Origin of the sequence: Bradyrhizobium sp. HKCCYLS3013, assembly GCF_051167615.1 — a bacterium.
Classification (GTDB): domain Bacteria; phylum Pseudomonadota; class Alphaproteobacteria; order Rhizobiales; family Xanthobacteraceae; genus Bradyrhizobium.
The window spans coordinates 109,811-167,481 of the sequence record NZ_JBNPTK010000015.1; the positions used below are offsets into that span (position 1 = coordinate 109,811).

The window sequence follows — 57,671 nt, forward strand, 5'->3', positions numbered from 1 at the left end:
CATCGGAATCGCGTTCGGCGCCTTCGGCGAGCGGTTGCAGTCGATCACCAGCCGCGAATAGCGCTGCGCGATCAGATGCGCATCGAGCGCGCGCGACACGGCCTCCGCCACGCCGGCGATGCCGATGTCCCAGGCGATGTGCCGCTCCAGTTCGCTCTCGTCGAGGCCGAGATTACCGAGCGCCCGCGGCAGCAGGCGGCCGTAATGATCGCAGGTGAAGACCAGCGCGGAGGCGCCATCCTGGTTCTGCTCGTAGACCGGCGGAACTTCGTCGCCCTGAAGGAGTCTTTTCGTATCGGTCGCGCGCGGCTGATTCATGATCACGTTCGTTGCTCATTCAGGCGGCATGACGATCTGCAATTGAGCAGGGGCCAATCTGGATCGGATCGCCGAAAACCGCGATGATGATTCGATGACGATGCCGATCCCGCGAGGCGATCACAAGGCCTGATATGGCCGGACCCGATCGGTTCTGTGGGTGGCGTTCGCGTCAGGCCGTCAGCGCCGCCGAGCCGCGTGCTGAGACCATCGAACACGCCGAGAGCCGCGCGTGCGGAAGAGGGGACTGATGGAGATCAAGGTCGGGTTCGAGATCGCCTACGCCGCGCCCGCGGCGACGCCGATGGTGATCATGCTGTCGATCCATCCCTCGCGCCGCCAGGACATCGTTGGCGCCGAGACCATCGTCGCCGAGCCGGGCGTGCCGATCAGCTTCTACCGCGACAGCTTCGACAACATCTGCGGCCGCCTGGTGGCGCCGAGCGGCGGTGTCACCTTCCACGGCAGCGCCATCGTGCGTGATACGGGCTTGCCCGATCTCGTCGAGCCCGCCGCGCAGCAACTGCCGATCGACCAGCTGCCGGACGATCTGCTGCTGTATCTGATGCCGAGTCGCTATTGCGAGACCGACAAGCTGACCGACGTCGCCTGGTCGCTGTTCGGCAGCGTGCCGGCGGGCTGGGCGCGCGTGCAGGCGATCTGCGACTTCGTCCACGATCATGTCAGCTTCGGCTATGAGCATGCGCATCACATGAAGTCGGCACACGACGTCTATCAGCAGCGCACCGGCGTCTGCCGCGACTTCGCGCATCTGGCGCTGACCCTGTGCCGCTGCATGGGCATCCCGGCGCGCTATTGCACCGGCTACATGGGCGACATCGGCATTCCGCCGGAGCCCTATCCGATGGATTTCTCAGGCTGGTTTCAGGCCTATCTCTCGGGCGAGTGGTACACGTTCGACGCCCGCCACAACGTGCCGCGCATCGGCCGCATCCTGATGGCCACGGGGCGCGATGCCGCCGACGTCGCACTGTCGACCTCGTTCGGCCGGATGACGCTGACCAAATTCCACGTCGTCAGCGACGAGATCGTGGCGGCCCGCGGCGTGGCGTGAAGCTGGCCTCGCCGCGCGAGGCCGGCTATGCAGGGCGATGACCTCCGACACGACATCCGATCTCCTGTTCGTCTACGGCACCTTGATGCGCGGCTTCGACCATCCGATGGCGCGGTTGCTGTCGGCCAACGCCGATTTCGTCGCCGAGGCCAGTTGCCGCGGCCGGCTGTACCGGATCCAGCATTATCCCGGCCTCGTGCTCTCGGATGACGCCGTGGATGCCGTCCATGGCGAGCTGTTCCGGCTGCGCCAGCCCGAGCCCATGCTGCGCGAGTTCGACATGTACGAGGCCTGTGGCGAGGGCTTCGCGCAGCCGACCGAGTACCTGCGTCAGCGCCTCAGCGTCACGCTGGCCGACGGCTCGGCCCGCGAGGCCTGGACCTATGTCTACAACTGGCCGGTCGACGAGGCCGCCCGCATCGCCTCGGGGCGCTTTCTGGCGCCTTGATCCCCTCTCTCCTCCCGTCATTCCGCGGCGCGCCCTGCGGTCGCCCCGGAATGACTGAAGGAGAGAGCAGGGCCTGTGAATAGCCCGGACAAGGGCGAGGAAGTTCACATTTCGTACACGGGTGCCTATATGCGTAAGTCCATCAACACAGGACCACCGCCTCACCCATGGCTCGCTTCACGCCGGAATTTCTCGATGAGCTGCGCGCCCGGCTTCCGGTCTCGGACGTCGTCGGCAAGCGCGTGAAGCTCAAGAAGGCGGGGCGGGAGTGGAAGGGGCTGTCGCCGTTCCAGCAGGAGAAGACGCCGTCCTTCTACGTCAACGACCAGAAGGGTTTTTATCACGACTTCTCCTCCGGCAAGCATGGCAACATCTTCGACTTCGTGATGGAGACTGAGGGCTGCTCGTTCCCTGAGGCGGTCGAGCGGCTGGCGGGGATCGCCGGCCTGGCCTTGCCCGCGGTGACGCCCGACGCGGCGCGCCAGGAGCGGCAGCGCAAGACGCTGTATGACGTGATGGAGCTGGCGGCGAAGTTCTTTTCTGACACGCTGGCGTCCCGTCATGGCGCGCGCGCCCGTGGCTATCTTGCCGATCGCGCGATCCTGCCGCAGACGCAGCTCCAATTCCGGCTTGGCTACGCGCCGCCGGATCGGTTCGGCTTGAAGGAATATCTTGGCGCCCAGGGCGTGCCGGTGGCCGACATGGTCGAGGCGGGATTGCTGGTCGGCGGCGACGACATTCCCGTGCCGTACGACCGCTTCCGCGACCGCGTGATGTTTCCGATCACCGATCTCCGTGGACGCGTCATCGCCTTCGGCGGCCGCGCGCTGCAGAAGGACGTGCCGGCGAAATACCTGAACTCGCCGGAGACGCCGCTCTTCCACAAGGGCGACAACCTCTACAACCTGCCGAGCGCTCGTCAGGCCGCGCATAACGGCGCGCCGATGATCGTGGTCGAGGGCTATGTCGACGTCATCGCGCTGGTGGCGGCCGGCTTTGCCGGCGCCGTGGCGCCGCTCGGCACCGCACTGACCGAGAGCCAGCTTTCGTTGATCTGGAAGATGGTGGACGAACCGATCCTCTGCTTCGACGGCGACCGCGCCGGCCAAAAGGCAGCCTATCGTGCCGCGGACCTTGCTTTGCCGCATCTCAAGCCCGGCAAGAGTCTCCGCTTCGCGCTGCTGCCGGAGGGACAGGATCCCGACGATCTCGTCCGCTCCGGCGGCCGCGGCGCGGTCGAGGAGGTGCTCAAGGTCGCAAAACCTCTCGCCGAGGTGATCTGGTCGCGCGAGATCGAGGGCGGCAGCTTCAACACCCCGGAGCGCCGCGCCGCGCTGGAGGCGCGGATCGGTCAGCTCACCGGCGGCATCGCCGACGAGGTGGTACGGCGCTACTACAAGCAGGATCTCAGCGACCGGCTGTACCGGACGTTCGCGCCGGACGGTGGCCGGGGCTTTGGCCGCGGCTACGGTGCCGAATCAGGACGGCGGTTTGGCCCCCGCAGTCCCGGTTCCGGACAGCCGGGGCGGTTATCCACAGGGGGCGGCCGCCGCGGCGGCGCGCCATCCACAGGACCCGCGATGGCCCGCGGACCCTACCAGGCGGCGAGCCCCCAGCTCGCCATGAGCCCGATCATGCGCGGCCAGCGCTCGGCGATCTCGCGCCGGGAGGCGCTGATCCTGCAGTGCCTGATCAACCACCCCTGGATCCTGCACGACCACCTCGAGGAGGTCGCAGCCCTCGAACTGGCCCATCCCGAGGCGCACAAGCTCCGCGCCGCGATCATCGCGGCCTTCGCCCACGACCACCACCATTCGCCGGACCCGGACGAGCAGGCCGAGAAGATGCGGGCCGACCTGGAGAAGTCAGGCTTTTCCGAGCTTCTTCAACGGGTTGAGCGGGCAATCACGACCGCTGCGGTGTGGGCGGCGAAGCCCGGCGCGGCGCGCGATGACGTTCTTGCGACCTGGCACCAGCTCGTTGCCTTGCATCGGCAATGGCACTCCTTACTTAGGGAATTGAAGGATGCCGAGCTTGCCTTGGGCGAGGAGCCGAGCGAGCCGAACATGGGCTGGTTGAGGGACGTGAAGGCCAGGATGGCCGAGATGGACGGCACCGAAGCGCTGATCGAAGGCTTCGGGGAACTGTCCGGTCGCACCAACCGCAACGTGTAGACCGGATGCCCGGCGCCCTGTCGCGAACTGAGCACATTTCGACCCGGTCCGCTTGCGCGGTCTCGGGTCCGCGCGAAAAGACTCGCCAAATCCATGGTTTGGCTGCAAAAACAGGGTTAATCGAAGTTTAAGAGGTCCGGGGCATTTTCTGCAGCAGATGGGTTGGTTTCGCTGTCGGACACCGCGCCTGCATGTTGGGCGCCGGATTCGATTGCAAAACCGGTATCGCTTTTGCAAGAAACGCGCGCCGGTCCGAAAACGGGACGACACCAGCGACAGACTTCAGGGGGTGGCGACGTTGAATGTGCGCCGCCCTTTCCGCGTCGAGAACAGTTTGAGTAGAGCAGGCGGGCGCCGCGATGCCAAGGGCGAAGATGCCACGGGCGGAGCGGGCGCGTTTCGGGAGCAATGAATGGCCACGAAGGCAAAGACGCTGCAGGTGAAGGACAAGGAAAAGGACGACAAGGCCGCGGACGCTCCTGAGAAGGACGCCGCCGATGCGCCTTCGCCGTTGCTCGACCTGTCGGACGCCGCCGTCAAGAAGATGATCAAGCAGGCCAAGAAGCGCGGCTTCGTGACCTTTGATCAGCTCAACGAGGTCCTGCCTTCCGACACCACCTCGCCGGAACAGATCGAAGACATCATGTCGATGCTATCAGACATGGGCATCAACGTGACCGAGGCCGAGGAGGCCGACGAGTCCGACGAGAAGGACGACGGCGAGGACGAGACCGACAACGAGCTCGTCGAGATCACCCAGAAGGCCGTCACCGAGGTCAAGAAGTCGGAGCCCGGCGAGCGCACCGATGATCCCGTGCGCATGTATCTGCGCGAGATGGGCACCGTCGAGCTGCTGTCGCGCGAGGGCGAGATCGCGATCGCCAAGCGCATCGAGGCCGGCCGCGAGGCGATGATCGCGGGCCTCTGCGAAAGCCCGCTGACCTTCCAGGCCATCATCATCTGGCGTGACGAGCTCAACGAAGGCAAGATCTTCCTTCGCGACATCATCGATCTCGAAGCCACTTATGCCGGCCCGGAAGCCAAGGGCGGCATGAATCCGCAGATCGCCGCGCCCGTGAATGGCGAGGGCGCTCCGGCCGAGGGCGGCGACGTCCAGGCCGCGGTCGCGCCGCCGGCCGCCCCGCAGCAGCCGACCCCGTTCCGTGCCGCGCCGAACGGCGCGCCCGCCGAGGAGAAGGATCCCGGCGAGGCGGCGGCCGAAGCCGACATGGACGACGACGAGTTCGAGAACCAGATGTCGCTCGCCGCCATCGAGGCCGAGCTGAAGCCGAAGGTGGTCGAGACCTTCGACAAGATCGCGTCCGAGTACAAGAAGCTGCGACGCCTGCAGGAGCAGGACATCGCCAACCAGCTGCAGAGCGAGTCGCTGTCGCCGTCGCAGGAGCGCAAGTACAAGAAGCTCAAGGACGAGATCATCGTCGAGGTGAAGTCGCTGCGCCTCAACCAGGCCCGTATCGACAGCCTCGTCGAGCAGCTCTACGACATCAACAAGAAGCTGGTCTCGTTCGAGAGCCGGCTGATGCGCTTGGCCGACTCCCACGGCGTCGCGCGCGAAGACTTCCTGCGCAACTACCAGGGCTCGGAGCTCGATCCGCGCTGGCTCAACCGCGTCTCCAAGCTCTCCGCCAAAGGCTGGAAGAACTTCGTCCATTACGAGAAGGACCGCATCAAGGACCTGCGCCAGGAGGTGCAGGCGATGGCCGCGCTCACCGGTCTCGAGATCGGCGAATTCCGCAAGATCGTGCATTCGGTGCAGAAGGGCGAGCGCGAGGCCCGTCAGGCCAAGAAGGAGATGGTGGAAGCCAACCTCCGTCTCGTGATCTCGATCGCCAAGAAGTACACCAACCGCGGCCTGCAGTTCCTCGACCTGATCCAGGAAGGCAACATCGGCCTGATGAAGGCGGTCGACAAGTTCGAGTACCGCCGCGGCTACAAGTTCTCGACCTACGCCACCTGGTGGATCCGGCAGGCGATCACCCGCTCGATCGCCGACCAGGCCCGCACCATCCGCATCCCCGTGCATATGATCGAGACGATCAACAAGATCGTCCGCACCTCGCGCCAGATGCTGAACGAGATCGGCCGCGAGCCGACCCCGGAGGAGCTCGCCGAGAAGCTCGGCATGCCCCTGGAGAAGGTGCGCAAGGTCCTCAAGATCGCCAAGGAGCCGCTCTCGCTTGAAACCCCCGTCGGCGACGAGGAGGATAGCCACCTCGGCGACTTCATCGAGGACAAGAACGCCATCCTGCCGATCGACGCCGCCATCCAGTCGAACCTGCGCGAAACCACCACCCGCGTGCTCGCCTCGCTCACCCCCCGCGAAGAGCGCGTGCTGCGCATGCGCTTCGGCATCGGCATGAACACCGACCATACGCTGGAAGAGGTCGGCCAGCAGTTCTCGGTGACGAGAGAGCGTATCCGCCAGATCGAGGCCAAGGCGCTGCGTAAGTTGAAGCATCCGTCGAGGTCAAGGAAGCTGCGGTCGTTCCTGGACAACTAATCACTGCATCAGTCGTCATTGCCGGGCTTGACCCGGCAATCCATCAAGGGACAACGGCGGACCGAGAGGTTCGCCGTTTTAGTTTGTGATCCATGTAAGCCAGGCAATTTGTCGACGTGACCTAACGCGCACGCCTGGCGCTCCAACGGCGCTCGAACTCTTCCTTCGAAATCTCTTCCGCCACGAATTGAGGATCCTGCCCGATCTCGTCGATGGGAGGAACAGCTATCTTCCCGAGCCGCGTCCGATCTGTCGCCTCGGTCGCGGTTGCGAAGCCGATGCTGCCGTCCCGAAAGATCTCCAGCTTTCGCGTCTCGAAGCGCTCGCCGTCGAGTTCGCTCCAGCGTTTTGCAAACCCTGGCGGCGACAGTGATGCGTAGGGTGGGCAAAGGCACGTGCACGGTGTCGAGATTGGCGACGGTGTCGTGCGCCGTGCCTACCGCGGCAGGCGGCCAATTGTGGGCACGCGCCGCCTTCGGCGGCGCTTCGCCCACCGTACGCATTAAGTTGGTACTCTGACGGCGATGGACGTGACGCGCTGCGGAAGGACCAATGACGGCATTCACTCAGCAAATTCCCGCAGAAAACATGGTTAATGAATTGTTTACGCTTGTCATCGAAGGTTCGGCGGGCGACCGAATGACGCCTGCATTCCGGCACTCTGCCCCGTCGTGACAGAACTTGGCGATGGCGGCTGATCCCTGGACGTTTTCAGCATGCAGCCAGCCTTGCGGAAAGGCGATGAGATCGCCGACCTGTTCGCCCGGGCGAGTGCGTTTCACCGCTCCGGCGATCTGGCCAAGGCTCAGGCCGGCTACAAGAAAATCCTCAAGAAGCGGCCGAACCATTTCGGCGCGCTCTATATGTTTGGACTGTCCGAGCACCAGAGCAACAATTCAGAGGCGGCGGAGCGCCTTCTGAAGCGGGCGGTGCTGGCAGACCCGCAAAACGTTGCGGCGAGATATGCGCGGGCCGTCGTCCTGTCCGCGCTCCAGCGCGACGACGAAGCGCTGACCTGCTTCGACGATCTCCTGGCCTTGAAGCCGGATTTCTTCGAGGCGCAGCTGGAACGCGGCAAGCTGTTGTCGCGCCTCCAGCGCTTCGCGGAGGCGGTCGTCAGTTTCGACAACGCCCTCCGGATCAATCCGCAGCACCTCGACGTGTTGATGAACAAGGGCGAAGCGCTGCACTATCTCGGCCGGTTCGCCGATGCGATCGCATGCTACGACCAGCTTCTCGCGGCGAAACCCACGCATCTGGCCGCCATCATCAATCGAGGCTGCGCGTTCAAGGATCTGCGTCGATCCGATGAGGCGATCGCCGAATTCAACCGGGCGCTGGCCCTTGCGCCCGACGACACCACGGCGCTGATCAATCGCGGCGAGACGTTCCTCCAGCTCAAGCGTAACGACGACGCGCTCGCTGATTTCGACCGGGTGATCGCGCTCGATCCGCAATTCACCCTGGGCTGGCTCGGCCGCGCCAACGTCCTGATGCTCAACAAGCGGGTGAGCGAGGCGCTGGAGGCCTGCCAGCGCGCCGTTACGATCGAGCCGAACTCCGCGAAAGCGCTGAGCCAGATCGGTCAATGTCATGCGCTGATGGGCGATGCAGAGGCGGCTGTCGCACTTTTCGATCGGGCGCTCGCGATCGACCCGGCCGACGAAGTCGCACTGGCGAACCGCATCTTCTCGTTGGATTTCTGCGATGTCGGCTATGCGGAGCACCAGGCCGTCCGATCGGAGTGGTGGCGCCGGATCGGATCCAGGATCGCAGAGAGGCATCCGCCTGATCATACCAATGATCTTGACCCTCACCGACGGATCGTCGTGGGATATGTGTCGGGCGACTTCAAGGAGCATTCCGCCGCCCGCACGATCCGGCCCGTGCTGCAGAACCACGACAAATCGCAGGTCGGGGTGATCTGCTATTCGAACTCACCGGTCCAGGACGAGATCACCGAGACGTTCCGGGTGGCTGCTGATCGATGGCACGACGTGATGCAATGGTCCGACGATCAGCTCACGGATTGCATCCGGTCCGACCGGGTCGACATTCTCGTCGACCTGTCCGGACACTCCCGCGGCAATCGGCTGGCCACCTTCGCGCGCAAGCCGGCCCCCATCCAGGTCACCGCCTGGGGCCACGCGACCGGCACCGGTCTGGCGACGATGGACTACCTGTTCGGCGATCCCGTCATGGCGCCGCTGGAGGTACGTCACCTGTTCACCGAGCAGATCTATGATCTGCCATGCCTGATCATCATCGAGCCGCCTCCGGCGGGGCTGCGCAGCCTCGAGGCGCCCGTGACGTCCAATGGCCATGTGACTTACGGCGCGTTCACCCGGGCGAACCGCTTATCGAGCGCCGTCCTCGACGTCTGGGCCCGCATCCTGCGCGCCGATGTAAGCGCCCGGCTGCTCGTCAAGGACTATCTGCTCGGCGATGCTGCGATTCAGGCCAGGCTGCTGGCCGACTTCGCCGCGCGCGGCATCGCGCCGGATCGCATCGGCCTGATCGGACCGACCTCCCGCGACGAGCATCTCGCCGCCCACCGGCTCATCGACATCTGGCTCGATCCATTTCCCAATGGCGGCGGCGTCTCCGCCTGGGAAGCCCTGCACATGGGCGTGCCGGTCGTGTCGAAGCTCGGCAACGGGATGTGCAGCCGCGCCGGCGGCGCGATCCTGACGGCGATCGGCATGGCCGACTGGGTCGCCACGACCGATGATGAGTATGTGGACATCGCTTTGCGGTCGACGCCGGACCGGCTCAGGATGATCCGTCACCAGCTTCCCGACCTCATCGCCGCACGTTGTGGTCCGGCCATCTACACCAGGGCCGTCGAAGCGGCCTATCGCGAGATGTGGCAGACCTATTGCCGCGGTCGACAGACCTAACAAGAAACAGTCATCGAGAAGCGGGAAGCCAAACGATTGTGCCGCAGGCGCAGCGGCGGTGACTGCGCCCTCGCCCCTTGTGGGAGAGGGCATGTAGGACAGTGCAACGACCTCGGTCGGGTGAGGGGTCTATCTCCCCGAGTTGCGCTCGCGGACAGAACCCCTCACCCAACCGAGCCCGCGGCTCCGCCAGCGCTGCCCTCTCCCACACGGGGCGAGGGCACTGTATCGCGCGGCGGTGGGGAGGTTGCAGGAAGGTTTGGAAGGTGGCGTCGAGGTGCCGGGGGCCGACAAGGCCTCTTGTCCGCAGGTGTCCGTGTCCTTGCCGCAAGAGGCCGAACTTTGCGCAGACGGCGTGGGGCGATCGACTGCTAGGGATTGGCGTCTCACCGGATGCGAACTCCCATGCACGACGACGAGTTTTCATCGGCCGCAGCGCAGTCCAGCGCCGCCGCCATCTGGGCGCCGCTGCGCCCCTTCATCGCTGCAGAGGCCCGCCTCGCGGCGCGTGCGGCCGAAACGCCGTGGACTGCCTTCCTCTATGAATTCATTCGCTTCGGCGTGAAGCAGGGCTGGGCCTGCCTGTTCGGCGGCATCGCGCTGGCATTGTTGCTTGTGACATGGCGGTTCTATCCGGCCGATGCGCCGCTGGCCCGGTACGACTTTCTCTTCCTCTGCATGCTCGCCGTCCAGGCCGCGCTACTCGCGGCAAAACTCGAGACCTTTGAGGAGGCCAAGGTCATCCTGGTCTATCACCTTGTCGGGACAGCGATGGAGCTGTTCAAGACCGCGACCGGCTCGTGGATCTATCCCGAGCCGAGCCTGATCCGCCTGGGTGGCGTGCCGCTGTTCTCCGGCTTCATGTATTCCTGCATCGGCAGCTATCTCTGCCGCGTCTGGCGGCTGTTCGATTTCCGCTTCACCGGCCATCCGTCGCGGCGCTGGCTGGTCGGGCTGAGCGCTGCGATCTATCTCAACTTCTTCACCGACCATTACAGGCTCGATCTGAGGCTCGTGCTGTTCGGCTGGGCCGCGCTGCTGTTTGCGCCGGCGACCGTCCACTTCAAGGTCTGGCGCGTGCACCGCTCGATGCCGCTGCTGCTCGGGCTGATCCTGGTGTCGCTGTTCATCTGGCTGTCGGAGAATATCGGCACGCTGTCGCGCACCTGGATCTATCCGGCGCAGGCCCAAGGCTGGGCCATGGTGTCGGTCACCAAGCTCGGCTCCTGGTTCTTGCTGCTGATCATCAGCTACACGCTGGTCAGCCTGATCAATCGGCCGCAGGAGATGGACACCCGGGAAAGCGTGCTGTTGCCGGAGCGACAGAAGCAAGCCGCATAGCGCCCTGCCGTAGGGTGGGCAAAGGCGCCTGTTGGGGCTGGCGCAGGCATCGCGTGCCGTGCCCACCGCGTTTCGCGGCAGGCACCTGATGGTGGGCACGCGCTGCGCGCTTTGCCCACCCTACGGCAGCGGGGCTTTCGCTACTTCTTCTTCGCGCCGACCCTCTCCAGCGACTTGATCGCCAGCGGCGGGCGGCCGGACTTTTCGGCGATGTCGCGGTCCTGCTCCATGATGAAGCCGCGGGCCGGCTCGTCGCCGTCGAGGCCGCCGAGCAGCTCGGCCGGCACCCGCCGGTTGGAGCGCTGCGAGCCGTCCTCATAGGTGACGTTGAAGAAGGCGAATTCGCCTTTGGGGTTGGTGCCGGGTTTCTTTGCCATGGTCGGCGGTCTACGGCGGCGGGGCCGGTCCGGTCAATGCAGGAAAATGCTTATCCGCTGCCCGAATTTGACTTTTCCGTCATATGATTTTCGTGGAATCGGAGGAGTGGCCGGGCACGGCCGCGGCCTCTCGAAAACTCCTCGAATTTGCCGGATGACAATGCGTTCATCGCGGCCCCGAACCCGCGGCGAATTCCCGACATGTCGATGCCCCAACTCACCGTCTGGTACAACACGCGCTGCCCGGTCTGCGACGCCGGCATCGACTGGCAGCGCAACAAGCTGCTGGCGCTGGTCAGGTCGGGGCGGGTCGCGTTCAGGGACATCAATGAAGAGCCGGAGGCGCTCGCCGCATTCGGCGCCGATGTCGACGCCGTCCGCCGCCGCCTGCACGCGACCGACGAGGAGGGGCAGTTGATCACCGGCGCCGACGTCGCGCTCTTGCTGTGGGCGCTGACGCCCGGCGAGGGCTGGCTCGCCAAGCTGTTCGGCAACCGTCTGGTGCGGCCACTGACGCGGTTCGGCTACGACCGGTTCGCCGATGTGCTGTTCGCCTGGAACGGGCGGAAGGGGCATTGGTGAGGGCGGACGGACGCTTGCCATGTCGCCACAACGGCGGTGCGCTCCCCTCCCCCTTGCGGGGAGGGGAGCGCACCTCCATTGCGGCAGAGATTTCAAGCTTATCGCCTCCGCACCTTCACCCGCGCATGCACCCTTGTGCCGCCGCGCGGCTCGTCGTCATCGTCGCCGCGGCCGAGCGCCATGATCGCGGTGCCCATCGCGGTCGAGCCGAAGGTGACGAAGAACGAGCCGAGCAGCAGGCCGATGGCGACGCCGGGCGAGCGATCGGAGAAGATCAGGTGGCGCAGGCCGAAAGGGTCGAGCGCCAGCAGGCCGCCGACCAGCACCACGGCCATGCCGAGGCCGAGCGCGAGGTTGATCGCGAGCAGGCGGAACAGGGGGATCTGAAGCAGTCTGCGTCGTCGCTGGCCTGGCGGCATCGGCGATCTCCCGCGGATCGTGAACGACCTCGACATGGTAGCACCGGCCGCAATGGGCTCAAGGCCGGAGCCGTCCGGCAGGGACATGGCTGACGCGCCATCGCGGCGCGCCGCTTCGGGACGATGGCGCGCCGGGCAGGCCGCGCGCCGATGACCTCACGCCGCCTCGCCCTCGGCCACGCCATGCTGCTTGGCGATCACGCTCTGCCAGACGCTGGCGATCGCGCGCTGGGTCTCCGGCGCGATCAGGCAATGGCCCTCGGGATCGAAGCCGCAGAACCGCACGGACGGATCGTGCCTCGTCTCGATCAGCGCCTTGTTGATCATGTCCAGCGAGGCCATCACCTGGCCGATGTTCTGCAGCCGCGTATGATGCAGGATGTCGATCAGGCGGAACATCATCACCGGCGGCTGGCCGAGTGCGATGCCCGGGCGGCCGAACTCGAAGAACACGTTCACGGCCGGCAGCACGCCCTGGATCTGCGCCAGGATCTTGGCCGCATCGTCGGCCGAGCAGGCCACGAGGTGCGCGCCCGGCTCCGGCAGGGCGGGCGGTGCCGAGGGGGCCTCCGGCCCGAGCCCGAGCCCCGACAGCACCTGGTGCTCGATCCAGCGCCGCACCTCCGGTGGCGCCGAGCGAATCTGGTCGGCGGTCAACGTAATCCCGATCATGGCGTCGTCTCCAGTTTGGCCGTGGAGCTTAGGGAGCCACGATGGCGCTGTCTTGACGAGGATCAAGCGGGCCGCGCGCCGTCTCAGGGCGCCACCAGCTCGACGCGGCGGTTGAGGGCGCGACCTGCCTCGGTGGCATTGCTGCCAACCGGAGCGAGCAGGCCGACGCCCGCGGTGCGCAGCCGCGCCGGCGCGATGCGATAGCTCCGCGCCAGCTCGGCGGCGACCGCCTCGGCGCGCCGCCGCGACAGATCGAGATTGTAGTCGTAGCTGCCCTGATTGTCGGTGTGGCCGACGATGAAGACGCTGAGCTGCGGTTGGCCGGCGAGCAGCTGCGCGATCTGCTCCAGCGTCGGCCGGCTCTCCGGCTTCATCGTCGCCTTGTCGGTATCGAAATAGATGCCGTAGAGCGCGATGTGGCCCTTGTCGCCGAGGCCCTTCGCCATCTCGGCGGCGCTCACCATCTTGTTCTCCATCGCGCCGAGCTCGGCGATGGTGAGCTGGGCGTAGATCTGCTGGTTGTTCTGGCTGACCAGCACGCTGGCATAGGTCTCGCGTCCGCCTGCCGCCTTGTGGCCGGCGACATAGCGATAATCGAAGCCGTCGACCCACATCTGCGGCACCGGCAGCGCGTCGATCGCTTCGGTGAACGGGATGGCGCCGCAGGCATCGGTGTCGCAGGCGAGGAGTGGCTCGAAGCCGGCCTTGGCGAGCTGGTTCTCGAAATTGCGCGACACTTCAAGGATCGAGGGACCGGGCGCGGTGCGATAGGCGATTCTGACGATGCGGCCTTCCGGGCGCCGCTCGTCGGTCGCCTTGCCGTCCTTGAACGGCGCCGCCTGCATGCGCGCCGCATCGAAATCCTTGGCGACATAGCCGGTGATCACGCTGCCGGCGAAACGGCCGATGCCTGGATAATCCCTGGCTCCCGCGATGTCGCCGGGCTGGGCAGCTGCAGGCGCCAGCGTGTGACAGAGCAGAGCCGCGAACAGCGCGAGCTGCGTCAGTGCGCCGAGTCGGAACGTCATTCTCATGGGGGACCTCTCCAGGCAAAGGCGGGCAAAGCGGGCTAACGCGTGTAGCGTGCAGAGGGCGCTCGATCAGCGCGCGCAAGGAATGCGACCGCGACGAAGACGCGCCTTGCATATGTGGCGGGGAGGCCGCGTTGCGTTCAAAGGAGCCGAAGACGCAATGCAGATCGGGGGCGATTCCTGCCGGCTGGCCTGCCGCCGCCAAATCGGGCATGGTGACCGCGCTTGGCGCCGCCTGTCCTCATCACGCTCTCATGCAGGGACCTTTCTTCTCATGCTCGTTGTCCGATCCCTCGTAGTTGTTGCGATCCTCTCATTTGCCTCTCCTGCCCTGGCTGCGCGCTGCGGCGGCGACTTCAATACCTTCATCACGAGCTTCTCGGCGGAGGCGCAGGGCGCTGGCGTCTCGGGCGGCACGATCAGCCAGGCGCTGTCGGGCGTGACGCTCGATCCGGCCGTGCTCGCCTTCGACCGCCGCCAGCGCTACACCTTCAACAAGAGCTTCGAGCAGTACGTCTCGACCCGCGTCGGCGCGGGCCGCATCAATGGCGGCCGCGCCATGCTGCAGCGGCACGCGGCACTGCTGTCGAAGATCGAGCAGCAATATGGCGTGCCGCGCCAGATCCTGGTCGCGATCTGGGGGCTGGAGACCGATTTCGGCAAGGGCGACATGGGCAAGCTGCCGGTGATCCGCACGCTCGCCACGCTGGCGCATGATTGTCGCCGCACCGAGCTGTTCCAGGGCGAGCTGCTGGCGGCGCTGAAGATCGTCCAGCGCGGCGATCTCACTCTGCGCGATCTCGTCGGCGCCTTTGCCGGCGAGATCGGCCAGACCCAGTTCCTGCCGTCGTCCTACATCAAATACGGCGTCGACTTCGACGGCGACGGCCGCGTCGACCTGCGCCACTCGACCGCCGACGTGCTGGCCTCGACCGCCAACCTGCTGCACAGCAACGGCTTCAAGATGGGCGCGCCCTACGACGAGGGCTCGGCGAATTTCGAAGCCATGCGCGAGTGGAACAGGGCGGTGATCTACCGCAAGACCATCGGCTACTACGCCGATCAGCTGATCGGGCGGTAGCGCGATCCGTCGCTCGCGGCCTGCGCTCAGGCCGGAGGCATGGCGAGTGATGGGGACCGATTGAGGAGACGTGTCATGTCGCAGCCGCCGCCACGACCGTTCGCCGCGTTCGATGCCCACCTCCAGCGCCAGAGCGGGCTGCGCGCCGCGATCACCTCGGCCTATCGCCGCGCCGAGCCGGACTGCATCGCGCCGCTGCTCGATCTCGCCGCGCTCCCGGAGTCGTCGTCGGCGCGGGCCACCGAGCTGGCGCGCGATCTCGTGCTGCGTCTGCGCGGCAAGGCGCAATCCGGCGGTGTCGAGGGACTGATCCACGAATATTCGCTGTCGAGCCAGGAGGGCGTGGCGCTGATGTGCCTGGCCGAGGCGCTGCTGCGGATTCCGGACACCGCGACGCGCGATGCGCTGATCCGCGACAAGATCGCGACCGGCGACTGGCGCGCCCATATCGGGCACAGCCCGTCGCTGCTGGTGAACGCCGCGACCTGGGGCCTCATCGTCACCGGCACGCTGACGGCCGCCGCCAGCGAGGACAGCCTGGCGTCGGCGCTGACACGGCTCATCGCCCGCGGCGGCGAGCCGATCATCCGCAAGGCCGTGACGCTCGCCATGCGCCTGATGGGCGAACAGTTCGTGGCAGGGCAGACCATCGACGCTGCGCTGTCGAACGGCCGGCCGTGGGAAGCGCAGGGCTTCCGCTACTCCTACGACATGCTCGGCGAGGCGGCGACGACGGCGGCTGATGCTGCGCGCTACTTCGCCGCCTATGAGACGGCGATCCATGCGATCGGGCGGCATGCGGCCGGTGCCGGCATCTACGACGGGCCGGGCATCTCGATCAAGCTGTCGGCGCTGCATCCGCGCTACGTCAGCATCAAGCGCGACCGCGTCATGAACGAGCTGCTGCCGCGGCTGAAGCAGTTGGTGCTGCTCGCGCGGGGATACGACGTCGGCCTCAACATCGACGCCGAGGAAGCCGATCGTCTGGATTTGTCGCTCGATCTGCTCGAGGCGCTCTGCATCGATCCGGACCTCGCCAGCTGGAACGGCATCGGCTTCGTCATCCAGGCCTATCAGAAGCGCTGCGCCTTTGTGGTTGATTGGCTCATCGACCTCGCACGGCGCACGCGGCGCCGGCTGATGGTGCGCCTCGTCAAGGGCGCCTATTGGGACAGCGAGATCAAGCGCGCCCAGGTCGATGGTCTCCAGGACTTTCCGGTCTTCACGCGCAAGCACCATACCGACGTGTCGTACCTCGCCTGCGCCCGCAAACTGCTGGCCGCGCCCGACGCCGTGTTCCCGCAGTTCGCGACGCATAATGCGCGCACGCTGGCATCGATCGTGGAGATGGCCGGTCCCAATTACGAGCGCGGCCAGTATGAATTCCAGTGCCTGCACGGCATGGGCGAGCCGCTCTACGAGGAGGTTGTCGGACCCGCACGGCTCGGACGCCCGTGCCGCATCTACGCGCCGGCCGGCTCGCATGAGACGCTGCTGGCCTACCTCGTGCGCCGGCTGCTGGAGAACGGCGCCAACACCTCCTTCGTCAATCGCATCGCCGATCCCGCCGTCTCCGTCGACGATCTGATCGCGGACCCCGTCGCCATCGTTCGCGCGTCGGAACGCACCGGTGCCCCGCACGACAAGATCAGGCGTCCGCCTGCGCTGTTCGGCCCGGGCCGCGTGAACTCGGCCGGATTCGACCTTTCCGATCAGCGCGCGCTGGCGCGTCTCGGCGAAGGCCTGGTCACGAGCGCGAGCCTCGATTGGAAGGCTGTGCCGACCGGAGCGACGGGCAGCGAAGGTGCGCGCCTCATTCGCAATCCCGCCGATCGCCGTGACGTCGTCGGCGCGGCCAGGGATGCCGCGCCTGCCGAGATCGAGGCCGCACTGTCGCGTGCGGCGAACGCCGCGCCGGCCTGGGCCGCGACCAGCCCGCGCGTGCGCGCCGCATGCCTGCGTGCTGCGGCCGAAACGATGGAGGCGCGTCGCCTCGTCCTCATCGGCTTGATCGTCCGCGAGGCCGGCAAGACCTTTGCGAACGCCGTCGGCGAGGTGCGCGAAGCCGTCGATTTCCTGCGCTATTATGCCAGCGAGATCGAAGCGCTGCCCGACGGCGACATTCCCAGGCCGCTGGGTCCCGTGGTCTGCATCAGCCCGTGGAATTTTCCGCTCGCGATCTTCACCGGCCAGATCGCAGCCGCACTCGCGGCCGGCAATCCGGTGCTGGCGAAACCTGCCGAGGAGACGCCGCTGATCGCCGCCGAGGCGGTTCGCATCATCCATGAGGCCGGCGTTCCAGCGGATGTCCTGCAATTGCTGCCCGGCGATGGCCGCGTCGGCGCCGCGCTGGTCGGCGATCACAGCGTGCAGGGCGTGATGTTCACGGGATCGACCGACGTCGCGCGGCTGATCCAGAAACAGCTTGCCGAGCGCCTCACCGTCCATGGACAGCCCGTGCCGCTGATCGCCGAGACCGGCGGCCAGAACGCGCTGATCGTGGATTCCTCGGCGCTCGCCGAGCAGGTTGTCGGCGATATCATCGCTTCCGCCTTCGACTCCGCTGGCCAGCGCTGTTCGGCGCTGCGCATCCTCTGCCTGCAGGCGGACGTCGCCGACCGCATCCTGTCGATGCTGCGCGGCGCGCTGCGCGAGCTCGAGCTCGGCAATCCCGCGTCGTTGTCGGTCGATGTCGGCCCGGTCATCAGCGGCGAGGCCCGCGACACGCTCGATGCGCATGTCGCCACGATGCAGGCGCGCGGCCATGCCGTGGAGCGGCTGCCGCTGCCACCGCAGGCGGCGCACGGCACGTTCGTCGCGCCGACCATCATCGAGATCAGCAACATCTTCGATGTCGAGCGCGAGGTGTTCGGCCCCGTCCTCCACGTCCTGCGCTACCGTCGCGAGCAGCTCGCTGACCTCGTCGACGCGATCAACCTCACCGGTTATGGCCTGACCTTCGGTATCCATTCGCGGATCACGGAGACGATTGCCCGTGCCTCGAGCCGCAGCGCCGCCGGCAACATCTATGTCAACCGCAACGTGATCGGTGCGGTGGTCGGCGTGCAGCCGTTCGGCGGCTCCGGCCTGTCGGGGACCGGGCCGAAGGCCGGCGGGCCGCTGTATCTGCGCCGGCTGTTCGCGATGCCGCCGCGCCAGCGGCTCATGGCGTCGCAGTCTGACGCGGTCTTGCGCTCTTATCTCGACGGGTTGCGGGCCAGCGGACATGCCGCGGCGGCGCTGGCGTGCGAGGCGCATGGGCCCCAGGTGCTGGCCGGGCTCGAGATCGAGTTGCCAGGACCCGTTGGCGAACAGAACATCTATCGCATCACCGCGCGCGGCGTCGTCGCTGCACTGGCGAGAAGCGAGCAGGCGTTGCTGGTCCAGATCGGCGTCATTCTGATGACCGGCAACGACGCGTTCGTCGAACGCGCGAATCCCGCTGCTGCCGTGTTGGGACCGCTCGCCAGCCGGCTGCGCGGCCGCCTGCGGATCGTCGACAGCTGGCGGGCTCTCCGCGATCTGCAGGCCGTGCTTTCCGATGGCGCGGCGGATGAATTGATCGCGCTCGGCCGCGACCTCGCCACGCGCCCCGGACCGATCGTCCCGCTCGTCACGCCGCGCGCCAGCGACGGCTGCTACGATCTCGACCGGCTGGTCACCGAGGTCAGTCTCTCCACCAACACCGCGGCCGCCGGCGGCAATGCCAGCCTGATGTCGATCGGCTGAGAAGACAGGTATTCCGTCCCGGGCTGGCTCGAGGCCGCAGGACAGGATAGGGGAGAACACTGTCATCGTCGGCTCGCTCCGCCCGCTGACGCACGCTTCGCTCCGATCGAGGACACCTTGATGCCGACCATCCTGTTCAAGAATGCCGCTCTGCTCGACCCGCTGCAGCCGGAGCTGCGCGAAGGCCATCACGTGCTGGTCGAGGACCATCTGATCAAGGATGTGTCGGACAAGCCGCTGCAGACCAGCGTCGACCAGACCATCGATCTCCAGGGCAAGACGCTGATGCCGGGCCTGATCGATCTGCACGTCCATGCGATCGCGGTCGAGCTCAATCTCGCCCAGCAGGTGCAGATGCCGAACGTGCTGGTCACCTTGCGCTCGGCGCTGCTGCTCAAGGGCATGCTGCGGCGGGGCTTTACGACGGTGCGTGACGCCGGCGGCGCCGGCTATCCGCTGAAGCAGGCCGTCGACACCGGCCTCACCGAGGGCCCGCGGCTGTTCGTGTCCGGCCGGGCGCTCAGCCAGACCGGTGGCCATGGCGACATGCGGGCGCGGACGGATTTCCTGTCCGACAACGCCCCTTGTCCGTGCTGCGTGCGGGTCGGCGCGCTGGCCCGCGTGGCCGACGGCGTCGATGCGGTCCGCAAGGCGGTGCGCGAGGAGCTGCAGATGGGCGCCGACCAGATCAAGATCATGGCCTCCGGCGGCGTCGCCTCGCCGACCGATCCGGTCGGCGCGTTCGGCTATTCGGAGGATGAGATCCGCGCCATCGTCGCCGAGGCCCGCGCGCGGCAGACCTACGTCGTGGCACATGCCTACACGGCGGAGGCGATCGCCCGCGCCGTCCACTGCGGTGTGCGCACCATCGAGCACGGCAATCTCGTTGACCTTCCGACTGCGCGCCTGATGGCCGAGAAGGGCGTCTATGTCGTCCCGACGCTCGTCACCTATGAGGCGCTCGCCAATGAAGGCGCGCAATACGGCCTGCCGCCGGAGAGCGTCGCCAAGATCGCGGATGTGCGCGATGCCGGCCTGCGCTCGCTCGGCATCTATCGCGACGCCGGCGTCAAGATGGGCTACGGCAGCGACCTCCTTGGACCGTCGCAGCGCCTGCAGAGCGATGAATTCCGGATCCGCGCCGAGATCCTCGGTGCCCGCGAGGTCATTGCCAGCGCGACCGTGATCGGCGCCGAGGTGCTGGGCATGCAGGGCAAGCTCGGCTGCATCGCGCCCGGGGCCTTTGCCGACCTGCTCGTGGTCGAGGGCAATCCGCTGCGCGACGTCTCGTGCCTGCTCGGCCAGGGCGATCACATTCCGCTGGTGATGAAGGCCGGCAAGGTGCACATCGACCGGCTGAACGCCTGAGGCAGTTCGGCGCCGAAATCCATCGGGCCAATGGTCGACAGTCCCAGCGTTTGTGCGCGCTGTCATGCGGGACGTCCATCGTCTCTCCGCCGCCTCGACGCTGCGGGCGCCGACATCTGCGATGAGTGCTTCTTAGAACGCAGTCATTCGGCCTCGCGGCGCGCCCTGCGTCCGAGTTGTGCGGGTCGTTTCGCCCTCATCGACGAAGAGGGCGCAGGGAATGCCGGGAGCTGGCCGCCCCCATGGCCCGCCTGCGAAAAAAATGCAGGCGGCAGGTACCACAGGTTCAGCCGAGACATCCCGGCATTCCCCGCGCGATGGTTGGGCGGCTTATACGTCCTCTCCCCGGGGACCGGCTGTCTTGCCCCCGTCACGAACGGATCATCGTCACCGTCCGCTTGGCCTCAGCACCGGGAGGCCAGGACCCTACGATTTCGCCGGCGCATCGGGCTCGTTCGTCCGCACGATTGCTCGCGCTGCGATCCGATGCACCCACCGCATCCCGCACCCACGTCTCGTGACGATCGCGAAGCGCCCCTCATGGCGGGACGGGATGCGCATAGTCAATCATGATTTTCTGAAAAACGAAAGTGGAATATTTTTCGTGGGAGGACTGGACAAGGATGATGTGCTTGAGGCGGTGAGTAAAATCAGATCTTGGGCGCATCGCATCAGAGGTTGACTTGTCGGTCGTGCGCGCCTGGCTTCGAGCTCGCACGAGTCTCGAGAAGCATATCCGCCCAAGCCCAGCCGGCCGACGTCTTTGGCGGCGGCCGGAAGGTCCGAGAAGGGCGAATTGCGGACGTGACCGGGTCGCCGGACCGTACCCTGAATGGCCCTGGAGGCTGCCGACTCGCGGCGCTGCATCAAGTCGGCAACTATCCGAGGTACACCGGCCGTGACGCTAGCTCGTTCGGGACGGCAGCAAGTGACCCAGAGCAGAACTCAGATGCCTCTTATAGAGACCAATGCTTGAGCGCAAGTTGATGCTCCGTTAGATCGGATGGGGAGAGCTCTATGTTTTCCGCCATCCATATTAGAAATTGACATATCATTTCGCGTTCGCAGTCTGATGCCACGGCCCGCAGCTCTTCACTAAACTGTTGGTTTGCAAGTTTCATCATGACTACATCGTAATGAAATGTATCCCGAGGAGCTCTCGTTTTTAGATAGTCGAACAGTTTCGGCATCCAGAAGAGCAATGCCTCAGGGTTCAAATAAATTAACAGCACATAGTCAAGCGAGTGTTCGCCGATCTCGGCCCGCGGGTTAGAGTATTTTTGCTGGACCTGCTGAGATTCCAGGCTCCGATGACGAGCAATAAAGCATAAGCGCAGCACATTCTCTGGTAGAGAACGAGACATCACCATCTCCTTCGGCCCATTTGTCTATCGCAGTATTGTCGTCATGATGCACACTGCTCTCGCAGCTTCCAGATCGCCGCTAGAATAGCATGCGCGTAGCTTTGTTGGGATTTGGTTTCCGAGCGGAACGAGGATCGAGCGATGAAGCGCTACGTCTGCGGTTGGCCCATGGCTGCCGACTTACGGCGCTGCGGCAAGTCGCCTGTTATCTGGGGTACACCGGCCATAGCGCCACCCCATTTCGGAGGACAGCCCATGGCCCGGCAGAGAAGGGCCGCCAGGGCCATGCCATGTCAGTTATTCGAGGCTGTGAAGAGATTTACTCGGTATGAGAATTTCAGTCTTTGACCCGAATCCGACCGGGTCGCCCCCCTGGGGGACCGTCTCGTGGTTGACCTAAATCAATATAGCTAGAGGTTGATTCGATCACATCTTCTAGCATTTTGTGTCGGTGAACCCACATGGAAAAGTCGGCAGACGAAACTGTGATCATCGTGCACGGCACTTGGGCAGCGCCCGAGCCGGATCAGTTCGCGAAACGGAGATGGTATGAGCCAGTTGATGGCCGGCCAGGAGACGAGCCGTTTACTGCCAAGCTCAATGCCGCGCTGGAGGAGCGCGGATCTCCGGCTCGGTGTTGGGCGCACTGCCCGCAGGGCGATAAGGTCCTTCAGTGGTCCGGTGAGAATAGCTGGGTCGCGCGCACGCAAGCTGCAACGTCGTTGGGCAAATACGTGGCCAAGCTCCAGAAGGAAGGCTGGCGATGTCACATCGTTGCGCACAGCCATGGTGGAAATGTCTTAATCGAGGCGTTGCCACAAATCATGTCCGGGTACGCCGCAGGACAGGAGAGGGGGAGACTAGTTACTTTGGGTACTCCGTTCATGGACGTGATGTCGCCAGTACTCAAAAAGTACGAGTGGCGACAAACAAACTTGACAGTGATTTCTCTGGTGCTTGTTGCCAGCCTCTTGTTTTCAACTTACACAAACTTGCCCGCTCTCAGCAGGGTTTTTCAGCCTGGGCCTGTCTTTGCAACTATTAGCGATATCCTGCCCTGGCTTACACTCATTCTGGGCATATCGTTTGTTGGAATGTTGTTGATCCAAACATTCCGTGTGATCGACCCGGATGCTACAGTAGAGAAGCGTAGAAGTTGGCTTCTATACGTTGCCCTGGCGACGGGAGTGTTACTTACTGACTCGCTCTTCGGACAGACGTTGTCTTCCTCCATGGGCCAACTATTATCCCTACCGTTTAATATGTTGACAGATGCTGATGGCAGTCCGACGTCCTTGGCCTTTGTGGCAGCTTTGTTAGCTCCCGCACTCGCAGTTATCGTCTCCAAAATCGGTCTCAGGTCTCCTAGTTACTGGGGTCTATATACTTCCGGCACAACTGGTCGCTGGTCATGTTGGGCTGCGCACTATCTATTTTGTTTACTCTTCATGGTGCTGTTCAACGCAATGTGGGTTCAATTGGGATTCGTCCTGTTTTGGACTGCAGGACTCCTCGCTCAGGGCCGACCGGGCGCAGTAGGTGTAAACATCTGCGTGCTTCTTGAGGCCCTTGTCCTGTTGTACGTTGCCGACCGGCATCTATTCACGTTCGCCGGTCTAGCTTCGCCTGCAGTCAGTTTCCACTTGGATGATGCTCGCAACCCACGTCGCCCAATACTTCTTGCCATCAGCAGCCAGATGGATGAGGCGTGGCAACTCCTATATCAAATTCGCCAATGCAGCGATCCGCTGTCGATCAAAACGAGTTTTTCTGGCTACATGTTGTCTGCCCTCCAACGCACCATCTCAGAAAGATTGGCGGTAGCGCGAGTTCACGGCGCGAAATCTTATAGCGAGCTCGGGGCCGTTGCTAAGTTCGTGGCTGTGTCGATCTATATCTTCATAGCCGCTGGAGCGACGTATATTATCTACTGGCTTTATCGAGATGCGACCAGCGAGCTCGGGCTATTACTGGTTGTATTCACGCTGAAGTTGGCGGGTGCCATGACCACAACGTTTATCGTCTTGCTGATGGGCATTACGAGCCTTTTTGGTGCAAGTTTCCTGTCGGGCTTTTTGTCGCCATTTCGTTGGTGCTTCCAAGTTGCTCGCTCGCTACTCGATATTCCGGGCGAGCTTGGAGTGTACTTACTGCGCAATCGAAGCTGGTCACTACTCTTAGGGATGGCTATGGGCTTGGAAGGCTATCGCTATTCTCTACCGCTTATAGAACAATTTCCTAGTTTTGCTCCCGACAGCGTCGTCAGATATGAGAACATGCCAAAAGGCGCGGAGCAACGCGCGCTCGACAAACGCAGTACGTGGATTTCACGTCACCTTGGCGATGTTTCGGAGACGTTCTCGAAGCTTGCGATTACCGCAGCCGATATATCTTCGCTCTTGCGAATTGTGGAACAAGATCAAACCTTGGTTCACAGTGCCTACTACACTGACGAAGAGTGCATCGCTCGCATTGCGGACTGGATCTCTCAGAGAGGCGCTCTGGGTCCCGATGCTGCATTGAGAGAATGATGGCCGAGCCATTTGTCGGATTTTGGCCCATGGTTGCCGCCCCAGTATGACCGCGCGAACGGTCGGGAACGGAGGTAACCCGGACATAGTGATCCAGCCAGGTTCGATCGTGAGTACCAGCAACCTTCCACGTCCCACGTCCGTAAAGGGCTGAATGCGGACGCCGGTAATTCGGTCGCGAAGGTCTGCGGTTGGCCAGTGTACAAGCTCGTCAACACGGTCGGATTTCAATCTCCATCATCCGGCCCGCACGGTGAAGCGTCGAGCAGCCGCGTGCGGCGAACGTCGCGGACGTCTCACGCCCAAGATCAGCTCGCCGCGACATCTCCGCGGACGTGCACGCCGCGCGCGAACCGGCCGAAGCGCAGCGCCAAGGTCGGCAGCACCAGCAGGTTGAGGGCCATCGAGGTCAGGAGTCCGCCCAGGATGACCACGGCCATCGGCCCCTCGATCTCGCGGCCCGGCTCGCCGGCGCCGAGCGCGAGCGGCAGCAGGCCGAGGCCGGTCACCAGCGAGGTCATCAGGATCGGCACCAGGCGGTCGGCGGCGCCGGCGATCGCGGTCTCCAGAGTCCAGGCGCGGCCTTCGGCGATGACCAGATGCTCGTAATGCGAGATCATCAGGATCGAGTTGCGCAGCGCGATCCCGAACAGCGTCACGAAGCCCACCATCGAGCCGAGCGACAGCACGCCGCCGGTCAAGGCGACCGCGATGACGCCGCCGACGAAGGCAAACGGCAGGTTGATCAGCACCAGCACCAGGTTGCGCCAGTGCCCGGTGACGAACGACAGCAGCAGCACGATGCCGATCGTCGCCAGCAGCGAATTCACCAGCAGGTCGCGGCGTGATTTGGCCTGCGCCTCGGCCGCGCCGGTGAACTCGACATGCGCGCCCGGCGGCAGCTTGACCTCCTTGGCGATCTTGCGCTTGGCTGCGGCCACGAAGGATTCCAGATCGCGCTCGGTCACATTGGCGGTGACGGTCTGCACGCGCTGCCCATTGCGATGAAGCACGACGTAGCGCCCCGCGGTGCCATAGATGTCCGCGACCTGCTTCAGGAGGATGTAGGCGCCGCTCGGCGTCCGGATCGGCATGTTGCCGATCTCGATGGGGCGTGCGGTCGCATCGGGATCGAGCTTGACGATGACGTTGAAGACCACGTTGCCTTCATAGGCCTGGCCGACCACATCGCCCTGATAGGCGGTGCGGATCAGCTCCAGCACCTCGACCGCGTCCAGGCCCCAGGATTGCAGATCGGTCGGGCGCAGGGTCACGTTGACCTGCGGCATGCCCGGCGGCGACTGCTGCTGGATGTCGATCGCGCCCCGGACCTCGCCGAGTTCGCGCGCGATGTCGCGCGCCGCACGCTCGAGATCGTCGAGATCGGGGCCGAACACGTTGATGACCACGGCGGCGTTGAAGCCGGACAGCGTCTCCTCGATACGCTCGGTCAAGTAGGTCTTGATCGACAGGTTGATGCCGGCGAAGTTGGCGAGCACGGCGCGGATGCGCTGCTGCGCGAGTTCCTGCTGGTCGCCTGATAGCCCCGGCTTGAGGTCGACCTCGATCTCGCTCGCATGCGTGCCCGCGGTATCGACGCCGGCCTCGGCGCGGCCGGCATGCTGTGCCACGCTGCGGACCTCCGGCACGCCCTGCAGGGCCTTGGCGATCAGCGTGCCCAGCCGCAGCGATTCGTCGAGCGAGGTCCCCGGCAGTGTCGAGACGTGGAGGATCAGGTGGCCTTCCTTCAGGTCGGGCAGGAAGGTGCCGCCGAAGAACGGCACCAGGCTCGCGCCGCCGGCGGTCACCAGCAGGGCCGTCAACATGACGGATTTGGGAAAGCGGCCGAGCCGCCGCAACAGCATCTCGTAGGAGCCGCGCGACCAGCGCACCAGCGGCGGCTCGCGTTGCTCTCGCGCCGTGCGACCGGCCAGCAGCAGCATCGACAGCGCCGGTGTGACCGTCAGCGCGACGATCAGCGAGGCGACCACCGCGAGGATGTAGGCGATGCCGAGCGGCCCGAACAGCCGGCCGGCCAGGCCCGGCAGCGCAAGGATCGGCACGAACACCAGCAGCACGGCGAAGGTCGCATAGGCGACCGCGCTGCGCACCTCGATCATGGCGTCATAGACGACGCGCGCTTCGCTGCGCGGCGACGGCAGGCCGCGGTTCTCGCGCAGCCGGCGCACCACGTTCTCGACCCCGATCACGGCATCGTCGACGACCTCGCCGATCGCGATGGCGAGACCGCCGAGCGTCATCGTGTCCAGGCTCTGTCCCATCCACTGCAGGGCCAGCACGGCCGAGAGCAGCGACAGCGGGATGGCGGTGCAACTGATGACGGAGGTGCGCCAATCATAGAGGAACAGGAACAGCACGATGATGACCAGGGCGCCGCCGATCAGCAGGGCGAACAGCACGTTCTCCGTCGCCGCATCGATGAAGGTCGCCGGACGAAACAGATCGGCGTGCAGCCTGACCTTCTCGCTGTCGAGCGCCGGGCGCAGCTCCCGCAGCGCGGCCTCGACGCGCGCCGCGACGTTGCGCGTGTTGGCGCCGAATTGCTGGCTGATCATCATCATGATGCCGGGCTGGCCGTTGATCAGCGCGCCCCCGATCGGCGGCTCCGGCGCGTTCACGACCGTTGCGACGTCGCCGAGCACCACGCTGGCGCCGCCCTGATGCAGCAGGACCGTGCGCGCCAACTGCTCGGGTGTGAGCGACTGGCCCTGCGTCTGCAGGATGACGCGCTGATTGGCGGTGTCGACGAAGCCGGCGCCGCGCACGCCGGTGGCCTTGCGCGCGGCGGCGACGACATCGTTCATGCCGACGCCGAAGCGGACCAGATCGTCGGATCGCACCTGCACCTGCAGCGACCGGATGTCCCGGCCATAGGTCGTGACCTGCGCGACGCCCGCGACCGCCAGCAGCCGCCGGCTCACGGTCCAATCGGCGATCGTGCGCAGATCCATCAGCGAGCGCTGCTCGGAGGTCAGCCCGATCGCCAGCACGGTGCCGGCCGCGGGCACCAGCGGCGTCATCGATGGCGCCCGCACGCCCTGTGGCAGGCTGCCAGCGACGACCGCGAGTCGCTCGGTCACCAATTGCCGCGCGCGGTAGACCTCGGTGCCGGGCTGGAAAATGACCGAAATGACGGACAGGCCCTGGATCGACGACGACCTCATGCTCTCGACGCCGGCGAGACCGTTGATCGCGGTTTCGATCGGCTGCGTGACCAGCACCTCGACCTGTTCGGGACTGAGACCTGGCGCCTCGGTCTGGATCGAGACCTGCGGCGGAGCGAATTCGGGAAACACGGCATAATTGGCGCTCCCCAGCGACAAGATGCCATAGCCGAGAATGGTGCAGGCCAGCGCCAGCACGATGCCGCGAAAGCGGATGGCAAACGAGATCAGCGCCGCCTGGGGGCCGGTCGCGGCGCCGCGAGCGCCGTCAATCATCGTCGCCGCCGCCGCGCAACTCGCTCTTGGCCTCCTCCGACAACAGCACCTGTGCGCCGCGCAGGACGATCTCGGAGCCCGACGGAATGTCCTGCACGACATAGTCGTCGTCGGACACCGGCTGATCGGTGCGGATCGGGTGGCGCTTGAAGAGATCGGGACCGGCGCGCAAATAGACCCACGAGCGGCCCTGCCATTGTACGATCGCGGTGTCCTCGACGAAGACGCCGTCGAACGACTTGCCCGAGGGTACGTAGGCGATGGTGTTCATCCCCGGCAGCAGCCCGCTGTCGCCGGCGGCGACGAAGTAATAACTCACGCCCTGGATGCGCGGATCCGTTCGCGGCGCAGCCGACAGATAGCGCAGATCGATGTTGACGCTGCGGGTCGGCGCCTGCGCCAGCGCACCGCGCGGCGGCGCGGCCAGAGTCACGCCGGGCGGCAGCGTGACCTGCACCAGCAGCTGCTCGCGTTCGATCAGTTGCACGACCTGCGGTGAGCGCTCGATGATGCCCTTGCCGATGACGGCGCCCCATTCCTGCCGCGCCGTCGCCATCAAGGTCTTCACTTGCGATTCCGCCGCGGCCAGGGAGGCTTGATCGGTCCGGAACGTGCCCTCCGCCGCCTCGGCGTCCTTGCGCGGCATGGCCGCCGACTGCACGAGGTCGCGGGCGCGCTCGAACGCCAGTCTTGCGACGTCGAGCTTCGCTTGCGCCGTCTGCAGCTGCGCCTGCGCATTGGCGTAGTTGTTGGTCAGGTCGGTGAGCCTGGCGACGTCCAGCACCGTGCCGTAGGCGCGAAATTGCTCGGGATGGGATTCCGCCGCCAGGACGGCGGTCTGGAGCCCGATCTGCTTTTGTTGCGTCGCGGAAAGCTTGACCGACGCAGGTTCGCGCTCGGCCGTCCCGGCAGTCTGCGACTGCGCGCGCGACGGCAGCGAAACCAGCGTGAACAGCACGGCACCGCATGCGGCCGCAGCCCTCGTCCGTTGCCTCACCATGCAGTCCCGGCCCCATCGATCGGGAAACGTCTGGACGACGTCGATGTCATTGCAACAACAGCTACTTCAGCTTCGAGGGTGTTTCAAGCAGCGTCGGCTGCAGAGCCATCGCATGGGATCCGGCGACATCCCCGTGCTTCTTTGGCGGGCCATCGTGTGGGGCACGGCGACGCCGTTTCGGTCGGATACAATCACCGTATTCGGGGAGGGAACGACGCGGTGCCATGCACGCTGGCGCCAATGCTTGTGGCGCCGCCCCCTGCAAGCGAGCCGCATACGCGGCGGGCTCGTGGTCGAACAGGGACCGCAGCCGTGCTGCGGCGTGGACATCGGGCGTTCGGCATGCGTCTCGATATTTCTTCTTGAGCGTTAGAAGTATTCTTAGACACATTCCAGCGTATTCGTCCGCAACCCAAGCTTGTTGTCGGCCACGCGCGCGACGCTACACAAAAAGCCAAGACTAACAAACTTCTTAGGCGCGATTTTCCTCATCGAATGACCCGGGATTTTTTCCCGATTCTCCGACGGGAGCGAGAATCGTCACATTCATCTACCTGTCGGGTCATTGATGTGACCTCACTTCGCCATACCCCTCCGCAACGAGTCGGGAGTTCCGTCGACGTTGCAGCGAGGCAAGCTTGTCCACTCTGAACCCACTCTCCGATCGCCCGGCGCACCGTGATCATGCGCAGGGCCATCCTTGTCGGTCAGCCTCTCGCCGAGCTTCCGCCGACGTTGCGGCCGACTTCAGAGAAGGATCTGTGCGATGAGCCAGCTGGTGAATGTACGGCCCAACGAGGCTGGCGCGGGCGATCGCAAGGCGCAGGGCAGTGCAGCCGATCACGGCATGCGGCTGCTTGGTGCTATCGGCGCGGCAGCCCTGGAGCCGCAGTCGCCGACCGACGCCTGGGCGTCCTCGACGAGCGAAGCACTCGGCATGGGATCGGTCGTCGAGCCGTTGCAGGACGTGCTCGGCAGTCTGACCGAGATCATTCGTGCCGAGGGCTCCCCGGCGGAGCGTCAGCCGGATCATCCATTCGCGGACGATCATGGCTTCGCGCTCGACCAGGAGGAGCTGGCGGGCCTGCCGGGCGTGGTGATCAATACCTTCGACGTCGACGGCCCGGTGTGGCTCGCCGTCGAGGCGCTTGCGGCGACGGAGCCGCCTGTCATCGACTACGATCTCAAGGCCTGGGTCGAGCCGTCGTCCGACCCCGACCGCCGTCCATCGCCGCACGAGAGCATCGCGGTCACGGTCGATGAGATCGAGAAGAACCGCCTCACCTTTGCCCGCCACGCGCGGCCCGAGGATTTTTCGCCGGCCCCGGCGCTGGGCGCCTGGACCGGACGGCTGCGCCTGGAGCAGCGTCCTGATCTCGTGCAGCGGATCGAGCGCTATATCAGCGGGCCATGGACCGCCTGGGCCGACACCGAGCGCATGCGCCGCCGGACCATGGCGATCCACCAGCGGCTGCGCGACATGGCGGCCACGGCGGGCGCCGATCACGCGATCGAGGTCATGTGGGGCATCGCGCTGTCATCGTGGCGGCAGGGCGGGCGCGAGTTCGAGTTGCCGCTGTTCGAGCGCGCGGTCGAGATCGAGATCATCGCGCGCCCGGATGCCGAGGTCAGGGTCCGGCCGCGCTTCGTCGGCGCAACCGTCAATTTGAGGGCGCTCGATGCCGTGGCGCCGGACGCCGCGCTTGCCGTGCGCGACAAGCCGGATCGTCTGGTCGAGGCGCTGGAGCAGCGCGCAGAGCTGTCGCCGTTCACGCCGATCGGGACCGATCAGATCCTGAGCGCCGCAGGCGTGCAATCCGGTCACAGGACGTCGCGCGATCCCGTGTCGTCGGACGGCACGCCGGCCATGGAGGCCGCCATCGCGGCGGGACGCTGGGTCATATCCGCGCGGCGGCGGCCGGAGAGCCTCGCCCTGCGCGACATCGACAGTCTCAAGACCGCGATCGAGCATGCGCCGCAGAGTGAGTGCTGCCTGTCGGGAGCCGTGAACGCGCTGCTCTCGCAGCCGGATGGACGTGGCCACGCCAATGCGCGGCGGCACCTGTCCGGCATCGTCGGGGGCCCGATCGACATTGCGCCTGCGCCCAAGCCTGCCGCGGTCGAGCAGGGTGATCTGTTCTTCCCGCTGCCGGCTGTCGCGGAGGATGTCGAGGTCGTGCGCGAGCTGTCGCGGTCGGATGGCCTGATGGTCCAGTCTGTCGCACGCGACGATCGGATCGCGGCGCTCGTCAACGTCGTCTGCCATCACCTCGCGCTCGGCTCGCGCGTCCTCGTCGTGTCCAGGGACGAGGCTGCACTTTCCCTGCTGCATCAGAAGCTGCCGCCGGCCATTCGCGAGCTGACCGTCAGCTCGACCGGCTCCGACAAGGACGTGCTCAGGAAGGCCGAAGCCCTGGCGGGCCGGCTGCAATCGATCCTGGACACGCCGAATCTGCGCGATCAGGTCGGCCAGATCGGCCGGCTCGAACGCGACATCATCTCGAAGCGCACGCAGATCGCATCGCTCGACGACGAGATCGCCGAGATCGTCCAGCGCAACCTGCGAGTCGCCGGCGGCTTGCCGGAGCTGCCGTTCGATCTGTTCAAGGCGCTGATCGGCGAGCAGGAGGCGCATGCCTGGTTCACCGACCGGCCGAAGCGCCTGCTCGCGGCCACCGACCCGCTCGTCACGGCGGTCGACAAGGCACGCGAGGCGCGGCTGCGGCTGGCCGCTGATCTCAAGCACATCGATGTCGAGTTGCCGGAGCTCGCGGCGCTTCCAGACACTGCCGCGATCCTGCGTCTGCACGCGGAGCTGCAGCACCAGGCAGGGCTGACGTCGGACGCAGGCCGCGACGAGGATCTCGCGCTCGACGCCATCGCGACCTTCGGGCTCGACGCAACCAACCGCCTGGCGGCCGATCTCGATGCGCTGGTGACTGGCCATCGCGCCATCGCGGAGGCGCCCTGGCTCGCGCGTCTGTCGCCGCTCGGCACCGCCAAGGCCGACGAGCCCGTGGCTCTCGACAAGGTCGTAGGCTGGGCGCGTGATGCGTCGTTCCAGCTGTCCCGAAGCGCCGAATTCACGAGGCGTCAGGTGCAGGCGCCGGTCGAGGCGTTCACCAGGAGGGATGCGATTCGCGTGGTCGAACGGCTTGCGGCCGGCGAGAAGCCGTTCGCGCGGTTCTCGCCGTCGCGCCGCGCGCTGAAGGCCGCCGTCGAGGCCATCACGGTGGACGGGGCCGCGCCGTCGAAGCCGGCGGATTGGCAATATGTCGGGCGCTTCCTGCTGTGGCGTCACGACCTGCATGCGTTGCGTGCGCGCTGGACGTCGATCGCAACGCAGATCGATGCACCCGCGCTTCAACTGGAATCGGCGCGGGCGTTCGATGACCTCGAGCACATCGTCAAGAGCGTCGAGGCCGCCGTCGTGACGGCCGCGCTCGCCGTCCGCAACGTGGCCGATGCCTGCTCCAAGCTGTCGATGCCGGACGGCGACGTCAGGGCGATGCTGGCCGATGCACAGCGGCTGGCCGCGTTCGGCGCGGCGATCCGGACCGTCATGACGCGCGTATCGGGACCGCTGGTCGAGCTCGCTCGCCTGGGCGAGTTGTTCGCCCGGGCGGGAGAACTCGCCGTCTCTGTTCAGGATGACGTGCTGTCGCGGGTCGGTGACGCCGAGACGGAGCCCCAGGAGCTCGAAACGCGGTGGACAGGCATTCTCGCAACCATGGAGAAGATCCGCGAGGCCGGCCCGGACTACGAACTCGTCAGGACCGCCTGCCGGATGGCGACTGCAGCGGGCGCGCCGAGTCTGGCGCAGCGACTGCGGTCCGCGCCGGCCGCGGGCGAGGCGAAGGATGCGACGACGCTCGCGGAATGGGTGGCGGCGTGGAATTGGGCCGTGCTGATGCGGATCGAAAGTCCGGAGGAGCGGCAGCTGCTGCATGACCTCGCGGCTCAGCGCGCGCGGCTTGAGACGCGCTCGCTCGCTCTGTTCGAAGCGGTGATCGGTGCCCGCATGTCGCTGGCCATCGCGCAGAATGCGGGCGGCGCCGTCAGGCAAGCGGTGAAGCGGTTCAGGGACTCGATGCAGAAGATGGCGTCGGCCTGCTCCGGTCCGACCGCGCGCCGGCTTCGGTTTGCCGCGCGCAGGTCTCTGGACGGCTGGCTCGAGGAGATTCCTTGTCACGTGATGCCGGCCTGGCGTGTCGCCGAGTTGCTGCCGGCCCGGATCGGCACCTTCGATCTTCTGGTCGTCGACCACGCCTCGCGCTCGGATCTGCGCGAACTGACGGCGATGCTGCGGGCCCGTAAGGTTCTGATCAGCGACGCGCGTCACGACGACGGGACCTTGGTCGAAGCCGGCCGCAACGATACTGTTGTCAAACGCACCGAGACGACCGCGCTGCGTAGCCTGCCGCCGGCGCTGCGGCGGCTGCTGATGCCGGGTGCCTCGCTGCGCGATCTCGCCGCGATCCTCTTTCCCGATCGCATGATCGAGCTGCGTGCGCGCCCTGCCGGCGTCGAGGCGGCCTCGGTCACAGCTCAGCTGCTGCCCGCCGATACGTCCAGATCGGCCGATGCACCAGCCGCCGAGCTGCCGCGGCCGGCCCGCGCGGCTGCGCCGGCGCCGCAGCAGCGGCCGCAGCCGCGGCAGGTCATCACGACGCACTCGCTCGAAGAGGAGATCGCCACTGTCGCGAAATATCTCTCGATGGCGCGCCGCTCGGGGACGGACATCGCCACGTCTGCCGCGGGCAAGCCGAGCGCGCCCGCGATAGCGCAGCGTGCCGAGAGCCGCGCGGCTGCGCCCAAGCCCTCGCCGGAGATTCGCGTTCTGCGCCGGCGTCCGCCGCGCGAGCCGGCCGCGGACATCGTGACGCCGGCTTCGGCTCCGCCCGAGCTTCCGGCCGTCGAGGAGCCGGCCACGGTCGAGCCGACCCAACCGCGCGCGGCCACCGTCGTCGAAGCGCCGATCATTGTCGCCGATCGGCTCGCGGTGCCGCAGCGCCCTGGCGAAAGCAAGGTGGTCACAGCAGAGATCGACGCGAAGCCCACGAGCGCCGCGTCGGCAGAGCCCGTGAAGACAGGCGTCGTTGCGACATCCGCTGCGGCAGCGGCTTCTGCCACCACTGAGCCTGCCGCCGCTGCCGCGGCTCCAGCCTCTGTTGCGGAGTCCGTAACGCTGGCGGCAGAGATCAAGATTCACCCTTCTCTCGTCGAGATGGCGTTCAAGGCGACGGAGAACGCCGCGGCACCACGCCGCCGCCTGCCGAGCCGGCGCGTGATGGCAGTTGCCGCGGCCGGGCTGCTGGCGATCGTCGGTGCGGCGGTGTCCTGGGAGCGCGCGTCGGAATGGATCCAGCCGGCCCTGAGCGGTGCGACGGCAGCGTCCGCGCTGCCGAGCGAACCGGGCGCCCGCAAGGTCAATGCGGAGCGGATCACGCCGGAGGCCAAGCCGGCGATCGCCGCTGCGGCCGAGGAGCATGCCACGGTCGGCATGAGCGTGCCGGTCAGCACGCCGGCGCAGGCGTTCCTCTATCACGAGGATCCGCAGGATCCGAAGGGCAAGCGTTATCCTGGCAAGGTCACCTGGTCGATCGAGCAGAGCAAGGGGCCGCGAGTCGATGCGGCGCCGGCGATCAAGGGGGAGATCGAGATCGAGAACGGCACCAAGGCCACGATCTCGCTGCGGCGGAACGCCGACATGGAGATGCCGGCGAGCCACATCATGGAGCTCAAGTTCGACTGGCCGGATCAGTCGGTGAGCGGCCTGACCAGCCTGAGGGGCATCGGCCTGAAGGGCGAGGAGGCCGAGCGCGGGACGGCGCTGGTGACCCAGACCGCCCGGGTGACACCGAAATACTTCATGGTCGCGCTGTCCGCCAACGAGGTCGACACCAAGCGCAACCTGCTGCTTCTCAAGGGCAAGCAGTGGTTCGACATTCCGATCGTCTACGAGGGCGGCAACCGGGCGCTGCTGTCGATCGAGAAGGGATCCGACGGCGACCGCGTGTTCAAGGACGTGTTCGCCAGCTGGGGTCAGTAACGGGGTTGGCGGGCATCACGAGCGAGGACAGCATGAGCGAGAGTTCAGCGTTGCAATGGCTGCGGGCTCCCAAGCTCGCCGAGGATGCGCTGCCGGAGGATTCCCGCGCGGTGGCTTGCCGGCGCTGCGGCCGCACGGTGCAGGTCTCGCTCAGCCCGATGCGTCCGCCGAGCTTCCTGCGCGTCGAGGATCAGGTCGAGTGTCCCGAGGTGCAGGAGCGCTGGACCGGCAAGAGCGAAGGCGGGCTGCTGCTGATGATGTGCGGCGCGCTCGAGCAGTCGCTCGATGCCGAATGGGAGACCGCAGAGCCGGAGGGTGCGGCTCGACGAGAAGCTGCGCCAGTCTCTCCGGTGCGCCCGTCGCTTGCGCCGGCGGCGTCCGGTCCGGACAGATGGGACGACGGCAGCGACGATGATCAGGAGGAGACGGGTGAGGGCGGCCGGCTGAACGTCCTCCTCGCACCGGCTCCAGGAAGTCGCAAGAAGCTGATCCGCGGAGCGCTCGGCGTCGGGGTCCTCGGCATCGTCTTCCTCGGCGGCGTGCTGCTGCCGTTACGCGAGATCAGGCTGCTGATTCAGGCGCCGCCTGGGTCAGGATCATCGAGCTCGCAGCAGGAGGCGCAGTCCGCCGCGCCGCTGCCTCCGCCGCGCCGGATCCTGCTGGAAGCCGCCAGCGCGCCCCAGGACGTTGCGCGATCGCCGTCCAGCGCCTTCATCGCGCCGCGTCAGCCGGCTCCTGCACTCGAGGCAACGCTGGCGCGATCATCCGGCACCGCGGCGATCCCGCCGGCGCCGGACGCCGAGCCGAAGCTGCTCGTGCCCGAGCTGGTTGCGATCGCCGGCGGCAGTTTTGCGATGGGCGGCGACGACGAGTCCGAGCAGCCGTCGCATCAGGTCAGCGTGCGACCGTTCTCGCTCGGCAAGCATCCCGTGACGATCGGCGAGTGGAAGCAGTGTGTCGCGGCGGCAAGCTGCGCCGACATCGCGGCCGTTGCGGATGATCGTCCGGTCACCAACCTGAGCTACGACGACACGCAGGCCTATCTCGCCTGGCTGTCGAAGGCGACCGGCAAGTCGTTCCGGCTGCCGACCGAGGCCGAGTGGGAATATGCCGCGCGCGCCGGCCAGCGCACCCGCTATTGGTGGGGCGATCGCATGCGCCCGGGGATGGCCAGTTGCAAGGGCTGCAACGGCACGGGCGATGCCGAGACGGATCAGCCGCCGAAGATCGGCAGCGTCCCGGCCAATCCTTACGGCCTGTTCGACATGGGCGGCGGCGTCGGCCAGTGGGTGGCCGACAACTGGCACAAGAACTACAGGGGCGCGCCGGCGGATGGATCGGCCTGGCTCGAGGAGGGCAGCTATGCCCGCGTCATCCGCTCGGGATCATGGAAGAACGGCGCGGCCGATGCGCGGGCCGGCAGTCGCGATCGCTATGACGGCCGCATCCGGCATCCGACGCTGGGTTTCCGCGTTGCGCTCTCACCATAGGGGATCTGCATGCTGCCGATGTCTGCGCGACTCCACTTCATCCTGATCGCGTCGCTCGTGCTCGCGCCGTCATTGGCGCCGGCCAAGGGAACGAAGGCCGCGAAGGATGCCCGCGTGTATTTCATCTCTCCTGCGGACGGGGAGACGGTGACCGGACCCTTCATCGCCCGCTTCGGACTGCGCAACATGGGCGTCACCCATGCGGGCGACGATTTCGCCGGCAGTGGCCATCATCATCTTCTGGTCGACGTCGACGAGACGATGCAGGCCGGCGAGGAGATTCCGCGTGACAAAAAGCACGTTCATTACGCAGCGGGGGAGACCGAGGCGCGGATCGAATTGTCGCCCGGCAAGCACACGCTGCAGCTGGTGCTGGGCGACACCAGGCATCTCAACTTCGATCCGCCCGTGATCTCCGAGAAGATCATGATCACGGTGAGCAAGCCGAACGGAGGCGAGCAGGAGGCGCGGGCGACGCGCAGCGTCACCGTCCGAAACCGACCGCAGATCCGGTCCGTACCAGCCGAGCCGCCGGCCCAGCCCGAGCCTTCGCCGGAGATGACGAAGTCGCCCGAGAGCTCCGACTTCATCAGCCGCGTCTTCTCCGGGACGAAGTGACGACCTCTCCATTCCCAACCAGGGCTATCGCATATGAAGATCTGAGTGTTTCGCTGCGCTGCCTCCACGTCGTCATGCCCGGGCTCCGTCCCGGGCATCCACGTCCTTCCCAGGATGCCGAACGACGCGGATGGCCGGGACGGAGCCCGGCCATGACGGTGTGGAAGGAGCCGACCTCAAACTTGTATCGTCAAGTGCGATAGCCCTGATTCCCAACGGCCGGGCGCGTGATGCGCGTCGGCTTGCGCGCGACCGTGGGACGCAAGCTCGGTCGCTCCGCGAGGATCCATCGCTGAGGGCGGCGCCTGTCGCGCGATGGCGGCAAGGACGATCCGCCATCCGGCAACGGCCGCTCGTCCGGACGCGCGTCCATGGCAGATCCCGGCGCAAGCGGGGACGTCGTTGCCGAGGCATCCGAGACGTCGTTTTCCTGCAGCGACTCGCCATCCTGGTCGGCAGTCCGTGTCGGCAAGAGTATCGCCCGCGTCCAGGATCAGGATGGCCTTGCCGTTGTCCGCACGGATGTGCGTCTGACGGCCGCTAGATCCGTTCGCAAGCAGCCGCATCGTCATCGTCCACCACCGATCTCGATCTGGTCGTGCGAACGATCGCGATCCTCAGAAAATTTTTCTGAGGCTTAAGGTCGCAGCCTTGTAGCTGTCGGTTCCTTTCTCGCCTCACCATGGTCACAGCGGCAATCGGGCGGGAGTGTGGTCCCGCACGCCGCGCCGGCCACGCCTTGTGCGGGAGCAAAGCGCATACGCCTCACGACGATGCTGCTACATCCTTGCGAATCAATATCAGTTGCAACGCGCAGGGAACCCGGCACGGGGTCGAGTCCTGAAGAGATCAGTAGCCTGCTGACATGGTTCGATCCTGACTGGACCGCATGTGAGTTCGCATCTCAGCGACATTGCGGCCGGATGCGGAACGTTTCGAGCCGCGCCTGCGTGGTCGAGGCCATCCACCGCGGACGATGACGTCCAAGTTTCGTTGAAATCTCCCTCCCCTTTGTAGTCCGCGCATCGAGCGCTGTTGGCGCCGATGGCGCAGTCTTCGAGGAGGAATTTCATAATGAAGGTCATCAAACTGTTAGGCGTGGTCTTGGCGGCGGGTCTGGCGTCGGGCTCCGCGGCGCTCGCCGACGGCTACAAGGATTGCACCAGGCTCGACAAGGCGTCGTGGAAGACCACCGCCGAAGCCGAGGCGAAGGCGAAGGCCGCGGGCTACGAGGTTCGGCAGACCAAGATCGAGGGCACCTGCTACGAGGTTTACGGTGTCAAGGGCGGCAAGCTCTATGAGCTGTTTTACAGCCCCGAGGACCTCGCGCTGAAGCACACCAAGGCGAAGTGATCTGATGGTCATGCGTGACGCAGGCCAGGCGCAGCGGAGCGTCGCCTCCCCGACGCCGGCGAACTCACGTCCGGGGACCGTGGCGGTCTGGGATTTTCCGCTGCGCGTCTGGCACTGGTCGCTCGCGGCCTTCGTGCTCGTCGCCTGCGTCACGCCCAACACCTTCGATCGCCTGCACCGCCTCGCGGGCTATGCCGTCATCGGTCTTCTCGCCTTCAGGCTGATCTGGGGGCTGATCGGCAGCCGTCATTCGCTGTTCGCGCGGATCAGCCTCAAGCTGCGGGCGGCGCCTCAGTATATCGTGGGCATGCTGCGCGGAGAGACGGGACGCTATCTCGGGCTGAACCCGGCGGGGGCCGCGATGCTGGTCGTGATGCTCGCGCTTCTGATCGTCTCGACCATCAGCGGCGTCATGCAGGTCTCGGTCCGGTTCTTCGGCGTCGGCTGGATCGAGCAGGCGCATGCGCTGTCGTCCAATGCCATCATCGCCCTGATCGCCGTGCATGTGCTCGGCACGGTGTGGATGAGCTTGCTGCAGCGGGAGAACCTGATGCGCGCGATGGTCACGGGACGCAAGCGCGTGCCGGGCATCATGCGCGCCGCGCCGGCGCGCAGCGTCGCACGCCAGAGCCCGGAGCCCGAGCCCGTGGCGGACGAGGAGCAAATATCCGTCGTCCCCGATCTGCCGCCCCTGCGCGTGAATCCGGCGCCCGGCGCCGCGAAGCCTGCGCGTATGCCGCGATCCCTCAGCGTTCACGACAGGCGGCTGGGGGTCGGCAGATGAGACGGCGGGCATCGGTCGTGTGCGCTCGCCGGCGATATGGGCGAGCAGGCCCGCGCCTGATTTCATTTCTGGTGCGCGCGAGGCTCGTCCGCACACGGCTCGAGCTGGATGGGCGCACACGCATATTGCGGTCCATGCCGCATGAGACCAGTGCGAGCGCGTTCCTTCGTGCATCTCGCTCGTACTCGTCTCGATGAGCCGGTGCATGAGAATCATGCAGGTGCTGTACGCAGCGTAAGCGGTCGATCGTGAGCCTCGTGTGGTTCGCGGCGTGCGCGACGGCGCTGCATGACCTGTCGTGTCTCATATCAGCACAGCTGCGAACTCAGGTGATCGTGCTGCTCCCGACCGCGGAGACCGCTGATGTTCGTCATTGTCATTCGGCGCGCATCGGCGATGCTCGAGCCGACGCGTCTGCGCGGCGCCTCGACGCCGAACAACTAATAAATTCGCGCGCTTTGTCGCACACAACGATGTTGTCAAATTTCGACACGGCAAATTGCCGCATTCGGGACTTCATAGTCGTTCTATGAAGTGTCGGAGACTCGTCGAAGCAGGCGAGCGCCGGAAGACGTTCGGCACATTCGGGTGAATTCGGGACAGGGACATAAATCATGAATCTCTTTGGGAAGGGACAGGCAGCGGGAGCCGCCGTGCTGTTGATCGCGGCGTTCGCGCTGCCGGCAGGAGCGGCTGAGACGACCATCGAGATATCGGTCAAGGACAACAAGTTTCAGCCGGCGGAGATGAAGGCGCCGGCCAACACGCCGATCGTGTTCAAGGTCAAGAATCTGGATGGCGCGCCGGTCGAGTTCGAGAGCGAGCCGCTGGAGTTCGAAACGGTGATCAAGCCGAACATGGAAGGCGTCGTGAAGGTCAAGGCGCAGAAGCCGGGACGCTACGAATTCTTCGACGATTTCCATCAGGGCAACAAGGGCGCGCTGATCATCGAGTGATCCGGCCTTCGGTCCCGCGGCGCCGTGATGCCGGAATGCGTCACGCCGCGGGCGCCGCGCTTCGCAGGTTGCCGAACTCGACGGAGACGAGGCTTTTTGGAACGGGCAGCACGAGAGACGGTCGCTTCCAGACGTGGCATCGGTCGCGACGTCTCACGATGCCAGGAGGAGACGGTGGCGATCACCGTGCTGCTCGTGACGCTGCTTGGAGCCGCGCCGTCGTCCGCTGAGACCGTCGTTCCGGGCAGCCAGGTGAGAGCCTATGCAGATCCCGGTGCCTCCGACGCCGGACCGGTGGTGGTCGTCCCCAATCGCCGCCGGCAGCCGGCGCGGCCTGCCAACGGCAACGGACCGCTGGTCATTCCGCAGGTGATCGTTTCGCCTGGTGGCGTCGAGCCGGAGCCCAAGGCGGCCACCCAGGAGGACGAGGCTCCACCGCCGCGGCCGCGATCTCCGGTCGATGCCGGAGCGGGCGCGCTCCCACAGGCCGCGCGCCGTGAGCCGGCGCCGCGCCTGGCGCCTGTCCGCAATGGCTTCTTCGGCACACCGTCAGCCGGCCTTCTGGTCGGTGGCTGCCTGTCGACGCCGGGCCGGTTGTCGGTCACGAACGTCCCCAATCGCTGCCTGGACGCGCTGGCGTTCGCCGTCAGTCCGCCGCCGGCGACGCGCGGCGTGCTGCCGCGCAATCTGCCGCCGATTCCGCGACAGGATGCACAGCCGATTCCGCCCGTTCTGGCCGACAAGCCGAAGATGCGGCTGCCGCCGGTGAACAAGGGGCAGAAGCCGCAGGATCAGCCGCAGCCGCCGATGATGGAGGAAGACCCCTATGAGCCCAAGGGCATCACGGTGGGAAACTTCATCCTCAAGCCTGCGTTCGAAATGTCCTCAGGCTTCGACAGCAATCCCGGCCGTGTGCCGCAGGGCAAGGGCTCGGCCTTCGTCAGCGTTGCGCCGGTCCTGCTCGTGCGCTCTCAGTTCGAGCGGCATCTGCTCAACGCCGATGTGCGCGTCGGCTACATCGACTATGCAAAGCTCCGGCAGCTCAGCAGGCCTACCGTCGACGCCAAGGTGAATGGGCGCTACGACATCACCGATACGTTTGCGCTCAACGGCGAGGGCCACGTTGCCGTCGATGCCGATGATCCCGGCACGCCGCGCTTCGCCGGCCGGTTCGCCAGGATTCCGCTGGCCTCCACCGTCGGCGGCTCCGCCGGCGTCACCAAGCGGTTCGATGAGGTCGAGGTCTCGACCAAGGCCGCGATCGACCGCGTCGCGTTCCAGAACGCGCCGCTCGTCGACGGCCAGATCGTCAGCAATGCCGATCGCAACTTCGTCCAATACGGCTCGCAGAGCCGCATCACCTACAATCTGACGCCGGAGATCCGCCCCTTCGTCGACGTCGCCATCGATCGCCGCGTTCACGACATCGCGGTCGATGCCGAAGGCTTCCGCCGCGACTCCACCGGGACGGCGGTCGAGGCCGGCGTGACATTCAACTACGCCGACAAGCTGACCGGCGACGTCGCCGTCGGCTACCTGACGCGCCGCTACCAGGATCCGATGCTCAAGCCGGTCAACGGCTTCATTGCCGATGCCAATCTGACATGGCAGTTCGCCAAGGAGACGGCGATCGCGCTGGGGGCCAAGTCGCAGGTGGTGGAGATTACCGAGCCCGGCATTTCCGGCGTGCTCAAGCGCGACGTCACCGTCGGCGTCGAGCATCAGTTCGAGCCCTGGCTCATCGGCACGTTCCTCGCCGGCTATGGCGAGGACGCGTTCACCGGCACGACGCGGGTCGACAACCGCTATCTGGTCGAGCTCGGCATGCTCTACAAGTTCTCGCGCCTGCTGCAGCTCAGGGCCAGCGTCCGGCGCGAGGAGACGCGCTCCAACTTCCGCGAAAACAATCTGTCGGCGACCGTGGTGCAGGTCGGCGCCCGGGTGCAGTACTGATCGGCAGCCCGGCACGCACCCGCGCGCGGCATCTGTGGTCTTCTGAGGACGTGCCTGGAGATCGCGCTTCTTGTCGTGACGCAGCCAACAGTCATCCCCCGGGCAAGGCCGCAAGCCTGGAAGCCGGAGTTTCCCGCTCTGGCTTCGCCGTGTAGTATAGCTCCCCTGCAACGGGTGGACGCGCAGCGGGAGTGCCCGGCTCCAGTCTCCAAAATGAAATGCAGCGCCCACGACGTGAGCGCTGCCAGGTCCGGATCTGCGCGGCAGTCCGGCCGCGACTATTTCTTCTGATTGAAGTTCACGTCGAGGCTGAAGCTGAACTGATCGTCCGTCAGTCCGGACGGCGGTGCAGGCACAGGGTCGGAGCGGCGGATCATCGCCAGCGCGGCATCATCGAACATCGAGTCGCCGCACGACTGCATGACGGACGCGGACACCACCTTGCCGGCCCGGCTCAGCACCAGCGCCACCTTGACCGTGCCATTGTGCTTCTTGCCTTCCGGATAGCGCTTGTGCAGCTCGAAATAGGCGCTGATCTTGCGGCCCCAATCGTTGGTCAGCTTCTGCTTGTCCTTGCCCATTCCCGGATTGGGGGCCTTGGCCGTCTCGGCCGGCGGTGCGGCCTCGTCCAGCGCCTTGCGGGCCGATTCTTCCTGCGCGGCAGATGCGACCGACGCCTCGGCCTGCTGGGTCGCCTGCTGCTGTTCCTCCTTCTCCGGCTTCTTAGGTTCGTTCTGCGTGACGACCCGATCGGCCTCCTCCTCGGTTTCGGTCGGCTTGTCCTTGACGGCGTCGGACTCCTTGACCTCGGCGGTCTGCTGCATCTGCTCCGGCGCAGCTTCGGCCGCGTCGCTGTCGGGACCCGGCGGAAGATCGTTGTCCTCGACCTGCGGCGAGGCCATCTCGAGCGCGAATTCGGCGCCGGCCGCGCCGAGGCCGCCGTCCGCGTCATTGCCGCTGAGATGGACGACCGCGAGCGCGGCGCCCCCACCGTGCAGCATGAGGGCACCGATCGCGGCTGAGATCCACAAGCGGCGCGACGCTCCCTGATACTTGTGTTCGACCATTCTTCACTTCCGTCGTTTCACTGGTTTCAATGTGCAGCCTGGGCGGCGGCCTGTGAGACGCCTTCGACAGTCACGAGCTTGATCTTCGGATAGCCGCCGGTCCGCAGCAGCTCCATCACGTCCATCAGTTCCCCATACGCCACGCCCCGGTCGGCGCGCAGGAAGATGAACTTGTCCTTCGCTGCCTCGGGGATGTGTTCGAGGGTGCTCACCAGGCTCGCCCGTTTCACCTGCTCCTCGCCGACGAACAGTGTCAGATCCGGCTTGATGCTGACATAGATCGGCTTGTCCGGCTTCTTCTGCGGCGTGGCCGTCGATGTCGGGAGATCGACAGGCACGTCGACCGTCGACAGGGGTGCCGCCACCATGAAGATGATCAGCAGCACCAGGATCACGTCGATGAAGGGCGTGACGTTGATGTCGCTGGTCTCGCCGAGATCATCGTCGCCATCGCCTTCCGAGAGAGAAACGGCCATGGAGCTACTCCGCTGCCAGCGCCATCGGAGGCGCTGAGTGGACGTGGATCGGCTCGAAGCGCTCGCCGTGATGGCTGCTGTGGTGGCTCTGGCCGCGATCCAGATCGCGCGACAACATCCGGGCGGTGGCGCCGGATGACCGGTTCACGAGCTCCATGTAGCCTTTCGTCACCCGCGTGAAGTGATTGTAGATGATCACGGCCGGGATCGCGGCGACGAGGCCGATGGCGGTTGCGAGCAGCGCTTCGGCGATGCCGGGCGCGACGACGGCGAGGTTGGTGGTCTGCGACTTCGAGATGCCGATGAAGCTGTTCATGATACCCCAGACCGTGCCGAACAGGCCGACGAAGGGCGAGATCGAGCCGATCGTGGCGAGCAGGCCCATGCCGGTCCGGCAACGCCGGCCCTCGGCACGCACGATCTCGGAGAAGCTCGACGCAGCGCGCTCGTTGACGCCGTGAGACGGCAGCTCGGACGACATCCTGATTTCGTGCATGGCGGCATCGATCAGGGTCGTCAGCACGTTCTGCCGTGATCCCAGCGCGAGCTTGGCTTCCGACAGCCAGCGTACGTCATCGACCTTGCGCAGCGCGCGGCTCAGCTTCCGGCGCAGGATGGAGAACTCGATGGTCTTGGCGATGAAGACGGTCCAGGTCGCGAGCGAGGCGAGCGCAAGCCCCATCATGACCGACTTCACGAGAACGTCGGCGGCCAGGAACATCGACCACGGCGACAGATCATGCGGAACGTGAGCTGACGGTTGCGCGCCGCCTTGCGCCGGCTTCTCTGCCTGGTCCTTCGCCTTGTCGCCCGCTGCCGCGTCAGTCACGGCTTCGGCCGCCGTCGACGGTTGGGTGTCGGTCGTTGCGGCCGCCGGCGGCTGGCTCGGTGCCGCGGCTTGCGGCGTGGAAGCAGACGGAGCCGGCGCAGCCGTCGGTGCGACGCCGCTGGTCGTCGGAGCCGCGGGCGCAGGCGCCGCGACCTGCGGCGCGGGCGCGGCCTGGGCAACGGCCGGCGCCGTGGATGCCTGTCCCGTCGTCACCGGCTTCGGTGCCATGCTCTGAGCCGGAGCCGCATGCGCAGCGGGAGTCGACGCACCGGCCGCGGTGTTGACGGGCGCAACTGCAGGCGCCTGCGCGGTGGCGGCTGTCGTCGGAGTCTGAGCGGCTTTCGCTCCGGTCGCATTCGCTGGATTTGATGCTGTGGTCTGCGGCGCTGTTGCAGCCTGGCCAGGTCTCGGCGATGTGGCCGGCTGCTCGGCATGCGCCATGGCGCCGGCCGAAACCGCTGCGATCACCGCTCCTACTTGAAGAACGATCCTGAACATGTTGCTGAACACCCCTTGGTAGTTAACCGCTCCGTAATGTTTCCAGTCCTAACCCGGCTGTTTTGAGACGCCGCGTTGACTCAAAGCGGGAACATCGACGCCGGCAGTTGCCGCCGTGGGTGCGATGCCAAACGAAAAATCGAATCGTGCGACCTGCGTAACAGCCCGCGATGGCGTGCATCGCGTCTTAACTCCCTGAAAGTCCTGCTGTGAGGCGGATGCGCCTTGCGCAGCGTCGCCAATGCGGCTGCCTGTCACGCAAATGCCGCCGTTCGGTCTTCCATCAATTCTAATTAGTCGGTGCGGGCGTGATGGGCCCGTTCGGCCGGTGAGAGCACTTGTGCGTGCATCTGTGATGCCGTCCGACAAGCCAGAAGGCCTCGGGACCGAATCATAGTGCTGCTGAGATCGGCACGGTTCGAAAGATAGCGTGCGCCGCGCGACTCTCGTTTCGTCGTGATCAACGTCGATGTCGGCCGCAAGGGAATGGCGGTAGTTCGCGAAACGCACAATCTCTCCGGCATAGCTACCGAATGTGAGCTCGGATGGCGGTCCATCGCGAGCGCGCCGAGAACAGTGCTGCAGCGAGCGGTCGCCATCCAAACGAATGAGCCGGGCTGCATCTCGTGCAACCCGGCTCAAAGGCGATCGAACTCAACGTGATCGGCGCGATTGGGGACGGAAGTTCAGTTCTCCGCCCAGTAGCGGATCAGGTTGTGATAAAGGCCGGTCAGCCGCACCATTTCCGGATCGTCGCGCCCCATCCGCTGCGACAAACCCTGGATCGTCGTATCGAGATCGAAGATCATGCTGCGCGCCAGCGGATCGCGGATCATGCTCTGCAGCCAGAAGAAGGAGGCGACGCGGACGCCGCGCGTCACCGGCGTCACCATGTGCAGGCTCGAGGCGGGATACAGCACGAGGTCGCCGGCCGGCAGCTTCACCTCGTGCGAGCCGTAGAGATCCTCGATCACCAGCTCGCCGCCGTCGTAGTCCTCCGGCTCGGAGAGGAATAGCGTGACCGAGAGGTCGGTGCGAATGCGCAGGCCGGTGAGCTTGTCGCCGCGGACCGCGTTGTCGACGTGGATGCCGAAATGGTGGCCCGACTCCGCGCTGTAGCGGTTGAACAGCGGCGGGAAGATCTGCTGCGGGATCGCGGCGGCGAGAAAGCGGGGATTGGCGGTCATCGCCGAGATGATGCGGTGGCCGAGCTTGCGCGCCACCTCGCTGTCGGGCGGCAACTGCTCGTTGCGCTTGACCATGGCCGACTGGGCGCCGGCCGTCGAGCGGCCGTCCTCCCAGTCGCTGGAGTCCATGATGCGGCGGAAATCCGCCACATCGTCTTTGCTCAGAATTCCGGGGACACAGATCAGCATGAACTCATCACTTGATGTAGGCCCCGGCTTGGGTGTGCGATCAGAACCGTCCTGACAGGACGATCGATGCGCTTCGTCCCGGACCGACGAGCACGAACGGGGTGGCACTCTGATAGAGAGCGTCGTAGTAGAGCTTGTCGAAGATGTTGGCAACGAACAGCTTCGCCGTCCAGTTCTTGTCGATCTTGGCTTCCGCGAACGCGTCGAAGCGCCAGTAGCTCGGCAGCTCCGTGCCCTGGTTCGCCGCCAGCCAGGTGCCGCCGAAGATCTTCGAGCGGTACACCGCCTGGCCGCCGATCTCCCAGGTGTCGTTGATCTGGTACTTCGTCAGCAGGCTGAACGACTGGTGCGCGGTGTTGGCGAGCTGCAGGCCGACATTGCTGGTGAACAGCGCGGTGTTGGCCGGCGGGATGTTCGACTTCGTCACCTCCGACTGCATCAGCACGATGCCGCCGAAGATGCTCCATTTGTCGGTCAGCTTGCCGCCGGCCTGCAGGTCGATGCCGCGGATGCGGTAGGCGGCGCCGGCCGAAAGACACGGCACGGAGCCGACGGTGCCTGCCGGATACGGGCAGTCCGCGGTGGCCTGCGCGGCGCTGGTAATGTTGCGCGACTCGCGGGCGTTCTCCTTCTCGGTCTGGAACAGCGCTCCCGTGACCAGCAGACGGCCGTCGAGCAGCTCCCACTTGGTGCCGATCTCGATGGAGGTATTCTTCTCGGGCCCGAAGATCTGGTTGGCGCCGCCATTGGTCACCGCCGACAGGCCGCCATATTGCGGGCTGAGACCATCGAACTCCGCGCCGACCGGATTCGACGAGGTGGCGTAGGCCGCATAGAAGCTGGCGTAGGGCACCGGCTTCAATGTCATGCCGACGTTGAAGTTCGGCATGCCGCTGGAGGCCGCGGTCGAGCCCGGCGTGTTGGCGACGCCGTTGACGGTCCCGAAGCCATCGACCCGAACGTCGTATTTGTCATAGCGCACGCCGCCGTTGAGGATGACGAGATCGCGGTAGTTGACGCTGTCCAGGGCGTAGACGCTCGCCGAGTCGATCTTCACGTTCGTCGGGAATTGTCCCAGCGACGGAATGCCGAACGGCAGGTTGGTGAACTGCGGGTTGAACACGCTCACGCCCGACAGCGAACCGCTGCCGGCGAACGCGAGGCCCTGCTGCTCGGAGGTCAGGCCGGTGTAGCTGTTGATGAGCGCCTTTTCCTGCGAGACCTCGAGGCCGGCGAGCACGGTATGCCTGAAGTTGCCGGTGTCGAACTTGTAGGTCGCCTCGAGCTGGTTGGCGAGCACGTCGGTCTGCTGGAAGCGGCTCTGCGGATTGGCCCGGATCACCGAGTTCGACAGCGGATCGGTGAGCGTCGGGCCTTCCGGCAGCGTACCGATATAGTTCAGGGTCGAGCGCGATACCCGGAACTTGTCGGAGATCGTCAGGTCGGGGGTGACCTTCACCTCGGCATTGAGCGTGCCGATGTCCTGGCCGACGCGCGAGAAGTCGCGGTTGACGAAGCCGTACCAGGCGTTGCGCGGCGCGCCGACCTCGGGGAACGGCGCGCCGGCGGTGAGCGTGCTCGGCCGATAGTACGGCACGCCGAAGTCCGGACGTCCCGTCACCTCGTTGTGGATGTAGTTGGCGGACAGCGTCACGGTGTCGAGCGGCGTCCACTTGGTGGCGATGAAGCCGCCGTTGCGGTTGTCGGTGACGTAGTCGCGGCCCGCGACGCCGGCATCCTGGAACAGGCCGCCGACGCGCGCGGCGAAGGTCGGCGTGATCTTCTGGTTGACGTCGATCACCACGCGCTTGGTGCGGTCGGTGCCGAGCGTGGTGTCCATGTTGTAGAAGCTGTTCTCGGTCGTGGCCTGCTTGGTCACGATGTTGATGGCGCCGCCGGTGGTGCCGCGGCCGGCGAACGAGGAGTTCGGGCCGCGCAGGATCTCGACCTGCTCGGTGAAGAAGTTCTCGCGCACGGAGACGCCGGCGTCACGCACGCCGTCGATGAAGACGTCGTTGCGGGCGTCGAAGCCGCGGATGAAGAAGCGGTCGCCGAACGCGTTGCCGCCTTCGCCGGTGCCGAGCGTCACGCCGGCGGTGGAAAGCACGGCGGATTTGAGGCTGGTGGAGTTCTTGTCGGCCAGGATCTCCTTGCTCAGCACCGTCACCGTCTTCGGCGTGTTGAGCAGCTTCTCCGGAAACTTGCCGGAGGCCTGCAGCCGCTCGCCCTTGTAGTCGGAGGCGGGGCTGGAATAGGGGTTGCGGTCGGGCGGCAGATTGCTCTTCGGCGCCGCGGCCTGCTGCTGTTGTTGCTGGCGGGCGGCGCGGCGCATCGCGTCGCGGGCGCGGACCTGGTCCGCGGTCGGGCGCGAGGCGGCCGGCTTGGGACGTGCCACCGGGGCTTCGACTGTGACGGACGGCAGCGGCGCCTGCTGGGCTTCGGCACTGGAGAACGAGGCAACCGCGATCAGGCTCGCGACGGCCGAGACTTTCACACCGGAAATCTCGGGAGATGGCTCCCACTCGTGCCCGCTTGCCCCTCGCAAGCTCCTTGGAAAGATTGCCTTACCCATACTCGACCACCCCATTCGTTACGCAAAACTCTGACTTGGGTTCGTTTGAACGCCCGCAACCGGCGCGCGCCTGTTGCGAATGCAAGTCAAGAAGCGGGGGAAAGCGGTCCAAAGCTGGTTCCGCCGGTGGCCGGAATGCGAAAAGTTTCCATCCATTTCTGAAAATGAGAGTTGTTCGCAAAGTGTCACGTCACGGCAACACTTGAAACCTCCTGGTTGAGCTGATCTCCATCATTCAATTGCTGATGGGAGAATTGGCCGGCCTGCACCCCGTCCCGCGAGGTAAATCGTGCGCTTGATGATCACTCCGGCGATCTGCGGTTCGAGCTGCTGCCCGCCGCATCGCGAGATGCGGCGGGAATCTGGCGAATCTGTTTCCCGACCGGGACGCGCGCGGCCTTAGAACTTCGCCGTCGTGATCAGGTAGAACGCACGGCCGGGAGCGACCTGGGTGAACGGCACGTTGCTGCGGTAGAAGGTGTCGTAATAGAGCTGGTTGGTGAGGTTCTGGGCATAGACCTTCATGCTCCAGTTCTTGTCGATCTGCTTCTCCACGAAGGCATCGAACCGCCAGTAGCTCGGCAGCTCGTTGCCGGTGTTGGCCGCGAACGTGCCGCCGAACACTTTCGAGCGGTAGACGGCCTGGCCGCCGATCTCCCAGCCGTCGTCGAACTTGTACTTGGTCAGCACGCTCAGCGACTGGTGCGCGATGTTGGCGAGCTGCAGTCCGGTATTGGACGCGACGCCGCTCTGCGTCACCTTGGACTGCATCAGCACCAGGCCGCCGAAGATGCTCCAGCGGTCGGTGAGCTTGCCTTCCGCCTCGATGTCGATGCCCTGGATGCGGTAGGCGGCGCCGGAGGTCAAAAGCCCGTTGACGGTCTCGCGGGCGTTCTCCTTCACCGTCTGGAACAGCGCGCCGGTCACCAGCAGATGGCGGTCGACCAGCTCCCATTTGGTGCCGATCTCGGCGCCCTTGTTGCGCTCCGGCCCGAGGATGATGGTGCTGTTCGGCGGAATGCCGCCGTAGTCGGTCGCGGTGCCGTCGAGCTCGGAGCCGAACGGATTGGCGGAGGTCGCATAGGCGGCATAGAGGCTGCCGATCGGCAGCGGCTTGTAGACGAGGCCGAGATTGTAGTTGATCAGGTCGGAATCGACGGTCGCCGAGGCGGTGTTGTTCGACGAGCGCATCGCATAGCCGTCATAGCGCAGGCCGCCGGTGAGGATGATGGTGTCGCGCCAGTTCGCGGTGTCGATCACATAGGCGCTCTTGCTGTCGACATCGTAGCGAGTCGGATTACCGGTCAGGAACGGCACGGTCGTGAACGGCAGGTTGGTGTAGGCGGGGCTGAACATGTTCTGGTTCTGCAGGCCCCCGCCGGTGGTGCCCTGGGAGCCGAACGCCTCCGAGGTCAGCCCGGCGTAGCGGTCGATCGAGATGTTCTCCTTGGAGAACTCCGTGCCGACCACGGTGGTGTGCTTGACCGGGCCGGTGTCGTATTTGAACGTGAGGTCGTTCTGGTTGGCCCAGTTGTCGACGGTCTGATAGCGGCTCTGCGCGCTGGCATTGAAGAACCATTTGGTCGGATCGGGGCTGGCCGTTCCCGCCACGCTCGCATTCGGCAGGGTGCCGATGTAGTTCAGCTCGGAATGCTCGCCGCGCAGCTTGCTCGTGAAGGTGACGCTGTCGCTGAGCTTGAGCTCGCCGGCCAGCGTGCCGAAATCCTGCCGCGCCGCCTGGAAGTCGCGGTTGAGGAAGCCGTACCAATTGTTGCGCGGGATGCCGGCCGAGGTCGCCGGAATGTTGCCCTGCTTGTAGAACGGCACGCCGAAGTCCGGATAGCCGGAGAGGTCGGTGTGGACGTAGTTGGTCGTGACCTTCAGCGAGTCCGTCGGCGTCCACTTGGTTGAGATGAAGCCGCCCCAGCGGTCGTCGGTGACGTGGTCGCGTCCCGCGACATTGGCGTCCTGGAACAGGCCGCCGGTGCGCACCGAGAAGGTCGGCGAGATCGTCTGGTTGACGTCCAGCGTCACGCGCTTGGTCTGGTCGGTGCCCAGCGTCGACTCCGCGTTGGTGAAGTTGCGGTCGCCGGCCTGCTTGGTGATGATGTTGATGGCGCCTCCCGCGGTGCCGCGGCCGGCATAGGCCGAGGCGGGACCGCGCAGGATCTCGACCTGCTCGGTGAAGAAGTTCTCGCGCACCGACACGGCGGGATCGCGGATGCCGTCGATGAAGATGTCGTTGCGGGCATCGAAGCCGCGGATGAAGAAGCGGTCGCCGAACGCGTTGCCGCCTTCGCCCGAGCCGAGCGTGACGCCCGCGGTCGAGCGGCCGACCTCCTTCAGCGTGGTGACGTGCTTGTCCTCCAGCACCTCCTTGCTCATCACGGTGATGGTCTTCGGCGTGTTCACCAGCTTCTCGGTGAACTTGCCGGAAGCGACGCGGTCGACCTTGTAGGGCGCGGCCGCGTCCGCGTAAGGGTTGGCGTCGGGCGGCGTCTGCGGTCCGGTCTGAGCCGGCGGCTGCTGCGGCTGGCGGGCCGCGCGGCGCAGCGCGCTGCGGGCGCGGACCTGGTCGGCCGACGGCCGCGACGGCGCCGGCTTGGCGCGCGCGGCCGGCGCTTCGACGGTGACGGAGGGCAGGGGCGCCTGCTGCGCCTCGGCGCCGGAGAACGAGGCGACGGCGATCAGCCCCGCGACCGCCGACACCTTGACCCCCGATACATCAGCGGAGGGATCGCCTCGAAGCGCGGTGCCCCCGCGCAAGCTTGCTGGAAAGACGGCTCGACCCATACTCAACCACCCCAATGGCTACTCAAGGACAAATCTTGTTCGTGGATTCGCCATCAGGATCACTCCTGTTGCGAACGCCTCTCAACAAGTCCTCGAAATTCGACCAAAACGGGTTGCGCTGGTGGCCCGCCTGGGATGATCGTACCTAATGCATGTGATAATCAGTCGCAGGTAAGGGTCTGTTGGTTATTCGTTACCGGTCGCGCCCAAACTCCCGCGAGGTCTCCGCAAACGGCGGGAGCGGCGCCTGCCGGATCTCGATACCGCCGATCTAGCCGCGCGCGACGATCACCGCGACCGGCCCGCCGCCGTCAGGGCCCTGGTGCTCAGCGCCGCCCGAGACGAACAGGTCGGTGAAGCCAAACAGCCCGGCCAGCGCGCCGCCGACGAAGGCGCGGGCATGGCGGGTCGAGGAGACGTCGCTGTCGTCGAGCATGGTATGCCGCTGGCCGCGCAGCCGGCCGCTCTGCGCCGCCTCCGCCTTGGCGAGCACCGCGGCGATGCGGCTGCGATCGGCCGCCGGCACCTGGCCCGTCACGTTCAGGCCGAGCCGGGCGAGCGCCTGCCGCGCCGGCTCGATGTCGATGGCATCGCCCATGACGGCATGATCGATCGCGAGCGGCCCGCTCCACTTGGCCGACATGCCGGCCACCATGATCTCGTGGTCGAGCAGCTCGACGCCGCCCGAGGTGGCCGCGCGCCCGCTGTAGCGCGAGACATCCGCGCAGATCGTCGCATCGGAGAGATCGCCGGCTGCGAGCTCGCCGAGCGCGACGGCGACCCCGAGCGCCGAGGCGCCGCGCGAAAAGCCCATCGACTTCAACGTATCGCGCACGGCGGTGCGCTGTCCCCGGGCCTCGACCGCCTCGATCCGCTCCATCGTCAGCAGCGGGCATTTCACCTGTACGTAGTGAACGTCGGCGGGATCGTCGATGCCGGCGTCGGCCATCGCCGCACGCACGCCGGCGGCCACGAGCTCGACCTGCTGCATGCGGCCGAGATGCTCGCCCGCCAGCACCGGCGTGCGCGCGCGCCCCAGCGCCAGCGATGTCGGGACATCGCGTGGCTCTGCGGCGTCCCCGCCGTCGCGTGCCTCGAACACGATCATGTGCGGCGACAGCGCGCCCTCGGTGCCGCCGGACATCACCATCGCGATCTGCCGCACGGCGTCGGCTGCGAGATATCGGCCGAGCAGCGCCTCCAGAGAGCGCACGGCGAAGGCGCGGGTGAAGTCATTGACGCAGCCATTGCCCTCGGTCTTGCCGAGAATGGCGACGATCCCCGCGGGATCGATCGCGCCTTGCGCGATTGCGGCCGCGAGCGCGCCGACATCGTCCGGGCTCCGCATCGGCAGGCGGTGAACGTAGGCGCGGCGCAGCGTGGTCGGCATGTCGAGAACTCCTGTCGTGCGGTCCGGCGACACTAGAGCATGATGCGTGTCCCCGGAAACGCATCATGCTCTCGTCTCCTTGCTTGAGCATGATCTTTTCGGAAAACCGGTTTCCACTTTTCCGGATCATGCTCTCGGCAATCACGAAGCCGCGCGCGACGGTGTTCCGGGATGGTCGGCGTGCTATCCTCCGCAATCCCATCTCGACGATCGGTGATCCATGCCTCTCTGGACCTGCTTTCAATGCGGCGCGCAGTTTCCCGATACGGCAGCGCCGCCCCGCCATTGCGTCGTCTGCGAGGACGAGCGGCAATATGTGAACTGGAAGGGACAGAGCTTCCTCAACCGCGACGACCTCGCCGAACGGCATCAGGTCGTTTGGCGCGACGATGACGGCCTCACCGGCCTTGCTCTGGAGCCGGGCTTCGCGATCGGTCAGCGCGCGCTGCTCGTTCCCGAGCCGGACGGCTGCGTGATGTGGGACTGCATTCCGCTGGCGACGGATGCGGCCATTGCCCATGTCCGCTCGCTGGGCGGGCTGAAGGCCATCGCCGTGTCGCATCCGCACTATTATGGAGCGGTCGCCGATTGGAGCGCGGCATTCGGCAACGCGCCGATCTATCTGCATGGTGACGACCGCGCCTTCGTCACCCGGCCGCATCCCGCGATCGTGCCGTGGACCGGCGACCGCCTCGCGCTCTCGGACGACATCGTGCTGCTGCGGACCGGCGGGCATTTCGCCGGCGCCACCATCCTGCACTGGCGCAACGGCGCCGACGGCAAGGGCGCGCTGTTGACCGGCGACATCGCGATGGTGGCGATGGATCGCCGCCATGTCAGCTTCATGTACTCCTACCCGAACTACATCCCGCTCGGCGCCGCCGCCGTGCGCCGCATCGCCGATGCGGTCGCGCCGCTCGCCTTCGATCGCATCTACGGCGCCTGGTGGCAGAAGAACGTCGCCGACGATGCCAAGGCGGCGTTCGATCGCTCGGTGCGGCGCTATCTCCAGGCGATCGCTTGAGCCGACGGTTTCGCGGAATCCCCGTAAAGTAACGGAGCATTAGGCACAACCAGAAGGTTGCCTCAGGACATCTTGCAGTCTTTGGTCGGATGGTATCGAAGTATCCCGGGCGGAATGGGGTACCTCAATGCATTTGCCATCGTGCTCGCCGGCGACTGGCGCCATCGCGCCGGCCAGCCTCCTCGTGCATTCAGACTTCCGATCAGTCCATCCTCCCGTGTCCGCCTCCAGCGCCGGCGAGCTGCCCTGGCGCTGGATCCTGCTGGCGCTGGTGCTCGCCATCGTGCTCGCGGTGCCGTTTCTGTTGGTCGATGTCCCGCCGGTGCTCGACTATCCGAACCACCTCGCGCGGCTGTTCGTGCTGGCGCATCCCGACGATCCCGTGCTGTCGCAGATGTACGCGCCGAACTGGCGCGTCCTGCCCAATCTCGGCATGGACGTGATCGGCGTCGCGCTGCTGCGCATCACCGACGTTCATGTCGGCGGCCGCATCCTGCTCGCGCTCAGCCTGTTCGCGCCGCTCCTCGGGGGCATCGCCTATCACCGCGCGGTGTTCGGCCGGCTGTCCTTATGGCCGCTGGCGGCCGGCATCGTCGCCTATGACGGCGTCTTCCTGCTCGGCTTCATGAATTTCCAGCTCTCGCTCGGTCTTGCCCTCGGCGGCGCCGCCGGCTGGGTGGCGCTGCGCCGTCGGGGCGGCTGGCTGCCGGCGATCGCCTGGGGGGCCATCACTGCGTCGGCTGCCTTCCTCTGCCACATCTTCGGCCTGCTGTTCTTCGCGGTCCTGATCGGCGCCGGAGAGGCCGATCGGCTGTGGCGGCTGCGCCGGTCGGCGGTCCTGACGCGGGAGCTGGCGGTCGCGGCCTGTGCGCTCGGACTCACGCTCAGCCCGGCCGTGCTGCTCTATGGGCTCTGTCCGCTGGGCGAGGGAGGGTTGCAACTCGGCGACTGGGACGGACCGCCGAAGCTGTGGCGCATCATGACGCCGTTCCTGACCACCAGCGCCGAGCTGACGATCATCACGACCGTCGTGGTGATGTCGGTGCTGGTTCTCGTCCGGCGCCAGCTCGTCATCGCGCCGGGCATTCCGCTGGCGCTGGCGGCGCTGTTCACGGCCTTCGTCGCGGCGCCCTGGACGGCGCTGGGAGGAACGCTGATCGACATGCGCTTTGCCGCGATGGGCGGCCTGCTGCTGTTCGCCGGCCTGCATCCGGTCGTGTCCGGCAGGAAGGCGGCGCTCGTCGGCATCGTCCTCGCAGGGCTGATGCTGGTTCGGACCGCGGATATCGCATCGGCCTGGATCGATCACCGGGTCGACCTCGCCGAACTGCGCGCGGCGATCGCGCATGTGCAGCCCGGCGCGCGCGTCATCGCCGCGCATGGCCACGAGCAGCCCGTTTCCAGCCGGCGCGAGCGCATCCTGCCCGGCTTCCGTTATGTCGATTCCCATATGGCGGCGCTGCTCGTGATCGAGCGGCGGGCGTTCTGGCCGCTGATGTTCGCCCATCCGAACCAGCAGCCCGTCACGGTGCGTCCCTCTTTCGCGCGTCTCGCGCAGCCGCTGGCCGAGCCCGCCGCGTGGCGCTGGCTGCAGCCGGACACGCCGCCCGCCGACGTGCTGCCGCTCGCGCGCTATCTGGCCGGCTGGCGCTCGAACTTCGATGCTGTCCTGCTGCTCGACCCGCCGGTCCCGGAGCAGCCCGTCGCCGGCCTCACGCCGCTCTATCTCGGCAGCTATGTCCAACTGTTCCGCATCGGGCAGGACAACGGCAAAACCGCGCAGGAGCCTGAGCCCGCTCCGCCGGCGGCCTCACCGTCGTGAAGCCGGAACGACAGCCGCCGCTCCCCATCAGTCTCCGGTGATCCTCTGCCTCCGTTGGGCCGTTGCCGTGCGCTGGCCGGTCGCTGCGCGCGGTTGGCACCGCCACAACGGAGAAGGGACATGCAGCGCATCGTGCCGGGACCAGGCCAGGAATCGGTGTGGGACTATCCGCGGCCGCCGCGGCTGGAGCGCTGCATGGCGCGGCTGCGCGTCGCATTCGCCGGCGTCACCATCGCCGACACGCAGGACGGCTATCGCGTGCTCGAGACCAGCCATCCGCCCGTCTACTATATCCCATCGCAGGATGTCGCGATGCAGTTGCTGCGGCGCGCGCCCGGCGGGTCGTTCTGCGAGTTCAAGGGCGTCGCCGGCTACTGGACGCTGGAGGTCGGCGGCCGCGTGTCCGAGCAGGCGGCCTGGAGCTACGAGCAGCCGACGGCGCCGTTCGCGCCGATCGCGGGCCATCTTGCGTTCTATGCCTCTCGGGTCGAGGCCTGCTTCGTCGGCGACGAGCGCGTTGCCGCGCAAGAGGGCGATTTCTACGGCGGCTGGATCACCTCCCGCGTCGTCGGACCGTTCAAGGGCGGGCCGGGTACGCGGCACTGGTAGAGACAGGCGCTCGTCCCGATGCGTGATCCGATGGCCTGTCTTGATCGTATGGATGACGGGTGACGGCAGCCCGCGCATGCAGCGTGGCTTGACCTGGCAGGGGCAGCGAGCCTTGCTGGACGAGATCTCATCTTCACGACGTCGGGGAATGCCATGCGACGGTTGATGAAGTTCCTGCACACGATGGGCGCGATCGGCATGATGGGCGCGATGGCCTGCCTCGTCGTGCTGCTCGGCCTGATCCCGCAGCCGTCGGTGTCGCTGTCGCATTACGCCGAGATGCGCGCCGCGATGGGCGCCATCGTGCGTTACGTGTTCTTCCCCTCGCTCGGCCTGACCCTGATCGCCGGCCTGCTCGCGATCGCGATCAACCGCGCGCTGCATAGCGCCGGCTGGGCGCTTGCCAAGCTCGCCTCCGGCATCCTCGTCTTCGAATGGGGTTTTGCCGCCGTGCAGGGTCCGATGCAGGAGGCGGCCGAGGAGGCCGCCCGCGCCGTCGCCGGCCAGATCGACCCGGCGACGCTTGCGCCCAACTTCGGCACCGAGCAGGGCGCCATCTGGGTCATGCTCGGCGTCGCCACCGTGAACGTGATCCTGGGCGTCTGGCGTCCGAAATTTACGAATCTGCCGGATTGATTGACCGTTCCGCGTTGCAGCGCGCCAGCGTTTTCCGCCGACACTACCGCTCTCTCCTCTCCCCTCCCCGCAAGGGGAAGGGGAGCGCACCGCCGCAGACCGATCGCTCTGCGGATTTCGCGAAATTCCTCTTGCTATTTTTCAGAAATCATGTTTATGTCCCCCCATCCCGCCTCGTGCAGAGGGACGTACGCGTCGTCACGAACGTGGAGGTGGGCTGCGATGGACGTGACGGCTGCGCCAGACGAGCGCAGTCGTGACGGACGGCGAAGTCGTGTGGTCCTGGCCTCTCGATGCTGAGGTCAAGTCCGCGTTCGATGCTGTGACGGCTCGGGCGGGCGATGGGGGCAAGAAAGCCGATCCCCAGGGAGAGCACGAAGGACACCGTTAAAACCGTTCGCGCGGGGGAGGCCGGTTGTCAGGCCCGACCTGTGGTGACTGCCGCCTGCTTTCTTGTTGCAGGCGGGCCATGGGCCGCGGTCAGCACCCGGCCTTCCCCGCGCCCTCTCGTCGAGAGGGCTGACGGCCGCATCACCCGGGCACCGATCGTGCCGCGGGATCGCGAGCACGCATGCAAGATCACATGTTCAGGATGACATCAGGGGGCGGGCGCGCAGCCTTCGACGACGCGCATTGTCTTCAGCCGGTCATGCCCGATGTCAGCGCCGCCTCGGCGCTGACGCCGGCCATGTCGACGTCTTCAGAGCTGCGTCGCCCGCAGCTCGATCGTGAGCGGCGTGGTCGTGCGCCGGGCGGCCGGGTCGGCCGGCATCTGCACCACGCGGGCGCGCTGGCCGGTGGCCAGGTCGGTGACCTTGACGATCCGGCCATTGGAGAATTCGAGCGCATCGTGATGTTCAGTCGGCTTGTTGGTGTCGACCTGGCGGAAGCGGGCGAGATGCGCCCCGACCTTGCGGCGGAAGAAGAAGCCCTTGAGGCGCACGTCGCCCTCGAAGGCGAGCTCGGTGCCTGGACGCAGGC

The 57,671-nt window shown here is 66.1% G+C and carries 40 protein-coding genes (2 of these 40 running past the window's edge); 23 read left to right on the plus strand and 17 right to left on the minus strand.

The window, feature by feature from the left end:
• A protein-coding gene (locus ACQR1F_RS24665) for an N-formylglutamate amidohydrolase (protein ID WP_316179724.1) crosses the window boundary here: on the minus strand, positions 1–318 show its 5' portion. 486 nt of this gene lie to the left of the window's left edge; the window shows 318 of its 804 coding nt (coding positions 1–318); its start codon is at positions 316–318; its stop codon lies off the left edge, out of view.
• Positions 319–568: 250 nt separating this feature from the next.
• On the opposite strand from ACQR1F_RS24665, the gene ACQR1F_RS24670 reads away from it, so the two are divergent.
• The 4 genes from ACQR1F_RS24670 (at position 569) to rpoD (ending at position 6,536) form a co-directional block, all read left to right on the plus strand.
• Positions 569–1,393 (plus strand): transglutaminase-like domain-containing protein, encoded by an 825-nt coding sequence (locus ACQR1F_RS24670; RefSeq protein WP_315802657.1) that lies wholly within the window; start codon positions 569–571, stop codon positions 1,391–1,393.
• Positions 1,394–1,430: 37 nt separating this feature from the next.
• On the plus strand, positions 1,431–1,841 hold the full coding sequence (locus ACQR1F_RS24675; protein WP_315802658.1) for a gamma-glutamylcyclotransferase family protein: 411 nt from the start codon (positions 1,431–1,433) through the stop codon (positions 1,839–1,841).
• A gap of 167 nt (positions 1,842–2,008) precedes the next feature.
• Positions 2,009–4,015 (plus strand): DNA primase, encoded by a 2,007-nt coding sequence (dnaG, locus tag ACQR1F_RS24680; protein WP_434914015.1) that lies wholly within the window; start codon positions 2,009–2,011, stop codon positions 4,013–4,015.
• Positions 4,016–4,427: 412 nt separating this feature from the next.
• Positions 4,428–6,536, plus strand: a complete 2,109-nt coding sequence (gene rpoD, locus ACQR1F_RS24685) for an RNA polymerase sigma factor RpoD (protein WP_315802660.1) — start codon at positions 4,428–4,430, stop codon at positions 6,534–6,536.
• Between the two features lie 121 nt (positions 6,537–6,657).
• Here the strand turns inward: rpoD and ACQR1F_RS24690 are convergent, their stop codons facing one another.
• Positions 6,658–6,948 (minus strand): DUF6881 domain-containing protein, encoded by a 291-nt coding sequence (locus ACQR1F_RS24690; protein ID WP_409997933.1) that lies wholly within the window; start codon positions 6,946–6,948, stop codon positions 6,658–6,660.
• Between the two features lie 304 nt (positions 6,949–7,252).
• Here ACQR1F_RS24690 and ACQR1F_RS24695 point away from each other — a divergent pair, with 304 nt between their 5' ends.
• Together ACQR1F_RS24695 and ACQR1F_RS24700 are read left to right on the plus strand one after the other, a co-directional pair.
• Entirely contained in the window at positions 7,253–9,436 is a 2,184-nt protein-coding gene (locus ACQR1F_RS24695; protein ID WP_434914016.1) for a tetratricopeptide repeat protein, read from the plus strand.
• A 405-nt stretch (positions 9,437–9,841) separates the two neighbouring features.
• Entirely contained in the window at positions 9,842–10,777 is a 936-nt protein-coding gene (locus ACQR1F_RS24700; protein ID WP_434914017.1) for a DUF817 domain-containing protein, read from the plus strand.
• 140 nt (positions 10,778–10,917) lie between these two features.
• On the opposite strand, the gene ACQR1F_RS24705 is transcribed toward ACQR1F_RS24700, so the two are convergent.
• Positions 10,918–11,154 carry a hypothetical protein gene (locus ACQR1F_RS24705; protein WP_316217907.1) on the minus strand — a complete coding sequence of 79 codons (237 nt, stop codon included), beginning with the start codon at positions 11,152–11,154 and terminating at the stop codon, positions 10,918–10,920.
• 207 nt (positions 11,155–11,361) lie between these two features.
• Here ACQR1F_RS24705 and ACQR1F_RS24710 point away from each other — a divergent pair, with 207 nt between their 5' ends.
• Positions 11,362–11,736, plus strand: coding sequence for a thiol-disulfide oxidoreductase DCC family protein (locus ACQR1F_RS24710; protein ID WP_434914038.1), 375 nt, complete (start codon positions 11,362–11,364; stop codon positions 11,734–11,736).
• A 98-nt stretch (positions 11,737–11,834) separates the two neighbouring features.
• Here ACQR1F_RS24710 and ACQR1F_RS24715 read toward each other — a convergent pair whose 3' ends face one another.
• The 3 genes from ACQR1F_RS24715 to ACQR1F_RS24725 all read right to left on the minus strand — a co-directional run bounded on the left by ACQR1F_RS24715 (position 11,835) and on the right by ACQR1F_RS24725 (position 13,855).
• Entirely contained in the window at positions 11,835–12,155 is a 321-nt protein-coding gene (locus ACQR1F_RS24715; RefSeq protein ID WP_316217906.1) for a hypothetical protein, read from the minus strand.
• 156 nt (positions 12,156–12,311) lie between these two features.
• Positions 12,312–12,827 (minus strand): hypothetical protein, encoded by a 516-nt coding sequence (locus tag ACQR1F_RS24720; RefSeq protein WP_316179714.1) that lies wholly within the window; start codon positions 12,825–12,827, stop codon positions 12,312–12,314.
• 83 nt (positions 12,828–12,910) lie between these two features.
• Positions 12,911–13,855, minus strand: a complete 945-nt coding sequence (locus ACQR1F_RS24725; protein ID WP_434914039.1) for an OmpA family protein — start codon at positions 13,853–13,855, stop codon at positions 12,911–12,913.
• A 277-nt stretch (positions 13,856–14,132) separates the two neighbouring features.
• Here ACQR1F_RS24725 and ACQR1F_RS24730 point away from each other — a divergent pair, with 277 nt between their 5' ends.
• From ACQR1F_RS24730 to ACQR1F_RS24740, 3 genes are all read left to right on the plus strand, one after another.
• Positions 14,133–14,939 (plus strand): lytic murein transglycosylase, encoded by an 807-nt coding sequence (locus tag ACQR1F_RS24730; protein ID WP_434914018.1) that lies wholly within the window; start codon positions 14,133–14,135, stop codon positions 14,937–14,939.
• Between the two features lie 75 nt (positions 14,940–15,014).
• On the plus strand, positions 15,015–18,668 hold the full coding sequence (gene putA / locus ACQR1F_RS24735; RefSeq protein ID WP_434914019.1) for a trifunctional transcriptional regulator/proline dehydrogenase/L-glutamate gamma-semialdehyde dehydrogenase: 3,654 nt from the start codon (positions 15,015–15,017) through the stop codon (positions 18,666–18,668).
• Between the two features lie 120 nt (positions 18,669–18,788).
• A complete protein-coding gene (locus ACQR1F_RS24740) occupies positions 18,789–20,036 on the plus strand; it encodes an amidohydrolase family protein (protein WP_434899452.1) in 1,248 nt (415 codons plus the stop codon).
• A gap of 956 nt (positions 20,037–20,992) precedes the next feature.
• Here ACQR1F_RS24740 and ACQR1F_RS24745 read toward each other — a convergent pair.
• Positions 20,993–21,400: a hypothetical protein gene (locus ACQR1F_RS24745; RefSeq protein ID WP_434914020.1), complete on the minus strand. Its 408-nt coding sequence runs from the start codon at positions 21,398–21,400 to the stop codon at positions 20,993–20,995.
• Positions 21,401–21,861: 461 nt separating this feature from the next.
• Between ACQR1F_RS24745 and ACQR1F_RS24750 the strand changes: the two genes are divergently transcribed.
• Complete coding sequence (locus tag ACQR1F_RS24750; RefSeq protein ID WP_434914021.1) at positions 21,862–23,931, plus strand: hypothetical protein; 2,070 nt, start codon at positions 21,862–21,864, stop codon at positions 23,929–23,931.
• 308 nt (positions 23,932–24,239) lie between these two features.
• On the opposite strand, the gene ACQR1F_RS24755 is transcribed toward ACQR1F_RS24750, so the two are convergent.
• Together ACQR1F_RS24755 and ACQR1F_RS24760 are read right to left on the minus strand one after the other, a co-directional pair.
• Positions 24,240–27,392, minus strand: coding sequence for an efflux RND transporter permease subunit (locus ACQR1F_RS24755; protein ID WP_434914022.1), 3,153 nt, complete (start codon positions 27,390–27,392; stop codon positions 24,240–24,242).
• Complete coding sequence (locus tag ACQR1F_RS24760) at positions 27,385–28,392, minus strand: efflux RND transporter periplasmic adaptor subunit (protein WP_434914023.1); 1,008 nt, start codon at positions 28,390–28,392, stop codon at positions 27,385–27,387. The genes ACQR1F_RS24755 and ACQR1F_RS24760 overlap by 8 nt, the downstream gene beginning before the upstream one ends.
• A gap of 766 nt (positions 28,393–29,158) precedes the next feature.
• Here ACQR1F_RS24760 and ACQR1F_RS24765 point away from each other — a divergent pair.
• The 7 genes from ACQR1F_RS24765 to ACQR1F_RS24795 all read left to right on the plus strand — a co-directional run bounded on the left by ACQR1F_RS24765 (position 29,159) and on the right by ACQR1F_RS24795 (position 41,598).
• Positions 29,159–34,444: an AAA family ATPase gene (locus ACQR1F_RS24765; RefSeq protein ID WP_434914024.1), complete on the plus strand. Its 5,286-nt coding sequence runs from the start codon at positions 29,159–29,161 to the stop codon at positions 34,442–34,444.
• Between the two features lie 32 nt (positions 34,445–34,476).
• The gene (locus tag ACQR1F_RS24770; protein ID WP_434873573.1) at positions 34,477–35,934 is read left to right on the plus strand and encodes a formylglycine-generating enzyme family protein; all 1,458 of its coding nucleotides are present in this window, start codon (positions 34,477–34,479) and stop codon (positions 35,932–35,934) included.
• 9 nt (positions 35,935–35,943) lie between these two features.
• Positions 35,944–36,552, plus strand: coding sequence for a DUF4399 domain-containing protein (locus ACQR1F_RS24775; protein WP_434884686.1), 609 nt, complete (start codon positions 35,944–35,946; stop codon positions 36,550–36,552).
• A gap of 1,074 nt (positions 36,553–37,626) precedes the next feature.
• Entirely contained in the window at positions 37,627–37,905 is a 279-nt protein-coding gene (locus ACQR1F_RS24780) for a PepSY domain-containing protein (protein WP_315802676.1), read from the plus strand.
• Positions 37,906–37,915: 10 nt separating this feature from the next.
• Positions 37,916–38,689, plus strand: a complete 774-nt coding sequence (locus tag ACQR1F_RS24785) for a cytochrome b/b6 domain-containing protein (protein ID WP_315802869.1) — start codon at positions 37,916–37,918, stop codon at positions 38,687–38,689.
• A gap of 614 nt (positions 38,690–39,303) precedes the next feature.
• Positions 39,304–39,645: a cupredoxin domain-containing protein gene (locus ACQR1F_RS24790; protein WP_315802677.1), complete on the plus strand. Its 342-nt coding sequence runs from the start codon at positions 39,304–39,306 to the stop codon at positions 39,643–39,645.
• A 174-nt stretch (positions 39,646–39,819) separates the two neighbouring features.
• Entirely contained in the window at positions 39,820–41,598 is a 1,779-nt protein-coding gene (locus tag ACQR1F_RS24795; protein ID WP_434914025.1) for an outer membrane beta-barrel protein, read from the plus strand.
• 278 nt (positions 41,599–41,876) lie between these two features.
• Here the strand turns inward: ACQR1F_RS24795 and ACQR1F_RS24800 are convergent, their stop codons facing one another.
• Genes ACQR1F_RS24800 through exbB form a run of 3 tightly spaced genes read right to left on the minus strand, consistent with a single transcriptional unit; the run spans position 41,877 to position 43,970 of the window.
• Positions 41,877–42,665: a TonB family protein gene (locus ACQR1F_RS24800; protein WP_434914026.1), complete on the minus strand. Its 789-nt coding sequence runs from the start codon at positions 42,663–42,665 to the stop codon at positions 41,877–41,879.
• Positions 42,666–42,691: 26 nt separating this feature from the next.
• Complete coding sequence (gene exbD / locus ACQR1F_RS24805; protein WP_315736414.1) at positions 42,692–43,141, minus strand: TonB system transport protein ExbD; 450 nt, start codon at positions 43,139–43,141, stop codon at positions 42,692–42,694.
• A 4-nt stretch (positions 43,142–43,145) separates the two neighbouring features.
• Positions 43,146–43,970 carry a tonB-system energizer ExbB gene (gene exbB, locus ACQR1F_RS24810; protein ID WP_434893744.1) on the minus strand — a complete coding sequence of 275 codons (825 nt, stop codon included), beginning with the start codon at positions 43,968–43,970 and terminating at the stop codon, positions 43,146–43,148.
• A gap of 25 nt (positions 43,971–43,995) precedes the next feature.
• On the opposite strand from exbB, the gene ACQR1F_RS24815 reads away from it, so the two are divergent.
• Positions 43,996–44,205: a hypothetical protein gene (locus tag ACQR1F_RS24815; RefSeq protein ID WP_434893743.1), complete on the plus strand. Its 210-nt coding sequence runs from the start codon at positions 43,996–43,998 to the stop codon at positions 44,203–44,205.
• A 949-nt stretch (positions 44,206–45,154) separates the two neighbouring features.
• On the opposite strand, the gene ACQR1F_RS24820 is transcribed toward ACQR1F_RS24815, so the two are convergent.
• The 4 genes from ACQR1F_RS24820 to ACQR1F_RS24835 all read right to left on the minus strand — a co-directional run bounded on the left by ACQR1F_RS24820 (position 45,155) and on the right by ACQR1F_RS24835 (position 52,599).
• Positions 45,155–45,844 (minus strand): Fe2+-dependent dioxygenase, encoded by a 690-nt coding sequence (locus ACQR1F_RS24820; protein WP_315802681.1) that lies wholly within the window; start codon positions 45,842–45,844, stop codon positions 45,155–45,157.
• Between the two features lie 40 nt (positions 45,845–45,884).
• Complete coding sequence (locus ACQR1F_RS24825; protein ID WP_434914027.1) at positions 45,885–48,416, minus strand: TonB-dependent receptor; 2,532 nt, start codon at positions 48,414–48,416, stop codon at positions 45,885–45,887.
• 399 nt (positions 48,417–48,815) lie between these two features.
• Positions 48,816–51,209: a TonB-dependent receptor gene (locus ACQR1F_RS24830; protein WP_316236763.1), complete on the minus strand. Its 2,394-nt coding sequence runs from the start codon at positions 51,207–51,209 to the stop codon at positions 48,816–48,818.
• 271 nt (positions 51,210–51,480) lie between these two features.
• Complete coding sequence (locus ACQR1F_RS24835) at positions 51,481–52,599, minus strand: ring-opening amidohydrolase (RefSeq protein WP_434914028.1); 1,119 nt, start codon at positions 52,597–52,599, stop codon at positions 51,481–51,483.
• 220 nt (positions 52,600–52,819) lie between these two features.
• Between ACQR1F_RS24835 and ACQR1F_RS24840 the strand changes: the two genes are divergently transcribed.
• From ACQR1F_RS24840 to ACQR1F_RS24855, 4 genes are all read left to right on the plus strand, one after another.
• Positions 52,820–53,623 (plus strand): MBL fold metallo-hydrolase, encoded by an 804-nt coding sequence (locus tag ACQR1F_RS24840; RefSeq protein ID WP_434914029.1) that lies wholly within the window; start codon positions 52,820–52,822, stop codon positions 53,621–53,623.
• Positions 53,624–53,840: 217 nt separating this feature from the next.
• Positions 53,841–55,445: a hypothetical protein gene (locus ACQR1F_RS24845; RefSeq protein ID WP_434914030.1), complete on the plus strand. Its 1,605-nt coding sequence runs from the start codon at positions 53,841–53,843 to the stop codon at positions 55,443–55,445.
• Between the two features lie 120 nt (positions 55,446–55,565).
• Positions 55,566–56,054, plus strand: a complete 489-nt coding sequence (locus tag ACQR1F_RS24850) for a DUF427 domain-containing protein (RefSeq protein WP_434914031.1) — start codon at positions 55,566–55,568, stop codon at positions 56,052–56,054.
• A 153-nt stretch (positions 56,055–56,207) separates the two neighbouring features.
• Complete coding sequence (locus tag ACQR1F_RS24855) at positions 56,208–56,690, plus strand: hypothetical protein (protein WP_316179681.1); 483 nt, start codon at positions 56,208–56,210, stop codon at positions 56,688–56,690.
• Between the two features lie 700 nt (positions 56,691–57,390).
• On the opposite strand, the gene ACQR1F_RS24860 is transcribed toward ACQR1F_RS24855, so the two are convergent.
• Positions 57,391–57,671: the 3' portion of a hypothetical protein gene (locus ACQR1F_RS24860; RefSeq protein WP_316179679.1), read on the minus strand. The gene runs 130 nt beyond the window's last position; the window shows 281 of its 411 coding nt (coding positions 131–411); its start codon lies off the right edge, out of view — the gene reads right to left on this strand; it ends in the stop codon at positions 57,391–57,393.

What these genes read in the sequence shown, in the direction of transcription:
- ACQR1F_RS24670 (WP_315802657.1), top strand. Translation starts at nt 569, where the DNA reads ATGGAGATCAAGGTCGGGTTCGAGATCGCCTACGCCGCGCCCGCGGCG.
- ACQR1F_RS24675 (WP_315802658.1), top strand. Translation starts at nt 1,431, where the DNA reads ATGACCTCCGACACGACATCCGATCTCCTGTTCGTCTACGGCACCTTG.
- dnaG (WP_434914015.1), top strand. Translation starts at nt 2,009, where the DNA reads ATGGCTCGCTTCACGCCGGAATTTCTCGATGAGCTGCGCGCCCGGCTT.
- rpoD (WP_315802660.1), top strand. Translation starts at nt 4,428, where the DNA reads ATGGCCACGAAGGCAAAGACGCTGCAGGTGAAGGACAAGGAAAAGGAC.
- ACQR1F_RS24695 (WP_434914016.1), top strand. Translation starts at nt 7,253, where the DNA reads ATGCAGCCAGCCTTGCGGAAAGGCGATGAGATCGCCGACCTGTTCGCC.
- ACQR1F_RS24700 (WP_434914017.1), top strand. Translation starts at nt 9,842, where the DNA reads ATGCACGACGACGAGTTTTCATCGGCCGCAGCGCAGTCCAGCGCCGCC.
- ACQR1F_RS24705 (WP_316217907.1), bottom strand. Translation starts at nt 11,154, where the DNA reads ATGGCAAAGAAACCCGGCACCAACCCCAAAGGCGAATTCGCCTTCTTC.
- ACQR1F_RS24710 (WP_434914038.1), top strand. Translation starts at nt 11,362, where the DNA reads ATGCCCCAACTCACCGTCTGGTACAACACGCGCTGCCCGGTCTGCGAC.
- ACQR1F_RS24715 (WP_316217906.1), bottom strand. Translation starts at nt 12,155, where the DNA reads ATGCCGCCAGGCCAGCGACGACGCAGACTGCTTCAGATCCCCCTGTTC.
- ACQR1F_RS24720 (WP_316179714.1), bottom strand. Translation starts at nt 12,827, where the DNA reads ATGATCGGGATTACGTTGACCGCCGACCAGATTCGCTCGGCGCCACCG.
- ACQR1F_RS24725 (WP_434914039.1), bottom strand. Translation starts at nt 13,855, where the DNA reads ATGACGTTCCGACTCGGCGCACTGACGCAGCTCGCGCTGTTCGCGGCT.
- ACQR1F_RS24730 (WP_434914018.1), top strand. Translation starts at nt 14,133, where the DNA reads ATGCTCGTTGTCCGATCCCTCGTAGTTGTTGCGATCCTCTCATTTGCC.
- putA (WP_434914019.1), top strand. Translation starts at nt 15,015, where the DNA reads ATGTCGCAGCCGCCGCCACGACCGTTCGCCGCGTTCGATGCCCACCTC.
- ACQR1F_RS24740 (WP_434899452.1), top strand. Translation starts at nt 18,789, where the DNA reads ATGCCGACCATCCTGTTCAAGAATGCCGCTCTGCTCGACCCGCTGCAG.
- ACQR1F_RS24745 (WP_434914020.1), bottom strand. Translation starts at nt 21,400, where the DNA reads ATGTCTCGTTCTCTACCAGAGAATGTGCTGCGCTTATGCTTTATTGCT.
- ACQR1F_RS24750 (WP_434914021.1), top strand. Translation starts at nt 21,862, where the DNA reads ATGGAAAAGTCGGCAGACGAAACTGTGATCATCGTGCACGGCACTTGG.
- ACQR1F_RS24755 (WP_434914022.1), bottom strand. Translation starts at nt 27,392, where the DNA reads ATGATTGACGGCGCTCGCGGCGCCGCGACCGGCCCCCAGGCGGCGCTG.
- ACQR1F_RS24760 (WP_434914023.1), bottom strand. Translation starts at nt 28,392, where the DNA reads ATGGTGAGGCAACGGACGAGGGCTGCGGCCGCATGCGGTGCCGTGCTG.
- ACQR1F_RS24765 (WP_434914024.1), top strand. Translation starts at nt 29,159, where the DNA reads ATGAGCCAGCTGGTGAATGTACGGCCCAACGAGGCTGGCGCGGGCGAT.
- ACQR1F_RS24770 (WP_434873573.1), top strand. Translation starts at nt 34,477, where the DNA reads ATGAGCGAGAGTTCAGCGTTGCAATGGCTGCGGGCTCCCAAGCTCGCC.
- ACQR1F_RS24775 (WP_434884686.1), top strand. Translation starts at nt 35,944, where the DNA reads ATGCTGCCGATGTCTGCGCGACTCCACTTCATCCTGATCGCGTCGCTC.
- ACQR1F_RS24780 (WP_315802676.1), top strand. Translation starts at nt 37,627, where the DNA reads ATGAAGGTCATCAAACTGTTAGGCGTGGTCTTGGCGGCGGGTCTGGCG.
- ACQR1F_RS24785 (WP_315802869.1), top strand. Translation starts at nt 37,916, where the DNA reads ATGCGTGACGCAGGCCAGGCGCAGCGGAGCGTCGCCTCCCCGACGCCG.
- ACQR1F_RS24790 (WP_315802677.1), top strand. Translation starts at nt 39,304, where the DNA reads ATGAATCTCTTTGGGAAGGGACAGGCAGCGGGAGCCGCCGTGCTGTTG.
- ACQR1F_RS24800 (WP_434914026.1), bottom strand. Translation starts at nt 42,665, where the DNA reads ATGGTCGAACACAAGTATCAGGGAGCGTCGCGCCGCTTGTGGATCTCA.
- exbD (WP_315736414.1), bottom strand. Translation starts at nt 43,141, where the DNA reads ATGGCCGTTTCTCTCTCGGAAGGCGATGGCGACGATGATCTCGGCGAG.
- ACQR1F_RS24820 (WP_315802681.1), bottom strand. Translation starts at nt 45,844, where the DNA reads ATGCTGATCTGTGTCCCCGGAATTCTGAGCAAAGACGATGTGGCGGAT.
- ACQR1F_RS24825 (WP_434914027.1), bottom strand. Translation starts at nt 48,416, where the DNA reads ATGGGTAAGGCAATCTTTCCAAGGAGCTTGCGAGGGGCAAGCGGGCAC.
- ACQR1F_RS24830 (WP_316236763.1), bottom strand. Translation starts at nt 51,209, where the DNA reads ATGGGTCGAGCCGTCTTTCCAGCAAGCTTGCGCGGGGGCACCGCGCTT.
- ACQR1F_RS24835 (WP_434914028.1), bottom strand. Translation starts at nt 52,599, where the DNA reads ATGCCGACCACGCTGCGCCGCGCCTACGTTCACCGCCTGCCGATGCGG.
- ACQR1F_RS24840 (WP_434914029.1), top strand. Translation starts at nt 52,820, where the DNA reads ATGCCTCTCTGGACCTGCTTTCAATGCGGCGCGCAGTTTCCCGATACG.
- ACQR1F_RS24850 (WP_434914031.1), top strand. Translation starts at nt 55,566, where the DNA reads ATGCAGCGCATCGTGCCGGGACCAGGCCAGGAATCGGTGTGGGACTAT.
- ACQR1F_RS24855 (WP_316179681.1), top strand. Translation starts at nt 56,208, where the DNA reads ATGCGACGGTTGATGAAGTTCCTGCACACGATGGGCGCGATCGGCATG.